Source organism: Amycolatopsis sp. NPDC051061 (assembly GCF_040682935.1).
In the GTDB taxonomy this organism is placed as follows: Bacteria; Actinomycetota; Actinomycetes; order Mycobacteriales; family Pseudonocardiaceae; genus Amycolatopsis.
Genome location: NZ_JBFBBZ010000002.1, coordinates 345738 through 399699 on the forward strand (window position 1 = coordinate 345738; position 53962 = coordinate 399699).

The following is a 53962-nucleotide window of genomic DNA, read 5'->3' on the forward strand; positions in this document are numbered from 1 at the left end:
TGCCGGTGCCGGTCACCTCGTACACCTGTGGCCCGGCCGGCTGGGCGACGGCCTGGCCGCCGGTGGTGAGCATCAGAAGGACGGCCGCGGCCGCCGCCATGCACGTTCGTGGGCGCATCACGTCTCCTGCTCTCGGGGGTGCTTCGAGATTGGCCGGAGCCGGACGTAAGGCGCAATCCGTACGTCTACGGATCTAAAGGGCGTTGCTAGCCGTAGTTGGCGAAGCAGAGGGCCTCGATGTCGGCACGCAGGGTGGCGAACGGCCGCGGGCGCACCCGCTGCTGGACGACCGTGCCCAGCAGGTACGACAGCAGCGCGCGGGCCCGCGCGCGCGGGTCGTCGACGTCGAGCGGGGCGAGCAGCTCGGCCAGCAGCTCCGTGAGCGACGTGAGCATGGCGTCGATGGCCTGCGGGTGCTGCGCGCGCCCGGCCGCGATCCAGTACTCGAACCAGAGGAACGCCGCGTTCGGGTTGGCGGCGAAGACGCTCAAGTACTCCTCGAGGACAGCGAAGAGGCGCTTGCGGGGCTCGTCGTGCTTCGCGGCGACTTCGCGCAGCCCCGCGGCGAAGGTGGTGATGTGCGCGGCCATGGCGCGGTCGATGAGGACGTCGATGTCGGCGAAGTAGTAGTGGATGGCGCTCTTGGTGAGCGGTCCGGCGTCGGCGATGGCCCGCACGGTGCACCCCGCGAGGCCGTCGCGCGCGAGGACGACCCGCGCGGCTTCGACGATCTGTTCCTGCTTGGCCAGCTGGTTGGGAGAGAGCCGCTCGCTGCGACCGGGGACTGCGCTCACGGTGATTCTCGTTACCTTCTTCCTGGACAGCAGCCCCGAATTCTAGGGCAGACGTCCCGCGGGTGGCCCCGGGGTGAAAAACCGGATTGGCCACCCCGGTCCGCGCAGCGGACAATGCGCGCATGGTGATCTCAGGGGACAAGGGGCTCAGCCCGGCTGCGCGCAGCCAGCTGGAGAAGGAAATTGCGAACTTGCGCGCACAGCGGGAAGCCCTCGCGCCGCAACCCGGCGAGCAGGAGCGCACAGGGGACGCGGCGGACCAGGCAGACGTGATCGACCGCGCGGAGGCCGCAGCGCGGCTGGACCGCCAGATCGCCGACCTGGCCGCGAAGATGGAGCACGGCGGCTACGGCAACGCGCAGCTCCCCGACGGCACGACGGTGGCCCTCCGCTTCTCGGACGGCGACGAAGAGACGTTCCAGGTGGTGACGGTCCCGGGCGAAGACGCGGACGCGATCACCTCCGACAGCCCCCTCGGTCTGGCCCTGGTCGGCCGCAAGGCGGGCGACGAGATCACCTACCGAACGCCCCGAGGCGACGCGAAGGCCACCGTGCTCAAGGTGACGCCCCCGAAGTAGGCCCGACGCGGGTGGGGCGGCGCGGCCGCCCCACCCGCGTCCGGTTCAATACCAGCCGGTGCAGGCGTAAACGGTCTGCGTCGAGTCGTTCTCGGCGCACGCGGACATGGTGTGGCCGTCGTCGTCGAACCAGGGGGTGAAGACGTCGCTGCCAGAAGTGATGGTGGCCTTCCCGAGGTCGTACTCGACATCCGAGGGGTTGCCGTTCCACCGTCGGCTGACGACCACGCTGTCCCCGATCCGCCCTCCCCGGATCCGGCCCCACGCACACGCGTGAGCGGGGCTGTAGCGCAGTTCGATGATGATCGAGCCGTAGGTGGTGCTCTTGGCGGTGATGGTGTCGGTCGCGACCGGCTGCCCGCCATCACAGCTAAGCGGAACGACAGCCTGAGCGACCGGCGCGCTCAGCATCGCCCCGGCCACGGCCAACCCGGCAACAACCCCGGAAGCACGCAGAACTTTCACTGATCTCCCCCTTCAGAAGACGGCCCGAGCGGACCGCAGATCGAGTGAAGCAGCAGCGGCCCAAGATCCGCTTCCGCCGAAGGGGTCTGGACCTATGCCCCAGAGGGGTGATCTTGGGGAACTTTTTCCGCGCACCGACAGGCGTCTTTGTCACTCACTTAGCCACTCACCAGACGAGTCAGGCCCCATCCGAAGACTCTCGGATGGGGCCTGACCTGCTGAGCCGCCTAGGGGAATCGAACCCCTGACCTATTCATTACGAGTGAATCGCTCTGGCCGACTGAGCTAAGGCGGCATGTCTCCGGCTCGCGCTGGCGACGGGCACAAGTGTAGCGGAAGCTGTCACCGTCACTTTCCGGGGGGACTGTCGTTAGGGCCCTATGACGTCGGTCTCACCCCCCGGTCGACCTATCTGGAGGCTCTGGCACATGCGGCGAAGACTGCCCCGTTCGGTGGCCCTGCCGGCGGCCGCGGCGTTGCTCCTGCTCGGCGCGGCGCCGGCGAACGCCGATCCGGCTTATCCGACGACTCCGATCCCGCAGCCGGCGAACCCGGGGCAGGCGCCCATTTCGGCGCCGATCGGGCCGCAGCCGCTGGGGCAGGCCGTCGGGGACGCGGGGACCGCGCTCGGCATCATCCGGTTGCTGCCGAACTCCGTGCCGACGAAGACGATCCTGCCCGGGTTCGGCGACACCTTGCCGAAGCAGTCGGCGCTCGAGGCCGGGATGGGCCTGTCGAGCGCGTCGGCGAACTCCGACGCCTACCTGAGCTACGAGAAGGCGGTCGCGCAGGCCTCGCCGTTCGGGCTGTCGGTGGGTGGGAACGCGCCGCAGACGCCGGGCAGCGTCGTGCAGACGGCGTTGCCGGACAACCCGCAGCCGATCAGCGGCGGGCTGAACGCGCCGCCGAACCCGCTGCTCAACGTGGGTCTGCTCAACGGGAGCGCGCACGCGCGGTGGAGCCCGACGCTCGGCCCGTGCGTCGACACGATCGCCGACGCGAGCACGTCGGTGGCGAGCCTGTCGCTGCTGAACGTCATCCCGTCGATGCCGAACCTCGGGCTGGACGCGCTGAAGCCGAAGCTCGACCCGAGCACCCTGGCGAGCGGGTTCGACCTGACCAAGGGCCTGCAGAGCCTCGGTGGGCTGTTGCAAGGCGGCGGCCAGACCGCGGCGAACGGCAACGGCTCGCTGCTGAGCCTGCCGAACACGCTGTCGTCGCGGTCGCAGGTGAAGCTCGTCGACGTGCCCGGCTCGAAGAACAAGGCCGTGCAGTCGACGTCGACGCTGCAGGCCGCGGACATCGAGATCCTCAAGGGCACGCCGCTGGCGCTGAGCATCAAGGTGGCCAGCCAGCCGACGCTGAAGGTGACCTCCACCGGCGACGCGAAGACGTCCAAAGTGGACTACACCGCGCCGGTGCTGACCATCGAGGCGGCCGGCAAGACGCTGTACACGCTGGACGCGGCGCACCCGACCAAGGACATCCCGATCGGACTGCCGCTGGCCGGGCTGAGCCAGCAGTTCGGGCAGCTCAACGACATCCCGGTGGTCGGTGGGCTGGTTTCGACGCTCACCAAGGGCGTCCAGCAGGTCGGCGACACCGCGGGCACCGTGCTGGACCTCGGCGTCCTGCGGCTGAGCATCGCCGGGCTGGACCAGAAGTCGGCGGAGATGTCCACGCCGTTCAAGGGCTTCCAGCTGGGCGCGTCGGCGCGGCTGTTCGACCTGCAGTTGCTGCCGACGACGAAGCTCAAGAGCCTGCTGCCGGACGACCAGGCGAAGAACCTGCCGTCGTCGCTGGCCCAGCTGTCGCTCGGCGAGCAGGTCGCGCGGGCCTACGCGCCGACCGGCGGCGTCGTCTGCGGGACCACGTCGACGCCGCCCGCGGGCGGTCAGGCACCGAAGGGGCCGGTGAAGAACCTCGCCTACACCGGAGGCGCGTACGACACGGTGCCGCTGTTCTGGACGGGCACCGCGATGCTGCTGCTCGGCGTGGTCATGGTGGCCGCGATGCCGGGCGGGCGACGTCGTCCGCTGGCGGTCACCGTCGAGGAGAAGCCGTTCAAGCCGTCGCCGCGTCCGCGCGAGTGACCCGGACACCGCCCCGGGGGCGATGAAGAAACCCGCCGAGAGCTCCGGCTCTCGGCGGGTTTCTTTGTGTTCAGCCCTGGCGAAGCGTCGTGACCATCGCCTCGACGGCGATGCGCGGCTTCACGTTCAGGTCGATCGCCTCGCGGCATTCCAGCACCGCTTCGAGGCGGCGAAGCGTCGATTCCGGTGTCCACGCCGAAGCCGCCTCGGCGATCTGGTCGGCGTGGTCGGGGTGGTTGAGCGTCGCGCCGGAGCGGGTCGTCGTCACCAGGACGTCGCGGTAGAAGCCGGCCAGGTCGATCAAGGCCAGGTCGAGCGTGTCGCGCTGGGTGCGCGTCGCGCGGGACTTCTGCTTCTTCTCCAGCTGCTTGACCGCCGCTTCGGCGGCCCGCTTGGCCCCGGCGACGCCCTTGCCGATGCCGTCGCCGCCCATCGCCGTGCGCAGTTCGTTGCGCTCGTCCTCGTCGCGGCCCTTGCTCGCCTCGCCCGCGTCGGCCTCCGCCGCGCTGATCAGCTGATCGGCGCAGGTGAAGACGTCGCCGGGCCGGCGCAGGCCCAGTGGGATGCGCAGCACGGTGGCTCGCCGCTGCCGCGCGGCTTCGTCGGTGGCCAGCCGGCGCGCGCGGCCGACGTGGCCACCGCAGACGGCGGCGGCCCACCGCGCGCGCTCCGGATCGACGTGATCGCGGCGGGCCAGGACGTCCGCGATCGCCTCGGGCGGCGGCGTTCGCAGCGTCACCAGGCGGCAGCGCGAACGGATCGTCACCGAGACGTCGTCGGGGTGGTCCGACGGCGCGCAGAGCAGGAACACCGTGCGTTCCGGCGGTTCTTCGACGGCCTTCAGCAGCGCGTTCGACGCGCCTTCGGTGAGCCTGTCGGCGTCTTCGATGATCACGACCTGCCACTTGCCGGTGGTCGGGCGACGCGCGGCCGCCTGCACCAGGGCGCGCATCTCGGCGACCGAGATGGACAGGCCTTCCGGCACCACGAGCCGGACGTCGGCGTGGGTGCCCGCCATCGTCGTGTGGCAGCCCGGGCAGGCGTCGCAGCCGGTGCCGGTGCTGCACTGCAGGGCGGCGGCGAACGTCCGCGCGGCCACCGACCGGCCGGACCCGGGCGGGCCGGTGAGCAGCCACGCGTGCGTCATCGCGCCGGGCGGCGCGGGCTCGCCGGCGACGATCTTCGCGGCGGCCGACGCGGCCGAGGACAGCGTTTCGACCGCGGGCTCCTGGCCGACCAGCTGGTTCCAGACGCCGATGCGTTCGGTCGTCGTCACTTCGCCTCCACGCGAGGCTCTTCCGGGGTCTCCGCGGGCAGGGGGTCGTCGATGTCCAGCGGAAGGATCGACGGCCGGTCCGTCGCCGGCCCGTCGATGGTCGCCGGGGATCCGTTGGCCGGCGCGTCGGCCGCCGGAGCCAGCGCGGACAGGCGGCCGATGAACACGGCCCGCAGCGCGGTGCGGATGCGCTCGGTGACCTCGGTGTCGGTGCCGTCGGCGTCGATCACGACGTACCGTTCCGGGTCGGCCGCGGCCATCTCGGTGAGCAGGTGCTGGACGCGCCACTGGTCGTTCATCGTGGTCGCCCGGTCGCGCGGCGCGCCGGGCGGGGCGGAGTCCAGCAGGACGGTCAGGTCCGGCCGCAACCGCCCGGTCGCCCAGTCGGCGAGGCCTTCGAGCTCGTCGCTGTCCAGCCCGGCGACGGCCGACAGGTGCGCCAGCGGGGAGTCGACGAACCGCTCCATCACGACGACCGAGCCGGCGTCGAGCGCCGGCTGCACGTGCCGCTCGACGATGTCGGCCCGCACCGCGGCGGCGGCCAGCGCCTGGGCCCGCGCCCCGGTCAGTGAAGCGCCGGAGACGAGCGCGGTGAGCCGCTTGTCGTCGAGGGCCGGATCGGCCGCGACCACCACGGGCCGGGTGCCGCCGCGCATCCAGTCGGCGAGGTTGACGGCCTGGATCGCGGTGTTGATCGCGGTGGTGCCCTCGACGGCGATGAGGAAGCCGTTGACGCGCCTCGGCGTGCGGCGCAGCGCGTTGCGCAGGTCCGACAGGATCGGCTCGGTGCGCTTGTCGTCCATCTGCCGGTAGGCGAAGAGGCCGGCGACCAGCGCGATCGCGGCGCCGGCGAGCATCACCGGACGGGTGCCGTCGATGGTGAGCGGGCTGCCCCAGACGGTGATCGTGTGCCGCTGCACCGCGCCGACGATCAACGGCACGGTGACGGTGGTGCCGAACAGCACCAGCTTCATCATCAGCTGGTAGATCGCGTTGATCCGGCCGCGGATGGCGTCTTCGACGCGCGAGCCGATGATCGTCACGCCGGTGAGGAACGCGGTGCCGGCGCAGACGCCGACCAGCACCACGGCGACCAGCGAGATGGTCAGGTGCGGCGACAGCGCCACCAGCAGCAGCGAGATCGCGGCCGCGATGATCGAGAGGCCGAACAGCCGGTCGTGCGGGAGCCGGCGGGCCAGCTTGGGCGCGAAGACCATGCCGGTGGCGAGGCCGAGGAAGACGGCCAGGACGAGCAGGCTGAACGCCGAGTCGCCGGCCAGCAGGCTCGAGGAGTACGGCTTGGCCGAGCCGATCACGGCACCGCCGGCGGCGAACGCGCCGAACGCGCCGACCAGCAGGCCGCGCACGAGCGGCGTGCTGCGGATGAACCGGAAGCCGTCGGCGATCATCGTGCCGATGCCGAGCTTCTCCTCGTCGGCGGCCTTGACCTTCTGGTCCGGCAGCTCGTGGACGTTGCGCAGCGAAAGCTCGGGGATCCGGGTGGCGATGATGATCGCGCTGGCCAGGTAGAGCAGACCGGTGATGATGACGACCAGCTTCGCGATGCTGAGGCTCGCGTTGTCGCCGGGGAAGAGGTGGAAGGTCGTGTTGACGCCGGTGATGATCGCGTTCGCGCCGGCCGCGGTGATGACGGCGAGGCCGTAGGTCATCACCATGCCGAGCTGGTTGGCCGTCTCGACCTGGTCCGGCCGGCGGAGCAGGTTCGGGACCGCGGCCTCTTTCGAGGGGATCCACGCGCTCGCCGCGCTGCCGACCAGGAAGTTGCCGACCAGCAGCCACCAGGGCGCGCTGACGATCGCGACGGACAGCAGGAAGCCGCACCGCAGCAGGTCCGCCACGATCATGACCTTGCGGCGGTCGAACCGGTCCGCGAGCAGCCCGCCGACGGGGGCGAACAGCAGCCCCGGCGCCAGGCCGGTGAGCACCACGCCGACGAACGCGAAGTTCTGGGCGAAGTAGTTGTCGGTCAGCTTCGTGGCCAGGCCGGTCAGGGCGAGGATGTTCAGCCAGTCGGCCACGCTGCACAGGTACGTGACGCCCCAGAGGCGCCGGAAAGGTTTGATCGCCAGTACCCGCCGGACCCGGTTGATCGTGGACGCCTCGGCGCCCGACGACCTACCCGGGCCGGCCCCGGGTACCGATCGCAAGCCCTCGCTGATACGCCCACCCCACTAGTCACCGCGGCGCCGGACGCCCTCATGAGGTCGCCCGACCGTGAAGTCAGGGTAGCCCGATCGGCCCTTGCCTCGCGGACGACCCCGAGGTGCCGGTGGGGCGGGGAACAGCGAGCGAACGCTAGTCGAACAGTCCGGTCACGCTGCTGACCAGGCTGGACACCAGCTCGATGGCGACGAAACCGAACACGATCAGCAACGTCACGGCGAGCATGACCCCCGCCGCACTCGACGACGGCCGGTTGAACGCCGGCATCGACACCGACGGCAGGCGCCGCCGCTTGACGGGCACCACCTCGAGGTCTTCGTCGAAATCGTCCTCGGGGGGTGCCTTCTGCCGCACGGGCCGCTGCAGCAACGGCGGCCGCGTCGGCCACGTGCGCCGCCGGGTCCGCTGGCGCGGCAGAAGCCCCATCGGGGGCGACACCTCTTCGCCGACGCTGCTCGTGGTGCCGGCCGGCGGGATCGCCCTCGGAGTTCCGCCGTTCTCTTCCCGGAGGGTTTCCTCGACCATCCGCCGCACGGCTTCCTCGTCGGGCGGCACGGGCCCGGCTACCGGGAAGGCAGCGGGCTCGTGGCCATCGGCGACCGCGGTGCGTGGCTCGGGGGCCGCCGTGACCAGTCCTGAGACGGGGTCGGCGAACATTTCGCCGGGGGCTTCGGACAACGTGCCGTCGCGCTGAGTGAGCTCGGGGGCATTGAAGAAGGGAGCCTCACCGTTCGCGCTCATGGTGACCACCTCACTACTGAATGTCCTCGCCTTTCCAGGGTAGCGACGATGGCGGATAACGCATCCGCCCAATGGCTCTGTCTGTAATGGAGGGTCGGTTACGCAGCGCAAGCCCGTGCCCGAACCCCCTGCAGTGTCCAGTCCACCGGTGGCCCGGTCGACCCCCAATGGTGACGGATTGTAGTGAGTCGGGTCACAGGGGCCATTGGGCCGGGCCGGCCGGCGGCTGACCCATGGTGACCAGTTTGCCGGGTTCGGCTCGGAGCGGGCATGGGTTCTCCTGGAGCCGGCCGGGAGGCGGGGTGCTCCGGTCGGCCGGTCGCTTGGGGCCGGTTGGAGCACAGGCCCGGCGATGGCGGTAACTCGCTGCACAGGGCGCTTCGGCGGTCCTGGCCAACCGGCGGGACACGCCCGCCGCCGTGCACCGATCGCCGCTTGCTCGGCCGCGTGGGCCTGACGCAGCGCACCGTCCGCCGCCTGCTCGGCCGCGTGGGCCTGACGCAGCCGGGAGCACCGTCCGCCGCCTGCCGGGCCGCGCGGTCCTGCCGCCGCCGGCGTGCACCGACCGCCGCCTGCCCGGCCGCGTGGACCCGACGCCGCCGGGAGCACCGTCCGCCCGGCCGCGCTTCTCACGCCGCCAGGAACGCCGCCAGGCCGGCCCGCCGCGCCGCTCTCTCAGGGCACCTCCTCCTGTCCCAGGTCGATCATCTTCCGGCACCAGTCGCGGAGCATGCCGCGGCTGAAGGGGCTCATGACCAGCTGGCGGTAGCCGTCGCCGCGGTCGAGGGCCGCCAGCGCGAAGCGGCCCAGGTCCGTGTCCACCAGGACGAACCCGTGGTCCGGGAACTCCGCGCACAGGCCGCCGAACGCCAGCATGTCCAGCACCGCCGTGCCGGAGCGCGGGCGGCCCAGCAGCTCGCGCATCGCGCCCACGTCGTCGTCCTGGCCGTCGTGGACCAGGCCGTCGTCGTCGACCGCCAGCCAGATCGCACGGGGTGAAGCGCCGAACGGCGCCTCCGGCAGTTCCGCCACCAGCATCTCCGGCAGCTCCTCGAAGTCGGCGAGGTGGATCGCCGTGCGGCCGGGCAGCGAGCCCATCATGAACGCCCGTTCGCCGTCCGCGTAGCAGCGGATGTCGGCCGTCTCCGGACCCTCGTCGAACACGCCGCACAGCGCCGCCCGGACCGAGCCGCGCAGCATCAGCGACACCACCTCGAAGCCGACCTCGTTGAGCTCGCCGTCCACGCCGAACGGCGTGCCGTCGATCCAGGCGGCCCACGCCGTGTGCCGCTCGACCTCCTCGACCAGGTCGGCCGGGTCGTCGGAGACCGGTCCGTGCACCAGGATGTCGTGGTCGCTGACTTCCGGGTTGTAGAGCCGGTCGACCGGCTCGCGATCCGGCATCGCGGCCAGCACCGGACCGGCGGCCAGCTCGAGCAACTCCCGGGCCTCCGTGCGTTCAACCATGCCGCCGCCTCTCGCCCGTCTCGTCCGCTTCCGCCCGCTGCTCCGGTACGCCGCTGTTCAGCTCGGCCGCCGCGAGGATGGCCTCGCGGACCGTCAGGTCCCGTGGGGCCGCCGCGACCACCCGGTCTACTCCCTCCCCGGCCGTCGACCGCACCGCCGCGTGCTCACGCATGGCTCTGCACCGCCTCGACGATCCACTGCTCGGCCGTGCTCCGCGACGCCGGACCCCACGTGACCGTCCAGCGCCCGGTCCGGCCGACCGCGGCACTGAACTGGTACCGGCCCAGGTCGTTGTCCACCAGCCCGAACGCGCCGTGCGGGTACTCGGCCAGGATCGCGTCGCGCACCGCGAGGTCGACCAGCACCGTGCCCAGCCGCGGCCGGGCCGCGCACTCGCGGATCAGCTCGACCGCCCGCTCGCACCGGCGCGGGATCAGCCCGCCCGCGTCGGTCTCGATGCGCAGGTGCTGCCCCGGTCCGGGCGGCCGTTCGGGCAGGCCGTCGAACACCCAGCCCGGCAGCTCGCTCAGGAAGCCGGACCGCAGCCGCGCGCGGTTGCCCAGCTTGTGCAGCACCGTGGTGTAGTCCTCGTCGCCGAAGAACCGCACCTCCCACGGCTCCCGCCGGGCCGGGAAGACGCCGGTGACCACGCCACGGATGAAGCCGCCTCGCAGCGCCCGGTACAGCCCGACGGCTTCGGCGGTGACCTCGCCACCCGGGGCGAGGCCGATCGCGGCCATCCCGGCGACGAACCGGGTGTACTGCTCCACCTCGTCGGCGAGGCTCCGTGCGGGCGAGGAGCGACGGCCCGGCAGCGGTTCGGTGTCCGCCAGCACCGGCGGGATCTCGAACTCGGGGTCGTAGAACTCCATCACCGAGGGCCGCTCCGGCACCTCGGCCGACAGCGGGGCGATGACCTCGTCGATGACGTCGAAGACGGCGACTGAAGTGTTCACCCCTAGATTGAACACCCTGGCACCGACAATTTCTCGCACATGTGTTCGACTGGGTGACATCGTTCGGTGAGCGGTCGGCGAGCGGCTCAGGCATGCTCCGGCACCCGCCCTTCGACGAACTCCGCGAGCTTCTCCACGCTGCCGGGCAGCCACCAGAACCGGCGGTGACCGCCCCGGCGTCTGCCCAGCGCCGCCAGGTGCCGGCCGCGGTCGTCGTCGACGAACGCCAGCATCTCCCACGGCCACCGCGCGCCGTCGCGGGTGATGTCGAGCTGGACGGTACCGAGCCGCTTCCGGCGCAGGTCGTCCATCAGGTCGAAGAGCAGGCAATCCTGCTCGGGTTCGAGCACTCCGCGCTCGTCAGCGTCGAGGTACATCCCCTCACCTGGCGCCGGCGGATGGGGCGGCAGGCGCGTCAACGCCAAAGCCAGGAACTCCGCGACCGAATCCGGCGAAGGCCCGGACAAGCTCAAGCCGTCGCCGGCAACGCCGAACCGCTTCCGGTCGTCGAAGAACGCCGACGTCCACGGCTCGTCGTACACCGCGACGGCCACGCCGCAGACGCCGCCGCTGCCCGCGAAGCCGGGTAGCGATTCGATCAGGTCCATGGCGGTGGAACTGCCGGCGGCCGCCGCCCGGACCGGCTTGAGGATCTTGGTGGTCACCGTGTGCACGGTGCGTGGTGTTGTGGTCACGCGTTCATGAAACCCGGGACCACCGACAATTTCCCGAACATCCGTTCGAGGTGTCACCCGAAAGTGTGGTCGGACGCCACGAAGGCCCCCGGCGCACCAGGGGCCTTCATGAACGGTCTTACTTGGCCTTCGTCGCGGTCGAGCTGCGCTTCGTCGTGGTGGACTTCGCGGTCGCGGCCTTGGCGGTCTTGCTCGTGCCCGCCTTGACCGTCTTCGCCGTCGTCGAAGCCGGCTTCCGCGCCGGCGCCTTCTTCTTCGGCGCCGGACCCTTCGCCCGCTTCTCGGCCAGGAGCTCGGACGCCCGTTCGGCGGTCAGCGACTCGATTTCGTCGCCCTTCCGCAGCGTCGCGTTGTACTCGCCGTCGGTCACGTACGGGCCGAACCGGCCTTCCTTGACGACCATCGGCTTCTTCGACACCGGGTCCTCGCCGAGCTCCTTGAGCGGCGGCTTCGCCGTGGCGGACCGCCCACGCTGCTTCGGCTCGGCGTAGATCTTCAACGCCTCTTCGACCGTGATCGAGAACAGCTGGTCCTCGGTCGAGAGCGAACGCGAGTCCGTGCCCTTCTTCAGGTACGGCCCGTAGCGCCCGTTCTGCGCCGTGATCTCCTCACCGGACTCCGGGTCCTTGCCGACCACGCGCGGCAGCGAAAGCAGCTTCAGCGCGTCGTCGAGCGTGATGGTCTCGATGTCCATCGACTTGAACAGCGATCCCGTACGCGGCTTCGGCGCCTTCGCCTTGGCGGCCTTCTTCTGCGCCGGCGTGGCGTCCTCGGGGATCTCGATCTCGGGCAGCACCTCGGTCACGTACGGCCCGAAGCGGCCCTCCTTTGCGACGATGTCGTGCCCGCTCACCGGGTCGGCGCCCAGCGTGCGGCCCTCCTGCGGGGTCGCGAACAGCTTCTCCGCGAGCTCCTGCGAGAGCTCGTCCGGCGGCAGGTCCTCGGGCAGGTTCGCGCGCTGCGAGTTCCCGTCGATCTCGCGCTCCAGGTACGGCCCGTAGCGGCCGACCCGGACCACGACGGTGTGCCCGTCGGCGTCGCTGAACAGCGGGATCGAGTTGATCTCCCGCGCGTCGATGTCCTCGACACTGCCTTCGACCAGTTTCTTCAGCCCGCCCAGGCGGCCGATCGAGCCGTCGACGCCCATGTCGCCGCCGAAGTAGAACTTCGACAGCCACTGCGCGCGCTGCTCGTTGCCGGAGGCGATGCGGTCGAGCTCGTCCTCCATGCCGGCGGTGAAGTCGTAGTCGACCAGCCGCTCGAAGTGCCGCTCCAGCAGGCCGATGACGGCGAACGCGACCCACGACGGAACGAGCGCGGAGCCCTTCTTCCAGACGTAGCCGCGGTCCTGGATGGTCTTGATGATCGACGCGTACGTCGACGGGCGGCCGATGCCCAGCTCTTCCAGCTTGCTGACCAGGCTCGGCTCGGAGTACCGCGCCGGCGGCGACGTCGTGTGCCCGTCCGGGCTCAGCTCGGTCGCGGTGAGGGCCTGGTCCTTCTCCAGCACCGGCAGGCGGCTCTGCTTGTCGTCGGCTTCGCCACCGGTCTCGGTGTCGACGGCCTCGACGTACGCCTTGAGGAAGCCCGCGAAGGTGATCGTGCGGCCCGAAGCCGCGAAGGTGCACTCCTCGCCCGAAGTCGCGTTGCCGACGATGCGCACGGACATCGTGGTGCCCTTGGCGTCCGCCATCTGCGACGCGATCGTGCGCTGCCAGATCATCTCGTAGAGGCGGTACTCGTCGGTGTCCAGCTCGCTCGCGACCTGGCCCGGCGTGCGGAAGACCTCACCCGACGGCCGGATCGCCTCGTGCGCCTCCTGCGCGTTCTTGACCTTGCGCGTGTACTGCCGCGGCGACGGCGAGACGTACTCCTTGCCGTACAGCTGCGTGGCCTGGCTGCGCGCGGCCGAGATCGCCGACTCCGACAGCGTCGTGGAGTCGGTACGCATATAGGTGATGTAGCCGTTTTCGTAGAGCTTCTGCGCGATCCGCATCGTGCGCTCCGAGGTGAACCGCATCTTGCGGCCCGCCTCCTGCTGCAGCGTCGACGTCATGAACGGCGCGTACGGCTTCCGCGTGTACGGCTTCTCTTCGACGCTCGAGACCTTGAAGTCCCGCTGCTTCAGCGCGTCGGCCAGGCGCCGCGCGTCGGCCTCGGCCAGCACGCGGATCTCGTTGTTGGAGGACTTGAGCTGCCCGTCCGAGCCGAAGTCGCGGCCGGTGGCCAGGCGCGCGCCGTCGACGGCGATGAGCCGCGCCGGGAAGTTTCGCGGCGAAGCCTCTTCGCCGGCGTCCATGGTCGCCGAGATGTCCCAATACGATGCCGACGTGAAGCGCATCCGCTCGCGCTCCCGCTCGACGACGATCCGGGTCGCCACCGACTGCACGCGGCCCGCCGAAAGCTTCGGCATGACCTTCTTCCACAGCACCGGCGAGACCTCGTAGCCGTAGAGGCGGTCGAGGATGCGGCGGGTCTCCTGCGCGTCGACGAGGTCGGAGTCCAGCTCTCGGGTCGAGTCGGCGGCCGCGAGGATGGCCTGCTCGGTGACCTCGTGGAAGACCATCCGGCGGACCGGGACCTTCGGCTTGAGCGTCTCGAGCAGGTGCCACGCGATGGCTTCGCCCTCGCGGTCGGGGTCCGTGGCGAGGTAGAGCTCGTCGACGTCCTTGAGCAGCCCCTTGAGCTCGCTGACCTTGGACTTCTTGTCCGGGGTGACCACGTAGAGGGCCTTGAAGCCGTTGTCGACGTCGACGCCGAGGCGCGCCCAGGCCTCGCCCTTGTACTGGGCGGGCACGTCGGCGGCACCACGCGGCAGGTCGCGGATGTGCCCGACGGAGGACTCGACGACGTAACCGCCGCCCAGGTAGGGGGCGATCTTGCGGGCCTTCGTCGGGGACTCGACGATCACCAGCCGCCGGTGCCCGGCGCCGTTGTCCGCCGATGCCCCGGTCTTGTTGGTCCGTGCTCCTGCCACGCTGTCCTGCTCTCCGCTCATCTCGTCCCGCCGCCGCGGAACTGCACCACGTCCGGCCCCGTGAGGGTCCGAGCCCGTGTCTCGACCTGTCAGTGTGCACGCTGTCGCGGCCCGGACGGCGCGGAGGTGGCCCAACACGCCGCCGGTCCTGTGCCCAGCGCATCGCCGCTGACCTCGACGATGTTTCCCCAACGTACCTGCCACGTGATTTCGGCCACGTCCCGCGCAGCCTAGCGCGTGACCGTCCGGATACCCTCCGTTCGACGGTGGTGGGCGCGGGGACGTCACCGCTTCACTGGATCCCCCGCCCAGCCGAAAGGATCCGCCATGACCCGACGCCTCCTCGGCGCCCTGCTCACCGCCGCGACCGCCACAGTATTACTGGGGACCACTCCGGCGAGCGCGGCCGCGGCGAACTTCGCCGGCACGGTAGCCCTGTCCAACTGCTCGGGTTCGGTGGTCAAGCCCGCCGCGACACCCGACTCCGCACCCGCGCTCGTCCTGTCCAACGGGCACTGCCTCGAGACCGGCTTCCCCGGGCCCGGTCAGGTCATCACGAACCGGACGTCCAGCCGGACGTTCACGCTGCTCAACGCCGGCGGCGGCAACGCGGGCACGCTGCGGGCCAAGAAGATCGTCTACGGGACGATGACCGACACCGACGTGTCGCTCTACCAGCTCACCACCACCTACGCGCAGATCAAGTCGAGCTACGGGATTTCGCCGCTGGAGCTGTCGAGCGCCCACCCCTCCGCCGGTGCCGCGATCGACGTCGTCTCGGGCTACTGGAAGCGGATCTACTCCTGCAGCGTCGACGGCTTCGTCTACCGGCTGAAGGAGGGCAGCTGGACCTGGAAGGACTCGATCCGCTACACGTCCGCCTGCCAGACCATCGGCGGCACGTCGGGCTCGCCGATCGTGTCCGGCGGCAAGGTCGTCGGCGTGAACAACACCGGCAACGAGGACGGCCAGCGGTGCACGGAGAACAACCCGTGCGAGGTCGACCAGGCCGGGAACGTCACCGTCCACTACAAGACGAACTACGGCCAGGAGACCTACGGCATTCCCGCGTGCCTCACCGCGGCCAACGAAATCGCCCTCACGCAGGCCGGCTGCACGCTGCCCCGGCCCTGACGCGCCGCCCGCGCCCGGTCAGGCCGTGCTCGTCACGGCCTCCGGGTGCGGGACCGGCAACGGCTCCGCGCCGGGCCACGCCGCTTCGGCGCCCGGTGGCGGTTCCCCGATGAGCTCCAGCAGCGCCTCCAACCGGCGTTTCCCGGTGACCTTGACGGCCGGGACCTCGACCTTCGGGCCGGTCAGCTTCGCCGCGACGCCCAGCGGCGTGAGCGCTTCGACCAGCCGCTCGTGCATGCCGGGCGCGAGCGGGTCGACGCCCAGCAGGTAGCCCTGCGTGCCGGGACGGCCGCCCGCCAGCGCCCACATCCGCAGCATCGCCCCGCTCAGCCGGAAGCCGTCCGGCACCGCCTTGCCGGAGTCGTCCTCGACCGGGCCCGCACAGCCCGCACGCAGCCATCTCAGCGCCAGCGGGAGCAGGTCGACCCGGAACGACGTCCGCACCTGCGGATGGCCGCAGTCGGCCTTCGAGACCTGGGCGTCCGCGCCGCGACAGCGGAACTCGCGCGCCAGGATGTGTGCCCGCCACGGTTCCTCGACGACCACCGACAGCCGGGCGGCCGTGCGCCCGAAACCGGTGATCTGGCCGTGGCAGCACAACAGCCCGGCCAGGTCACCCAGACCCGGTCCGCTGGCCTCGGCGGAGAACAGGGAGATCGTCCGATCCACCGCGCCATACTAGAACACAAGTTCGATTCGTGGCAGTGGTCACGCCGATCTTCACCGAGGCGGTTGATCCAGCCGGCGGCAGGCGGGGGCGCGTTGCTCCGCCGCCCGCAGGGCCGGGACGTCGTCGAGGCCCTTGAGGTAGTCGAGTGCGTCGATGCGGTCGAGCGTGGCCCTGGCCTCGCCGAGGGCCTCCTTGGTCGCCGCCGCGTCGCCGCGGACGGCGTCGATGCGCTGACGCGCGTTCTCGGCCTTCTCGCGGATGTCGGCGAACTGCCCGATGACGTCCTCGCGGCCGCCGTCCGCCGACGGCACCGGAGGCGCGCCGAGCGCGTTCAGCCCGGCGAGGCTCTGGTCGAGCCCGCCGACGACCGAGGAGAGCAGGTCGCTGGAGGTCCGGGACGCCTGCTGCGGCGTGCTCGGATCGACGGTGGGCAGCGCCGCCAGGGTGCGGACCAGGTGCGTCACCGCGTCGCAGTAGGCATCCGCCCATCTCGCCGCGGGATCGGTCTGCGGCACCACGGTCGTCACCGACAGACCTTGATCCCGCGCCGGCGTCTGCGGGGCTTGTTGCCCGCAGCCGGCGAGGCCGATGGTGATCGTGATCGTCGTGGTTAGGGCGGCGAAGACGGTTGACCGCGGCCGCACAAGACCTCCTGCTCGACGACGTCCCGGAACGCCCGACGGTACCGATTCGGTACTGCTTCGCAAGTCGCCGAGCCTGGGTGGGATGACCCGGCACGCCCCGGGCCCGGCACGCGACGCTGCGTGCCGGGCCCGGGAACGGCTGTGCGTCAGGCCTTGATCTCCGTCGGGGAGTCGGTCAGGACCGTCCCCCGGCGCTTCGAGACCACGATCGCCGCCACGATGATGGCGACCGCGACCAGCGAGATGATGATGCGGACCGCGGCGTTCTCGTCGGGACCGATCGAGAACTGGACGACGGCGGGCGCGATCAGGACCGAGACCAGGTTCATGACCTTGATCAGCGGGTTGATCGCCGGGCCGGCGGTGTCCTTGAACGGGTCACCCACGGTGTCACCGATGATGGTGGCCTCGTGCGCGGACGAGCCCTTGCCGCCGTGGTTGCCGTCCTCGACCAGCTTCTTCGCGTTGTCCCACGCGCCACCGGAGTTGGCGAGGAAGATCGCCATCAGGGTGCCGCAGGCGATCGCGCCGGCCAGGTAACCGGCGAGCGCGCCGGTGCCCAGGCCGAAGCCGACCGCGATGGGGGCGAAGACCGCCAGCAGACCCGGCGTCGTCAGCTCACGCAGCGAGTCGCGCGTGACGATGTCGACGACCTTGCCGTACTCGGGGCGGGTGGTGCCCTCCATGATGCCCGGGATGTCGCGGAACTGGCGACGGACTTCGTACACGACCGCGCCGGCCGCGCGGGAGACCGCGTTGACGGCGAGACCCGAGAACATGAACACCACGGCCGCACCGATGATCACGCCGACCAGCGTGTTCGGGCTGACGATCGTGTTGGTGAAGGACTTGGCCGCGTCGAGGCCGGTGACCACGCCGTTGCCCATGCCGGCCAGCGTCTTCGAGATCGCGTCCGAGTACGACCCGAACAGCGCCGTCGCCGCGAGCACCGCCGTGGCGATCGCGATGCCCTTGGTGATGGCCTTGGTGGTGTTGCCCACCGCGTCCAGCTCCGTGAGGATCTGCGCGGCCTTCTCGTCGACGTCGCCCGACATCTCGGCGATGCCCTGCGCGTTGTCCGAAACCGGGCCGAAGGTGTCCATCGCGACGATGACGCCGACGGTGGTCAGCAGACCGGTGCCGGCCAGCGCCACGGCGAACAGCGCGACGCCGCCGCCGAGCAGGTACGCGCCGAACACGGCCGCGCCGATCACCAGAGCGGTGTAGACGGCCGACTCGAAACCGACCGAGATGCCGGAGAGGATGACGGTCGCGCCACCGGTCTCCGACGTCTGCGCGACGTCCTTGACCGGCTTGTACTCGGTGCCGGTGTAGTAGCCGGTCAGCTTCAGGATGACCGCGGCGAGCACGATGCCGATGATCACCGCGATGGTCGCGATGACCGCCGGGTTGCCCGAGTTCTCGAAGCCCGCGCCGAAGTCGGAGAAGCTGCTCGGCAGGTACACGAACGCCGCGATCGCCGACAGGACGGCGGAAATGACCGCGGAGATGTAGAAGGAGCGGTTGATCGTGACGAGGCCACCCTCGCCCGCACGCGCCTTCGTGATGTAGACACCGATGACCGCGGTGATGACACCGATGGCCGGCACGATCAGCGGGAAGATCAGGCCGTGCACGCCGAAGGCGGTGCTGCCCAGGATCAGCGCGGCGACCAGCATGACGGCGTAGGACTCGAAGAGGTCCGCCGCCATACCGGCGCAGTCGCCGACGTTGTCACCCACATTGTCCGCGATGGTCGCGGCGTTGCGCGGGTCGTCCTCCGGGATGCCCTGCTCGACCTTGCCGACCAGGTCGGCGCCGACGTCGGCGGCCTTGGTGAAGATACCGCCGCCGACACGCATGAACATCGCGATCAGGGCAGCGCCGAAGCCGAAGCCCTCGAGCACCTTGGGCGCCTGGCCGGTGTAGACCAGCACGACGACCGCGGCACCGAACAGGCCGAGGCCGACGGTGATCATGCCGACGACGCCGCCGGTGCGGAACGCCACGCGCATGGCGATCTCGCGGCCGCCTTCCTCACGCGACGCGGCGGCCACGCGCAGGTTCGCCTGCGTCGCCAGCCACATGCCGAGGTAACCGATCGCGAACGAGAACACCGCGCCGACCAGGAAGAAGATCGAACGACCGATCTTCTCGTTCCAGTCGTCGGCGGGAAGTGCGAAGAGCAGGAGGAACACGATCACGCCGAAAATGGCGAGGGTGTTCCGCTGCCGCTTGAGGTAAGCGGCCGCGCCTTCCTGCACCGCCTTGGCGATGTCCTGCATCTTGGCGGTGCCCTGGCCCGCGGCCAGCACCTCCTTGAGCAAGACGTAGCCGATGACGAGTGCGGCAAGCGCGACCACGGCGACTACACCGACAATCGTGTAGCCACCTCCGGAGAGCGCAATACTGCCCGCGCCCTCCGCGAGGAACTGCCGTGACATTCGTCCTCCAGGAGACGTCGCCGATCGCCAGCGTCGACGGCAAGCCGAGGGTTCGACACGGCCGGCGCTGGCATGGACCCTGTACCGAGCGACACGCTAGCCGTGCGGCGATGCACATCTCGCATGACGCTCACCACAGAGGGTGTGGATTGCGGGAGTGTATTGGTATCGCAACCAGCGCCTTCAAGCCGTCCCGGGGACAGTACATTCCGTTACCTTGTGAGCCTCCTCACTTGATCGATCCCTTCGCCCGGATTTCGTTGGGGTCGCGGGGATCTCCGGAACTGTCGTACCCCTGTGCCAAGCTCGGCTGGTGGACGACTCACGTGGGCGGCGGCTGCTGGGGCGGGTGACCGCCGGCATCCCGTCGCGCGAGAACCCGGTCACGCACGTCGCGGACCTGCCGGGCCGCTCGGCGCGGTCCGTGCCGTGGCCTTCGTGGACCGATCCGGCGGTGGTGAACGCGCTGCGTGACTGCGGGGTGTCGCTGCCGTGGGCGCACCAGGCGGAGGCGGCTTCGCACGCGTACGAAGGTCGTCACGTCGTGATTTCGACCGGCACGGCGTCGGGCAAGTCGCTGGCCTACCAGCTGCCGGTGCTGTCGCGGCTGGCCGCGGGCGAGAAGGCGAACGCGCTGTACCTGTCGCCGACCAAGGCGCTGGGGGCGGACCAGCTGCGGTCCGTGTCCTCTTTGGACGTCCCGGGCGTCCGGGCGGCGTCGTTCGACGGGGACACGCCGATGGTGGAGCGCGACTGGGTGCGCGCGCACGCCAACTGGGTGTTCACCAACCCGGACATGCTGCACCGCGGGATCCTTTCGCAGCACGGGCGGTGGGCGCAGTTCTTCCGGCGGCTCAGCTGCGTGGTGGTCGACGAGTGCCACAGCTACCGCGGCGTCTTCGGCTCGCACGTCGCGTTGCTGCTTCGCCGGCTTCGGCGCGTCGCCGAGCATTACGGCGCTTCGCCGGTGTTCGTGCTCGCATCGGCGACAACGGCTTCGCCTGCTTCGTTCGCTTCGCGGCTTACCGGGGTTTCGTGTGAGGCGGTGACGGAGGACGCGTCACCGCGCGGCGCTCGGACGGTCGTGTTGTGGGAGCCGCCGCTGCTGGAGGAGCTGACCGGGGAGAACGGCGCGCCGGTCCGGCGGTCGGCGGGCGCGGAGACGTCGCGGATCCTGGCGGACCTGGTCGTCGAAGGCGCGCGGTCACTGGCGTTCATCCGGTCGCGACGGGGTGCGGAGCTGGCCGCGCTGGGTGCGCGTCGCATATTGTCCGAAGTGGACCCCGCGTTGACGGAAACCGTTGCGGCGTACAGGTCCGGCTATCTCCCGGAGGAGCGGCGAGCGCTTGAAGCGGCGTTGCTGTCGGGGCGCCTGCTGGGTGTCGCGACGACGAACGCGCTCGAGCTCGGCGTCGACATCGCGGGGCTGGACGCGGTGGTGCTGGCCGGCTACCCGGGCACGCTCGCGTCGTTCTGGCAGCAGGCCGGGCGGGCGGGCCGCTCCGGCGACTCGGCGCTGGTGGTGTTCGTGGCGCGCGACGATCCGCTCGACACGTACCTGGTGCACCACCCGGCGGCGCTGCTCGACCGTCCGGTCGAGACGGCGGTGCTCGACCCGGCGAACCCGTACGTGCTGGCGCCGCAGCTCGCGTGCGCGGTGGCCGAGCTGCCGCTGACGCTCGCCGAGCTGGAGGTGTTCGGCGGCGCGGCGGCCCAGGACGTGCTGGCCGAGCTGGCGGAGCAGAAATTGCTGCGGCGCCGGTCGAGCGGCTGGTACTGGACGTCCCGGGACCGGCCGCACGCCGAGGTCGGGATCCGCGGGACGGGCGGCGAGCAGATCGCGGTGGTCGAGTCGGACTCCGGGCGGATGCTGGGCACGGTCGACCCGGGGTCGGCGTGCTTCGCGGTCCACCCCGGCGCGGTCTACCTGCACCAGGGGTCGTCGTACGTGGTCGACGAGCTGGACCTGGAGCAAGGCTTGGCGATGGTCCACGCGGAGAACCCGGACTGGACGACGACCCCGCGCGAGATCGTGGACATCGCGGTGCTGAGCACGCAGGAGAAACAGGACTTCGGCGGGGTGAGTGTGTGCCTGGGCGAGGTGGCGGTGACGTCGCAGGTGATCGGCTACCTGCGGCGACGTCCGTCGGGCGAGGTGCTGGACCACACGCCGCTCGATCTGCCGGAGCAGAGCCTGCGCACCCGGGCGGTCTGGTACACGATCTCGTCGGAGCTGCTCGGGACCGATGGTCCGCGGGCTTCGGACGCTTCGCCGGTTTCGGCGGGCGCGGCGCCTTCGAGTGGCCCGGACGCTTCGGCTGGCTCCGCGACTGAGGGTGGCGCGGGCGGCTCGGGCATTTCGGCTGATGGCGAGGTGGGGACCGGGGGCCATCGGGTGGGGACCGAATCTGCGGGGCCGGTGGGGACCGGGGAGGAAACCCCGGCAAACGGTCGGGGGCCCGTTCACGAGGGTGGCAGGGCACCGGGGAGTGCCGGATTGATTCCGGCACGAGTCCCCGGTGCCCTGCATGCCGCCGAGCACGCGGCGATCGGCCTGCTACCGCTGTTCGCTACGTGCGACCGATGGGACATCGGCGGGGTGAGTACCGCGTGGCACGAAGACACCGGGGAGGCGACGGTGTTCGTGCATGACGGCCATCCCGGGGGTGCGGGATTTGCCGAACGCGGTTATGCCGCGATTGTCCCGTGGCTGGTCGCTACGCGGGAGGCGATCGTCTCCTGCGAGTGCCCGACGGGATGCCCGTCCTGCGTCCAGTCGCCGAAGTGCGGGAACGGCAACGATCCGCTGGACAAGGCGGGAGCAGTGGCTGTCCTGGGCACCGTGCTCGGGGCGTTGCGTCAACACGGCGCTTGAGACGGCCACTTTGTGGTTCATGGAGTTGTGTCCTGCTCCGCCTCGGCCGGGTTGGGACCGGCCGGCGGCGGTGGTTCGGGTGGTTCAGGCCGCGGTGGTGTGGACCAGCTGCGCGGCGTCGGCGCCGGCCAGGGCGCGGACGAGGACGTCGTGCACCTCGGCGGCGTCCGGCAGCTGCCAGCCGCACACCTCGGGCTTGACGCGCCAGTGCACGACACCGTGCTGGAACGGCGACGGGGGCAGCGGGATGTAGCTGTCCTTGCCGTGCCACTGGATCGAGGCGCGGGTCGCCAGCTCGGCCGGGATGTGGTCGGCGACGGTGGTGAGGAAGAGCCAGCGGCCGTTCGGCATCGCGACGATGGGCGCGGGGTGGCCGAGCGCGCGGAGCAGGCGGCAGGCGCGCTTGCCGAGTTCGTCGTCGACCTCGAGGGCGTCGAGCACGGTGCCGGTGGCGACGAGCAGGCTGTGGGTGCGGTCGGAGAACCAGGTGGCGACCTCGTGGGCGTGGGTGCCGATCTGCTCACGCCAGTGGTCACTGGCCGGGACCGGGCGTCGCCAGGTGAGGTCGTCGCCGCCGGCGAGCGGAGCGGAGTCGACACCCGGGAGCACCGGCCAGCCGCGCCAGGCGAGACCGATCGCCTCCGCCCGCAGTTCGATGCGGAAGGCACCGCGCCAGCTGTCCGGCCAATTCGCGTCCAACATTGTCTTTCCTGCCTTAGGTTCCGGTTCTCCGCGACCCGCTAAACCTTGCCGTGGTGTCGCACATCTCACTTAACGGCAAGTTGCACATTGCCCGGAACCCCCACGCGACAACCGGTGGTTACGCGGCGATGAACGCCCGGTAGTCCCTACCGCCCGACCGAACCCGGCGGCGCGGATCGACGGTGAACGGCAGCCGCCCACGGACCGCTCGTCGCGCGAAGCCCCAGGATCGACAGCCCTCTGACGGGATGCGCGGTCGCCGAGACGCCGCCTATCGGCGCAGGTAGGCCGTGGTTTCGACCGCTCACCGTGCACCACCGACCGCTGCGCGTGACCATCAGCCGCTTATCGTCCGGTCGGACGGATCAGCCGGTCACCGTGGCATACCGACCGGTCGGCGTCCGCCGAGCGGCGGTGTCGACGGGTGTCCCGGTGAGCGGGTCGCGGGGGGTCGGTGCCGGTTCCTCGGAGCGCGACGACGGGCATGCACCCGCGCCCGGCGCAGCGAAGGCCGCTCACGGGGGTTGGCCGGTGGGTCCGGCGCGGGCCCTCGCCGATGGGCCTGGCAGTCCGCCGAAACCCAGGCTCGGCGCCTGGACCTCGACGAAAGCGTCCAGCCGCTGCCATCTGCAGGTCAGGAGGCTGACCGCCATCCGGTCCGTGATCCACCTCGCGCGCTCGCAGGCTTGGGCCGGGCCTTCTGCCGCGTGCGAGGCCGCTGCCAGCGCGCCCAGGTCCGCGGCGCTCTCCGCTCGGTGGCGGGCCAGGACCGCCGCGCCGAGCCAGCAGCCCAGCACCGCCACTCCCGTCAGTGCGGCCACCGCCATCGCCGTCCAGATCGTCGCCACGCCGCTGTCCGGACCGGCGCCGTGGCGCGGATCAACCTGCCGCATCGGCGGCCTCCGTGCCCGGCTCGGCCACCGCGTACGCCGTCGCGTTCAGGTCGATCGCCGGGAGCAGGCCGCCGGCCGGGTGGGCGCTCACCTTGACCGTTATCGCGTCGCCCGCCTGGTGGATGTCGAGGTTTGCCCCGGCTGGGGCTATCTGGTGGACGGCGGCCGCGGCCTCGTGGGGTTGGCCCCTGGCCAGGAGCCGGGCGGCCTCGCGGGCCGCGTCGGTGCAGCGCAGCTGGCTCGTCAGCAGCGTGAGGCCCGCGACCAGCAGGACCGTCACCACCGTCAAGCCAGCCAGGCCGAGCGCCGCTTCGACCGTCACCGCGCCTTCGTCTTCGCGGCTCACGACGGCACCGTCAGGGCTTTCATCACCAGGCTCGTCAGCCACGAAACCACCGAGTCGCCGGTGAGGAGGGTGTAGAGGACGGCCGCGAAGGCGGCGACCGCCACCGTGACGATCGCGTACTCGACCGTTGTGGAGCCGTCGTCGGAGGTGGGCCGTCGGTTGGGCGCGCGCATGGGTTTCCCTTCAGTACTTGTCGGTGGTGGGTCAGAAGAGCGGGCCGAGGCGTCCGGCCAGGCCGAGGACGACCGGCAGCACGCCCAGGCAGAAGAAGGCCGGCAGGAAACACAGGCCGACCGGCAGCGCCAGCGCCACCCCGGCTCGTTCCGCGCGTTCCTCGGCCTCGGTGGCCAGCTCCTCTCGGAACCGTCCGGCGAGGTCGGCGGCCGCCGCGGCGAACGCCGCGCCCGAGCGGGACGTCCGGATCGCCGCGGCCGCCAGCTCGCCGAGGCCCGGGAAGGTCTGCACCGGTGCCCACGCCTCGTCCGCGCCGGAGCCGAGGGCGAGGAGGCCGGCGGTGGAGCGCAGTGCCGTGCCTGCCTCGGCCGGCGCGGTGCCGGCCACCCCATCGAGGGCCGTGGGGACCGGCAGTCCGGCTCGGAGGCACGCCGCCAGGAGATCGAGCGTTCCGGCGAGCCGGAGCTTGGCCGCCAGGTCGACGGTGGGTGCGCGCGGCCGCCGGGTGCGGCGGATCGCCCACCATCCGGCGGCGGTCGCCAATGCGCCCACGACCACGCCGGGGAGCCCGCCGACGAGCACCGCCGTCGATACGCCGCCCAGGGTGGCTGCGATGGGCGGGACGGCCCGGGGCCATTTGTGCGGCTCGGGGCTTCGGCTACCGGCCAGCCAGGTGAAGCGCCGTGCCGCCGCGGAGTCGCTCGGCCAGATGAAGAGAGCCGCGGAGAGGAGAAGGAGCGAGGTCGCGTTCATCGGATTCGCTCCCGCCGGCCGGGCACGCGGCTGAAGAGCTGAAGCGTGGTTGCGTTCATCGGCCGCTCCCGCCGGATGGGCGCGCGACAAAGAGCCGGCGTGCGGTCGCGTTCATCGGATTCGCACCCGGCCCGTCAAGGCGCGGCACCAGGCCGTTCCGGCCCAGAGCAGGATGCTGCCCACTACCAGCAACAACTGACCTGGCCCGCTCTCCGCCAGCACCGACATCGGAGACGCGCCCATCGCCTGGCCGAGCAGTACGCACAAGGCCGGCAAGCCGGTGAGCACCGCCGCGCTTGCTCGGGGCCCTGCCAGCTTCGCGCGGGTTCGGCGGGCGAAGGTCAGGCTCGCTTCGGCGTCGCGGCGGGCTGCGTTCAGGACGTCGGCCATCGGGAGGCCGTAGCGCTTGCCCAATGTCCAGGCCGCGGCCAATCCCGGGAGAGCCGATGCCCGCAGCTCGCCGTCGAGGCGGGCCGATGCTGCCAGGGCGCGGAGGTCGCCCGATACCGCGGGTACGACCTCTGCCGCTGCTTCCGCCGCCGTTACCGGGTGCGCGCCGGAACGGAGTTCGGACACCATTGTGCGCAATGCCGTTGCCGTGTGGGCTGCCATTTCCAGTTCCGCCGTCGTCCGGCGGTGGGCTCGGCGCTCTTGGTGCCACGCCACCGTCAGCACGCCGGCGGCGATCGCGCCTCCGGGGCCTGCGAGCAAGCCGGCCAGGGCGGCCGGGAGCAGCCATCGGAGTGCGGCCCACATGTCGGGCAGGCGGACCGGCGTCGGCTGCTCGACCGCGGCCTGGAGCCTGGTCGGTGCCGCGGGCCAGCACGCCAGGGCCGCGCCGACGCAGAGCGGGAACCACGCCGTGATCATCGTGGTCTCCTTCTTCTACGCGGGAAGATGTTCACCAGCAGGGAGATGCGCACCAGCAGGAGAGTCAGCACGCGATCGCCCCCGTCGTGACGAACAGGTGGCGGTCGACCGTCCAACGGCCCGCGCGCCACACCGGCACGACTCGCGCCCGGCCGTGTTCCGCGCGGAGTACGCCGACCTCCGCGAGGCGGCGACGGCCGCCGGGCTCGCGTCGCATGTGGAGGACCACGCGGATCGCCGCGACGAGCTGGCTGTGCACCGCTTCGCGGCCGAGGCCGCCGAGTGCCGCCAGGGCCTCGATGCGGGCCGGCACCTCGGCCGGTGAGTTCGCGTGGACCGTGCACGCGCCGCCGTCGTGGCCGGTGTTCAGGGCCGTGAGCAGGGCGCCGACCTCGGCGCCGCGGACCTCGCCGACCACCAGGCGGTCGGGACGCATGCGCAGCGCCTGGCGCACGAGCTCCGGCAGGCCCACCGCACCCGCACCCTCCACATTGGCCGGGCGGGCGACCAGGCTGACGAACTGCGGGTGCGCGGGCTGCAGCTCGCCGGCGTCCTCGACGCAGACGATCCGCTCGGCCGGGTCGACCGCACCGAGCAGGGCGGCGAGCAGCGTCGTCTTGCCCGCGCCGGTGCCGCCGGTGACGAGGAACGCCATCCGCCGCGAGACCACCGTCTTCAGCAGCTTCGCGCCGTTCGCGTCGAACGCGCCAAGCTCCTGCAGGGTCGTGAGGTCGTGCGTCGCCGGGCGCAGGACGCGGAGGGACAGGCACGTGCCGACGGCCGCGACCGGCGGAAGGACGGCGTGCACCCGGATGCGGCCGTGCGGGCCGGCGCCGGGCAGCCAGCCGTCCACATAGGGCTGTGCGTCGTCGAGCCGGCGCCCGGCCGCGAGCGCGAGACGCTGGGCCAGGCGGCGGACGGCTTCTTCGTCGGTGAACCGGATGCCGGTGCGGGTGAGGCCGTCCGGACCGTCCGTCCAGACCTCCCCCGGGCCGGTCACCAGCACATCGGTCGTCGCCGGGTTCTCGAGGAGCGGGGCCAGCGGGCCGGCGCCGACGAACTCGTCGCGGGCCTGGCGAACCGCGTCGAGCACCGCGTCGTGGCCGAGGGCGCCGCCGGCTTCGGCGCGGACCGCCGTCGCGACGGCGACCGGGTCGGCTTGGCGGCGCTCGCCCGCGAGGCGGTTGCGGACGCGGTCGACGAAGTCGGTGGTCACGGGTTCGCCGCCTCGGTCCGGGTGCGGTTGGCTGTCACGCGGGTGCCGGCCAGCACGGTCAGGAAGTTCTTCGCGCTCACCGGTCCGCGGCCGGCGAGGGTCAGGACGGTGGGCAGCAGGAGCTCGGCCACCCTGATCGGAGGTCCGGGCGGGCGGAGCCGGGCGGTCATCGGGCCGCCGCCCGGGCCTCGCGGCGCGCCACCGCCAAGACGTCCGCTGCCGCCGTCGCCAAGGGACCTGACGGCTTGGCGGGAAACTCGCCGCGTTCGATCGCCACCGGCAAGCCCCGCTCCGGGGCCATCGACGCCAGCAAGGGCGGGCCGAGGAGGCCGGCCGTCCGGAGGGGCGAGACGCCGGCCCGGGACCGTCCACACGCGACCACCCCCAGCCGGGCCGTCAGTTCCGAGAGCGGCCGCAGCACCTGCTTCGCCGCCATGCAGGCGCGGAACTCCACCGGCACCACCAGCACCACCAGGTCGGCCACGGCGACCGCTTCCGCCGCCGCGTCGCCCAGCGTGCGCGGGAGGTCGCAGACCACCGTGCGACCCGAGCGGCGGCCGGCCGCGAGGACCGCCGACAGGGACTCGACCGCCGGGCCCTCGCCCTCCCGGCCGCACGCCAGCACCGGCAGGCTGCCGCCGCGGTGCCTTCGTTGCGGGAGCGCCGCCGCCAGCGCCGGTACCGAGACCCGGCCGCTCAGCCGCACCTCCGACCAGCGCGGCCCGGGCGTCTTTTCCAGGCCCAGCAACAGGTCCAGACCGCCGCCGAGGGGGTCGCAGTCCACCAGCAGGGCGCCGCCCGGATCCCGGTCGGCCGCCAGTGCCAGCGTCGCGGCGAAGACGGACGCGCCCGCGCCGCCCCGGCCACCGACCACGGCGAGCACCAGGCCGGCTTCCTCCGCCGGGGTCTCGACGACGTCGGCGAACGCGCCCGCGAGCTCGGTCTCCTCGTCGGGCAACGAGATCACGCGCTCGACGCCGACGTGGAACGCGAGCTCCCACGTCCGCGGCCCCGGGCTGCCCTTGCAGACCAGGAGGATCCCGCGCCGCCGGGGCAGGACGGGCGGGAGCCGCGCGGCTTCTTCGTCGAGGATCACCAGTGGCGCCCGGGCCCAGTGCCCGCGGGCCGCCGTCAGGTCCGGTGCCCGGTCGAGCTCGCAGCCCGCGACCGCGGCCACGCGCAGGATCTCGTCGAGCACGGTTTCGTCCGTGGCGACCACGATCGGTCGTTCCCCCGTCATGTGTTCCTCCCCCGTCGTCGGTGCGGGCCGTGGGTGGCCCGGGTTCCACCGTCGCGGTGGGCGGCTCGGGAGCGCAATGGGGCGGACGCGCGGCTGTGGACAACCGGGGGGTTGTGGACAACTTCCGTCCGCGGGACGGCTCGCGGGCCGGTTCTGTCGGTGGGCTGTGCCAGGATCGCGCCCGCCCGCGACGCACGTGCGGCGGGAACCCGCGTGAATACCCGCGTTCAAAGAATCAAAAGTATTGAAGAAAGCACAATCCGACCCGCGAAAACGGAATCGAGAAAGGTTAGCGGAAGGCAAGACAGCGCACGCCGAGAGTGCGAACCGAAAGGCAAGAGGAAGGTTAAGAGGGCGGCCCCCGCCAGGGGGGAGGGACGGGGGCCGCCGTGGGTTCAGCCCCGGGGGGTCGGACTGAACCGGCCCGGTTGGACACCGGGCTCCCTCACTGTAACTCCGCCGGTGGCCGGTTCGCGCGCCGGGCGAGGCACACAGTTCGGTAACGGCACAGCGCGCCGGAAGTGCCTTCCTGTCATGGATTTTCCGCCGCCGCGCCACGCGCGTGGTGGACCAACGGGACGCGCCGCGATCAAGCTCTTATCCTGGGGAGGTGGCCGAACCGAGCAGCGCGCCGTCGCGCATCCGGAACCCGGGCCCGGAGTACGCGGTGGCCGCGTTCTTCGACCTGGACAAGACGATCATCGCCTCCTCGAGCGCGCTGGCGTTCAGCAAACCATTGCTCAAAGAAGGATTGATCAACCGTCGCGCCGCGTTGCGCAGTGCCTACGCGCAGCTGGTGTTCTCACTCGCGGGCGCCGACGAGAACAAGACCGAGCGGCTGCGGGCCGAGGTTTCCGCGCTGTGCGCCGGCTGGGACGTCGCGCAGGTTTCGGCGGTCGTCCGCGAAACCCTGCACGACGTCGTCGACCCGCTCGTGTACGTGGAGGCGGCGGAACTGATCGCGCGCCACCGCGAGGACGGGCACGACGTCATCGTGCTGTCGGCGACCGGCGAGGAGGTCGTCGCGCCGGTCGCGGAAATGCTCGGCGCGACCCGGAGCGTCGCCACGCGGATGCAGATAGTCGACGGCCGCTACTCCGGCGAAGTGGACTTCTACTGCTACGGCGCCAACAAAGCCGTCGCTGCGAAGCAGCTCGCCGCGACTCACGGCTACGACCTCGCCGAGTGCTTCGCCTACACCGATTCGAGCACCGACATCCCGCTGCTCGAGGCCGTCGGGCACCCGCACGCGGTCAACCCGGACAAGCTCCTGCGGCGCGAGGCCCTCGACCGCGGCTGGCCGATCCTGGCCTTCGACCGGCCCATGTCGCTGCGCAGCCGGCTCCCGGCACGATCGGCGGGAATGGTCGCTCTCGGCGTCGGCGCGGTGGCCGCCGGAGCGACCTGGTACAGCCTCAATCGTCGCCGTCGGTCCCGTTAGCCGCCCGGCCGCCACCCACACGGCCGTACGGCCTCCGCTTTGCTTGGCCCAGCCCCGAATTGTCCGTCGCGCAGGGTGCCGGTGTCACCCGATCCAGCCTCTGTACCGGTGCACCCGTCCGCGCACTTGAAGTGACCGGGCTCACGGCGTAGAAAGTAGGTGCGGACGTTCGGTCGGCCAGGGAACAGGTAGAAGAGAAGCCTGTTCCACCCCGGCAAACCTCCGTGCGCGGACTCCGGGTACCCACGCGCAGCGCGCCGCGGGAGGCTCGTCGTCTAGGGACTGCGTAGTGGGACGCCACACGCCGAGTCCATGTAGGTACGACCAGAGTTGCACGCTTGGTCGCCCGAGATGTACGCGCTTGCAGGCGGCGCCCGTTGGCCCTCGGCCACGGGCGCCGCCTCGTTACGTCCAGGGTTGTTGCGGAGCAGCACCCGCGTCACCACCCGTTCGGACCCCTCGCACCTGCGAACGGCGACTTTCTTACCGATCCGGGTACGAACTCCTCCGTTGGTGCCGTCGGTCGATGGACATCGACCGATTCGGTGAGTAGCTTCCCGATACTGGGGCTTCCGAGTGGACTTCTGACGTCCGCCGAGCTCCCGCAACTTTCTGGGAGGCTGGTCGTGACGACCCGAAATCGGAGGTTCCATGCGCTCGCCCTGCCCGTCGCGGGGGTGCTCGCCCTCACCGGTGTGGGTGTCGCGACCGCGGCGAGTGCACCGCGGGTGAGCGCGGGCGCGCAGGCGGAGGCCGCGGCGACGCAGGCCCTGCGGGGGCTGACGCTCGAACAAAAAGTCGGGCAGCTGTTCGTCACCTGGGTGAACGGCAAGACGGCCGACGAAGTGAACCCGAAGAACCAGACGGACTTCGGGGTCGACACCCCGGCTCAGGTGATCCAGAAGTACCACCTGGGCGGCGTCATCTACTTCAACAACGACTCGCGCGACAACTTCGACGACCCCGTGCAGGTCGCGAAGCTGTCCAACGGCCTCCAGAAGGCCGCCATCGGCAGCGGGGCGCACATCCCGTTGCAGATCGGCGCCGACCAGGAGGGCGGCACCGTGACCCGGATGGGCGCGCCCGCCACCGAGTTCCCCAATTCGATGGCCATCTCCGCCGGGCGGGACACCGCGCGGGCGACCAAGGCCGCGACGATCCTCGGCCACGAGCTGCGCGCCGTCGGCATCAACCAGGACTTCGCGCCCGATTCGGACGTCAACTCCAACCCCGTGAACCCGGTCATCGGCGTCCGGTCCTTCGCCGGGCAGCCCGGCCTGGCCAGCGACTTCGTCACCGCCGAAATCAAGGGGTACCAGGACTCCGACTTCCCGACGAAGACCGTCGCCGCCACCGCGAAGCACTTCCCCGGCCACGGCGCCGCCCCGACCGACAGCCACACCGGCCTGCCGCGGATCGATAGCACCGAGGCCCAGTGGCGGGCCACCGACGTGCCGCCGTTCAAGGCGGCCATCAAGGCCGGCATCGACTCGATCATGACCGCGCACATCCAGTTCCCCAGCCTCGACCCGTCGCTGGAGCCGGCCACGCTGTCGAAGCCGATCGTCACCGGCAAGCTGCGCAACGAGCTGGGCTACAACGGCGTCGTCATCACCGACTCCCTCGAAATGCAGGGCGTGCGCGAGATGCACAGCGACGCCGAGATCCCGGTCCTCGCGCTCAAGGCCGGCGTCGACCAGCTGCTTATGCCGGTGCACCTCGACGTCGCCATCAACGCCGTGCTCGCCGCCGTGAAGTCCGGCGAGATCCCGATGCAGCGGATCGACCAGAGCGTGCTGCGCGTCCTGAAGCTGAAGTTCGAGCGCGGCATCCTCTTCTCGCCGTTCAACGACCCGAACCGGGTGATGAAGACCGTCGGCACGCCGGCGAGCCTCAAGACGGCGCAGGACATCGCCGACCGCGGCATCACGGCCGTCGCGAACGACGCCGGCCTCCTGCCGCTGAAGCAGAAGCCCGCCACGGCGCTCGTGACCGGCTGGGGCGTCTCCACGACGACGACGCTCGCGCAGAAGCTGACCGCCCACGGCACGGCCTCGACGGCGTACCAGACCGGTCAGGCCCCGACGGACGCCCAGATCGCGCAAGCCGTCGCGAACGCCAAGAACGTCGACCTCGTCGTCGTGCTGACCAACAACATCGGCGGTTTCCCGCTGCAGACCAAGCTCCTCGACGCCCTTCAGGCCACCGGCAAGCCGGTCGTCGCGGTCGCCGCGCAGATCCCGTACGACGCCGGTTACGCGTCCACGGTGAAGACCTGGCTCGCGACCTACGGCTACATCGGGCCGACGCTGGAAGCACTGGCCAAGGTGATCCTCGGCGAGACGAAGCCGGTCGGGAAGCTGCCGGTCGACATCCCGGCGGGTTCCGACGTGCACACCGTGAAGTACCCCTTCGGCCACGGGCTGACCTGGTGAACCTGAACCGGCGCCACTTCCTCGGAGCGGGCGCGCTCGCCGTCCCGGCCCTGGCGGGCGGCTCGGCCGTCGCCGGGGCCCAGCCCGAAGCCCAGGAACCGGCTCAGGCGCACCCGGGCCGTCTCCTCACCGGTGCCGAGCAGCTGGCCCAGCAGGGCTGGCGGTCCTTCAAAGGCCGCAAGCTCGGCGTCCTGTCGAACCCGACCGGGGTCCTGCTGAACGGCGACCACATCGTCGACTCGATGGTCGCGGCCGGCGTGCGGCCGGTCGCGGCCTTCGGCCCCGAACACGGCTTCCGCGGCAGCGCGCAGGCCGGCGGTTCCGAAGGCGACTACACGGACCCGCGCACCGGCGTACCGGTGTACGACGCGTACGGCGTCGACGCGACGAAGCTCGCTTCGCTGTTCACCAAGGCGGGCGTCGACACCGTCGTCTTCGACATCGCCGACGTCGGCGCGCGCTTCTACACCTACATCTGGTCGCTCTACACGGCGATGGTGGCCGCGGCGCAGGTCAAAGCCGCCTTCGTCGTGCTCGACCGGCCGAACCCCATCGGCGGCCGGTCGGCCGGCCCGCTGCTCGACCCGAAGTTCTCCTCGGGCATCGGGAAGAAGCCGATCGTCCAGCAGCACGGCATGACCGTCGGCGAGCTCGCGCGCTTCTTCGCCGAAGAGTTCCTCCCCGGCGAAGGCGTCCGGCTCGAGAAACTCGACGCCGTCCAGGTACGCGGCTGGCAGCGCGACACGCTCTTCGCGCAGACCGGGCTGAACTGGGTGCTGCCGAGCCCGAACATGCCGACGCCGGACACGGCGCTCGTCTACCCGGGCACCGGCATGTTCGAGGGCACGGTGTTCTCCGAGGGCCGCGGCACGACCAGGCCGTTCGAGATCATCGGCGCGCCCGGCCTCGACTGGCGCTGGCGCGAAAAGCTCGAAGACCTGCGGCTGCCCGGGGCGAAGTTCCGCGAGACCTACTTCGTGCCGACGTTCGGCAAGTTCGTCAACCAGACCTGCGCGGGTGTGCAGGTCAGCGTCGACGACCCGCGGGCCTTCGACGCGATCCGGACCGCGGTCGCGATGCTCGTGACGGCGAAGGCGCTGCACCCGGACGTCTTCGCCTGGCGCCCCGACAACTACATCGACAAGCTCTCCGGGTCCGACCGGCTCCGGACCATGGTCGACGCCGGCGCGGGCGTCGACGAGGTCACCGGGGCCTGGCGGGCCGAGCTGGCCGAGTTCGACCGGAAACGTCGTCGCTACCTGCTCTACCGCTGAGGGGGAACTCGTGCGTGCTAGGAAGGTCATCGCCGCGGCCACCGGAGTGCTGGTCGCGCTGACCACGTTGACCTCAGGAGCCAGCGCCATCACCGGACGCCACGACGACGCGGGCCGCTTCGACCGGCCGCAGCAGGGCTTCGCCCCGGCGTGGACGACCCTGCGCACCGCGAGCCCCCGGGAGGTGAACCTCGACCCGGCGCCGATCAAGGCCGCCGAGGACTTCCTCGCGAGCTGGACGAAGCCGGACGCCACCGGGCACCCGCACTTCGCCGGCGCGGTCGGCCTGCTGGCCCACGACGGCGTGGTCGTCGACCGGTACGCCGTCGGCGGCGCGTTGCGGTACGCCGACGCCGCGGGCACCGAGCTCCCGGCGGACCAGCAGGTCCCGATGCGCAACGACACCATCTTCGACATGGCCTCGATCTCGAAGCTGTTCACCTCGATCGCCGTGCTCCAGCTGGTCGAACGCGGACAGCTCACCATCGACACGCCGGTGAGCCGCTTCTTCCCGGAGTTCGCCACCGGCGACAAGGCCGCCATCACGATCAAGATGCTGCTCACGCACGTCTCCGGGTTCGACGCCGACCCGATCCCCTCGCTGTGGGCCGGCTACCCGGACATCCCGTCGCGCCGGCAGGCGGTGCTCGACAGCCCGCTGAAGAACAAGCCGGGCACGACCTACCTCTACTCCGACATCAACCTGCTCACCCTCGGCTTCATCGTCGAAAAGCTGACCGGGCAATCGCTGGACAAGGTCGTCCACGACCGGATCACCGGGCCCCTGGGCATGGCCGACACCGGGTACAACCCGCCCGCGTCGAAGCTGAACCGGATCGCCGCGACGGAGTACGAGGCCAACCCGCCGCGCGGCATGGTGCGCGGCAGCGTGCACGACGAGAACGCGTGGTCGCTCGGCGGCGTCGCCGGGCACGCCGGGGTGTTCAGCACCGCGAACGACATGGCCACCCTCGCCCAGACGATGCTCAACGGCGGCAGCTACCGCGGGCACCGGATCCTGGGCGAGGAGACCGTGCGGCAGATGATGCTGACGAACTACAACCAGCAGTTCCCGGACGACGCGCACGGCCTCGGCTTCGAGCTCGACCAGCCCTGGTACATGGGCGCGCTGGCCTCCCCGGTCACCGCCGGGCACACCGGCTTCACCGGGACGACGCTGGTCATCGACCCCGAGTCGCGCTCCTTCGCCATCCTGCTGACCAACCGCGTGCACCCGACCCGGAACTGGGGCTCGATCAACACCGCGCGGCAGGTGTGGGCGACGTCGCTGGCGAGGGCCATGGCGGTGAAGCCCGAGGTCGGAAAGGACGCCTGGACGAGCACGCTGGGTAACGCAAGCACGGCCACGCTGAGTACCCGTCCCTTTACTACGCAAAGTGATCAAGCACGGGTGTCCTTCCACGCCTTCGTGGACACCGAGGGCACCACTGATCCATTACAGCTGCAGGCCTCCACCGACGGGGTGAACTGGCAACCGATCGCGCTGTCGGTTTCCGGCCCGGGAGCACCCTCCGGAGATGTGACGTCGCTCTCCGGACACGGACACCGTGCCTGGTGGAAGGCGAGCGGCGCGCTGCCCCAGGGCGCGTCAGTCAGCCTCCGCTGGCGTTACAGCACCGACCCGAACTACACGGGCCGCGGAGTTTCGGTCGACGGTGTGAAAGTCACCGAGAGCGGCCGAGCACTCCTCGACGGTGAACGGAATCCCGCCGCTTTCGTCGCAGAGGGTTGGCAGTTGAGCTCTAGGTGACCGAATTTTCGCTCAGCGTCGAACTTCCGACCCAGTTAACCGTCCCCTTGCCGTTTGCACTGCGACACTAAGTTGCCAAGTCGTTAGCTTGGCCTCGTTAACAAGAGCGACCTGGTTGGCGACTTTCTGGACAGTGATTAATCGCAAATCCAGATCCGCAGACACGGACGGGTTGCGATCATACGGAAGGGTGTGAGTAGCCTTGTCGCAAATGCCAACGGTTAGTAACTTTCCGACGATGATTGATACCGAATCCGTAGTCGGCACGGCACCGTCCGAGCCCGTATCGGTCCAGACGCCCGTGCGGGACGCCGACGCCAGCCCGCTGGTGCGGATCCGGTCCCTGCTCCCCGGCCTGGCCCGCGCCGAGCAGCGCGTGGCCAAGGTGGTCCTGGAGGACCCGGGGCACGTCGCGAGACGCAGCATCACCGAGGTGGCCCTGGCCGCCAACACGAGCGAGACCACCGTGACGCGGTTCTGCAAGGCCGTCGGCGTCGGTGGGTACCCGCAGCTGCGCATCGCGCTGGCCGCGGACACCGCGCGTACCGAGGCGCGCACCACGCGCAACCTCGGCGGCGAGATCGGCCCGGACGACGATCTGGCCGCCGTGATCGGCAAGGTCAGTTTCGCCGACGCGCGTGCGGTCGAAGAGACGGCCGAGCAGCTCGACGTCGCCACGCTCCAGCGCGTGATCGAGGTCGTCGCGAGCGCCGGCCGCGCGGACGTCTACGGCGTCGGCGCCAGCGCGTTCGTCGCCGCGGACCTGCAGCAGAAGCTGCACCGCATCGGCCGCGTGTGCTTCGCGTGGTCGGACACGCACATCATGCTGACCTCGGCCGCGGTGCTGAGCCCGGGAGACGTCGCGATCGGCGTCTCGCACACCGGCGCGACCACCGACACCGTCGAGGCGCTGCGGGTGGCCCGGGAGCACGGCGCGATCACCATCGCCGTGACGAACTTCCCGCGGTCCCCGATCACCGAGGTCGCCGACTACGTTTTGACCACGGCAGCGCGGGAAACCACCTTCCGTTCGGGAGCGACGGCCAGCCGCATCGCCCAGCTCACCGTGATCGACTGCCTGTTCATCGGCGTCGCGCAGCGGCACATGGACGCGTCGGTCAACGCCTTGGACGCCACCAGGGACGCCGTCGGCTCGCACCGCATGGGGGTCAGGCCGGACGGTCGTCGCCGTCCGCGGGAAACCGGCAAGTAATGACCGGAGAAAATGTGAGGCGCATGATGACCGTCCCCGTGCAGGCGGTGCACGTCGATTCGCCGACCGAAACCCGCAATCCCCGCACCACGGACATCGACCTGATGTCGACCGCGGGGATCCTGGGCGCGATCAACGCCGAGGACCGCACAGTCCCCGGCGCGGTCGCCGCGGTGCTGCCCCAGGTGGCACGCGCGGTGGACTACGCGGTGGACGCCCTGCGGGCCGGTGGACGCGTGCACTACGTCGGCGCGGGGACCTCCGGGCGGCTGGCCACGCTGGACGCGGCCGAGCTCGTGCCGACGTTCAACGTGCCGTCGGACTGGTTCATCGCGCACCACGCCGGCGGCGAGCGCGCACTGCGCCAAGCCGTCGAAAACGCGGAGGACGACGACGGGGCCGGTGCGGCCGAGATGGCCGCCATGGTCCAGCCGGGCGACTTCGTGCTGGGGCTGACGGCGTCGGGCCGGACGCCGTACGTCTTGGGCGCGCTGCTGGCCGCGTCGCGCCAGGGCGCCCGCACCGGCCTGGTGTCGGGCAACGCGAAGGCCGCCAAGCCGGCGGGCGTCGACGTGCTCATCGCCGTCGACACGGGCCCGGAGGCGATCGCCGGGTCGACCCGGATGAAGGCGGGCACGGCGCAGAAGATGATCCTCACGTCGTTCTCGACGGCGACGATGATCAAGCTGGGCCGGACCTACTCGAACCTGATGGTCAGCATGCGGGCCACCAACGCGAAACTGCGCGGCCGGACCATCCGGATCCTGCAGGAAGCCACCGGCATGACGATGGCGGACTGCTCGGACGCGCTCACCGAGGCCGGGGGCGACCTCAAGGTGGCGCTGGTGCACTTGCTCTCCGGAGAGGACGTAACGAGCGCGGCGAAGGCGCTGCACGCTTCCGGCGGGCACGTTCGCAAGGCGCTGGACCTGGTGCGGGTGCGCGCCAGCTAGCACCCGGCTTTCGGGGGTTCCGGGTGGCGGAGCCCCCGGCCCGGGGCGGAGTCCCGGTTGTCATTGCCGTTCATCTGTTCACCTGTCTAACCTCTCAGATGAGAGGAAGGCCGGTGGGCGATGGCGGGCACGGGCACGATCGAGGACTCGCGGCGCGGGCTTTCGCGCCGCGAGTGGGTGTCGATCGGCGGGATGGCGGGGTTCATCCTGCTCCTCAACGTCGTGGGCTGGGTGGTGCTGGCGGCCTTCGTCGCCCCCCACCACTACGCGCTGGGCACGACGGGCGTGTTCGGGATCGGGCTGGGCGTCACGGCGTTCACGCTCGGCATGCGGCACGCGTTCGACGCCGACCACATCGCCGCGATCGACAACACCACCCGCAAGCTGATGGCCGACGGCCAGCGGCCGCTGTCGGTCGGCTTCTGGTTCTCGCTCGGGCACTCGACGATCGTCTTCGCGCTGTGCCTGCTGCTCTCCCTGGGCGTCCGAGCGCTGGCCGGGCAGGTCGAGGACGACTCCTCGGCGTTGCACGACGCGACCGGCCTCATCGGGACGTCGGTGTCCGGCGCGTTCCTGTACGTGATCGCGATCCTCAACCTCGTCGTGCTGGTCGGCATCCTGCGGGTGTTCAAGCGGATGCGCCACGGCGAGTTCGACGAGGCCGCCCTGGAACACCAGCTGAACAATCGCGGCGTCATGAATCGGCTGCTGCGCGGCGCGACGAAGTCCGTGCGGAAGCCGTGGCACATCTACCCCGTCGGCGTGCTGTTCGGCCTGGGCTTCGACACCGCGACCGAGATCGGGCTGCTGGTGCTCGCCGCCGGCGCCGCGACATTCGCCCTGCCCTGGTACGCGATCCTCGTGCTGCCGATCCTCTTCGCCGCCGGGATGAGCCTGTTCGACACCGTGGACGGCTGCTTCATGAACTTCGCCTACGGCTGGGCGTTCGCGAAGCCGGTGCGCAAGATCTTCTACAACATCGCGGTGACGTCGTTGTCGGTCGCGGTCGCCTTCGTCATCGGCACGATCGAGCTGGTGTCGATCCTCGCCGAGAAGCTGGCCATCACCTCGGGCCCGCTGGCCGCGATCGCGGCGGTGAACCTGGACTACGTCGGTTTCGGGATCGTCGGGCTGTTCGTGCTGACGTGGGTCGTCGCGCTCGCGGTGTGGCGATTCGGGCGCATCGAAGAGAAGTGGTCGGCGAAACTGTCGGGTTAAGACGCCGCGTCGGAGATGCTCTTCGCTTCGCGCGCCCCCGCTTCGAACGCTTCGCAGCAGAAGAGCAGCCACGCGCGTACGCCTTCGGGCTCCCCGCTCGCGAATCCTTCGGCGGCTTCGAGATAACGCGGCACCCGGCGGAAGAACGCGACTTCGGGCACGCTCAGGGCCTTCGGGTCCAGGCCCGTCGCGATCATCGTCAGGCGGGCCGCGGCCCGGGCCACGACGCCGTCCGCGCTGCCGAACGGCTTGAGCGCCAGCAGTTCCCCGTGCACGACGGCCGTCAGGACGGGCCCCGGCACCGACGACGCGCCCGTCACGAGCTGGGCGAGCAGCTCGAGGCGACCGCCGCCGGAATGCGGGCGCCCCAACGCATCCAGGTCGTCGACGAGGTCCGCCGCGGCCAGGACGTGCAGCCGGGCCAGCGCCTGCATCGGTGCCCGGCGCCACGTCGGGAGCAGCGTTTCCAGCGTCTCCGCGACGCGCAGCGAGCCGGCGAGGATCGGGTCGTCGACCGCGCCGTCGGCGGGCAGTTCGGGGTTCGCGCCCTCGATGCCGGCGGACGCGCGCGCCGCGCGCACCGAAGCTTCCGCCGCCGTCGCCGCGCCGCCGCGGAGGTTCGCGGGCAGGCGGTGCACCGCGAACACGGCGTCCTGCGCGGACTTCGCCGCCGCCGCGACGCCTTCGAGGTCGAGGAGGGGCTTCAGCGGATCAGGCATCGAGGACCTGGCCTTCGCGGGAGACCACGGGCGGCAGCACCGACCACGGGAAGTTGATCCAGCGGTCGGTGTGCCGCCAGACGTACTCGCACTTGACCGTCGAGCGCGGCTTCTCGTAGACGACGGCCGAACGCACCTCGGCGACGTGCTCGACGCAGAAGTCGCGGACCAGCTTGAGCGTGGCGCCGGTGTCGGCGACGTCGTCGGCGATCAGCACCTTCTTGCTCGTCAGGTCGACGACGTTGGGCACCGGCGGCAGCATCACCGGCAGGTCGAGGCGCTGGTCGACGCCGGTGTAGAACTCGACGTTCATCACGTGGAGGTTCTTGACGTCGAGCGCGTAGCCGAGCGCGCCGGCGACGAACAACCCGCCGCGCGCGATGGACAGGATGAGGTCCGGCGCGAAGCCGTCGTCGGCGATGGTGTGAGCCAGTTCATGGCTCGCGGTGCCGAACAGCTCCCAGCTCAGCTCTTCCCGCTCTTCGGCCATCGATCTCGCCCTTCGTCGTGGTCAGCCGAGCATAGGCAACGCCGAAGTGGCCTTCAGAAATGCTCAGAAATTGGCTACCAGAGGAAGCCATTGGCGCGGTTACGGTGATCACGTGAGCGACTGGAGCACCCGACCGACCCTGTCCGGTGAGCACGTCCGCCTGGAGCCGCTGACGCGCGAGCACGCCAAGGGCCTGTTCGAAGCCGGCGCCGACCCGGGCATCTGGGCGTGGCTGAGCATCCGTCAGCCGGGGGATGTTCCCGCGGCGGAACGCATGGTCGAGCAGGCGCTCGCCGACCCCGCACGGCAGCCCTTCGCGCAGATCGACGTCACGTCCGGCCGCGTCGCCGGGACGACGTCGTACTACCAGGTCGTCGAGGCGCACCGGATCCTTTCGATCGGGCACACCTGGATCGGCGCGGACTGGCAGCGCACCGGGCTGAACACCGAGTCGAAGCTGCTGCTGCTCACGCACGCGTTCGAAACCCTTGGCGCGCAACGGGTCGCGTGGGAGACCGACATCCGCAACCTGCGCTCGCAACGCGCCATCGAACGGCTTGGCGCGCTTCGCGAAGGCGTGCTGCGGGCGCACCGGATCCGGCCGGACGGGTCGTCGCGCGACACCGTCCTCTACTCGATGCTCCAGCCCGAGTGGCCGGCGGCGAAGGCGCGGCTGAACGAACGCTCAGTCACCGGGGCTCGCCTGCCTCGGTGAAACCACAGGGCAACGTGGGTGCAACCTTTTACAAGGCGGACTAACGTCGCTAGCGTGCCGCTAGCCGTCGTTTCGGCGCACTACAGGAGGCCTTGCAACCATGACCGAGCAGTCCCCAGCCCTGGACAACCTGCTCACCGAGAGCCGCACCTTCCCGCCCAGCGACGAATTCGCTGGCCAGGCCAACGCGAAGGCCGACCTCTACACCGAGGCGGACGCCGATCGCGAAGCGTTCTGGGCGAAGCAGGCGGAGCGGCTGACGTGGGACACGAAGTGGACCACGGTACTGGACTGGACCAATGCGCCGTTCGCGAAGTGGTTCGTCGGCGGCAAGCTGAACGTCGCGTACAACTGCGTCGACCGGCACGTCGAGTCCGGGCACGGCGAGCAGGTCGCGATCCACTGGGTCGGCGAGCCGGGTGACACGCGGGACATCACCTACGCCGAGCTGAAGACCGAGGTTTCCAGGGCCGCCAACGCACTCGCGTCGCTGGGCGTCACCGCCGGCGACGTCGTCGCGATCCAGCTGCAGATGGTCCCCGAGGCCATCTTCGCGATGCTCGCGTGCGCGCGGATCGGGGCGCTGCACAACGTCGTCTTCGGCGGGTTCTCCCCGACGGCGCTGCGGGCCCGCGTCGACGACGCCGCCGCGAAGGTCGTGATCACCTCCGACGGGCAGTTCCGCCGCGGCAAGGCCGCGCCGATGAAGGCCAATGTCGACGAAGCGCTCGAAGGCGCCGAAACCGTCGAGAAGGTCATCGTCGTGAAGCGCACGGGCGACCAGCTCGAGGGCGACGTGCCGTGGACCGACTCGCGCGACCTCTGGTGGCACGAGCTCGTCGACGGACAGTCCGAAGAGCACACTCCTGAGGCGTTCGACAGCGAGCACCCGCTCTTCATCCTCTACACGTCCGGGACGACCGGGAAGCCGAAGGGCATCCTGCACACCTCCGGCGGCTACCTGACGCAGACGGCGTACACGCACCACAACGTCTTCGACCACAAGCCCGGCGAAGACGTCTACTGGTGCACCGCCGACATCGGCTGGATCACCGGCCACAGCTACATCGTCTACGGCCCGCTCGCGAACCGCGTCACGCAGGTCGTCTACGAAGGCACGCCGAACACCCCGCACGAGGGCCGGCACTGGGAAATCATCCAGAAGCACAAGGTCTCCCTCTACTACACCGCCCCGACGCTGATCCGCACGTTCATGAAGTGGGGCGCGGAAATCCCGGAGAAGTACGACCTGTCGTCGCTGCGGGTGCTGGGCTCGGTCGGCGAGCCGATCAACCCCGAAGCGTGGATCTGGTACCGCGAGAACATCGGCGCGGGCCGGACCCCGATCGTCGACACGTGGTGGCAGACCGAAACCGGCGCGATCATGATCTCGCCGCTGCCGGGCGTCACCTCGACCAAGCCGGGCTCGGCGCAGAAGGCACTGCCCGGCATCTCCGCGAAGGTCGTCGACGACCAGGGCACCGAGGTCGGCCCGGGCGGCGGCGGGTACCTGGTGCTCGACCAGCCGTGGCCGTCGATGCTGCGGGGCGTCTGGGGCGACGAGGAGCGCTTCCGCGACACGTACTGGTCGCGCTTCAAGGACCAGGGCTTCTACTTCGCCGGCGACGGCGCGAAGTACGACAGCGACGGCGACGTCTGGCTGCTGGGCCGCGTCGACGACGTGATGAACGTGTCCGGCCACCGCATCTCGACGACCGAGGTCGAGTCGGCGCTGGTTTCGCACCCGACGGTGGCCGAGGCCGCGGTCGTCGGCGCGACCGACCCGACGACCGGGCAGGGCATCGTCGCGTTCGTCATCCTGCGCGGCAACGCCGTGGACGGTGGTGACGAGGCCATCCAGGCGCTGCGCAACCACGTCGCGAAGGAGATCGGGCCGATCGCGAAGCCGCGTCAGATCATGGTCGTGCCGGAGCTGCCGAAGACCCGCTCGGGCAAGATCATGCGCCGCCTGCTGCGCGACGTCGCGGAGAACCGCCAGGTCGGCGACGTCACCACGCTGGCCGACTCGTCGGTGATGGACCTGATCTCGTCGGGCCTGAAGTCGGGCAAGTCCGAGGAGTGAGCTAGCGTTCCTCTTGTCAGAGCCCTTCCGGCTTCGCGCCGGGAGGGTTCTTTCATGAACCCCCCGAGCGGCGCTTGTCGAACGCATGTTCTACAATGTGCCGCGAACCACACCCCCTTCCCGGGCAAGGAGACGACACGACGATGACCGTGGATGTCCTGACGCACGACGAGGAAACGGCCGAGGCCCCGGCTTCGGCTCCGGCTTCGACTCCGGAGGTTTCCACCGACGAGGCGACCGTCACCGAGTCCGCGTCCCCGGCCTCTTCGGAAAGCCCGGCTGAGCCGGTCGCCGAAGAGGCCCCCAAGCCGAAGCGCGGCCGCCCGAAGGGTGCGGCGGCCTCGACGGCGAAGAAGACCCGCACGGTCGAGCTGATCCTCACGGTCACCGGCACCGCCGATGGCGAGTGGCAGGCCGAGCTGAAGAACGGTTCGAAGTGGGTCGCGAAGGGCCTCGAGATCCCGGCGGCGGCGGTGTCGCGCGCGGCGAAGGAGCTGCACGCGGACCTCTCCGGCCCGATCGACGAGGTGATCAACCAGGCCCGCGAGGCGCAGGCGGCGAAGGTCGCGGCGCTGGAGGCCGAGCTCGAGAAGGCCAAGCAGGCCCTCGCCGAGCTGGACGCCTGAGGCTTCACTCCGGGAAACGCCCGGTTCCGCTTCGAGCGGGGCCGGGCGTTTCCGCTTACCCAGAGTTCCCAAGCGCCCCAATGTGGCCTTCGGTGCGTCAGACGCAACCAAGGCGGCCTTCGGTGCGTCAGACGCAACCAAGGCCACATTGGGGCGTTCAGGCGAGGGGTGAGCGGGCCGGCCGGGGTGACTTGAACTCCACCCACATCGAGTCCGTCAACGCCTCGACGTGGTGGGTCACCCCGCGCGGGTGCAGCGCCGAATCCCCCGGCTCCAGCTCCGCCTCGACCCCGTCGACCGTGCCGCGCAGCCGGCCCGACAGGACGTAGACGATCGAGTCGTGGTCGTGCGCGTGCGGGGGCGATGCCACCCCCGCCGGGTAGTGGATCAGGTACGCCACGCCGCTCTCCGCCGTCTCCAGCAGCCGGAACCGGCCCTCGCCACCCTGGAGCGACAGGCCCTCCACCGTCTTCAGCGGCTGCCACACTTGCTCGTCCATGCCGTCCATCATGACCCAGAACGGCTGAGAGTCCACACAGGACCACTTAGGTAAGGCAGTCATCAATTAGGCGAACCTGACCCGGAATCCTTGTCTCGCCACGATTCTCCATTCGTGTTTCACTGGTTCCGTGACCGAAATCGCCGTGGAACACGCCCACGAACCGCACCAGGGCCTGGGCGGGAAGCTCAACTGGCTGCGGGCCGGGGTTCTCGGGGCGAACGACGGGATCGTGTCGGTCGCCGGCATCGTCGTCGGGGTCGCCGGCGCCACCACCGAAAGCACCACGATCCTCACCGCCGGAATCGCCGGGCTCGTCGCCGGCGCCTTTTCCATGGCCGGCGGGGAATACGTCTCCGTGAGCACCCAGCGCGACACCGAACAGGCCTTGCTCCGGCTGGAAAAGCAGGAGCTCACCACGATGCCGGAGGCCGAGGAGCGCGAGCTCGCCGGCATCTACGAGGCCAAAGGGCTTTCGCCGGACCTGGCGAGCCGGGTCGCCCGCGAACTGACCGAAAAGGACGCTCTGCAGGCGCACGCGGAGGCCGAGCTCGGCATCGACCCGGACAACCTCACGAGCCCGTGGCAGGCGGCCTGGGCGTCGCTGCTCGCGTTCTCCGTCGGCGCGCTGCTGCCGATCCTGTCCATCGCCTGGGCCGGCGTCTCCCTGCGGGTGTGGGCGTGCGCCGCCGCGGTCGTCGTCGGCCTCACGCTGACCGGGTGGGTCAGCGCGAGGTTCGGCGACGCGAACGTGGGGCGCGCGATCCTCCGCAACGTCGGCGTCGGCGCCCTCACCATGGTGGTGACCTACTTCGTCGGGGTGATCTTCGGAGTCACCGTCGGCTAATGAACGCCCTTCATCAGCTTGCGGATGAAGGGCGTCGCCGCCAAGAGCAGCAGCCCGATGACGATCGCGACGCCGCCGACCGTGCCGAAGTACGGCGCCTCGTCGTCCACCGAGTAGTACTCGGCGAGCTTGCCCGACATCGCCGTGCCGAACGAGATCGACAGGAAGTTCAGCGCGACCATCTGCGTCCGGAACGCCGCCGGCGCGAGCTTCGTCGACAGCGACAGCCCGACCGGCGAGAGGCACAGCTCGGCGATCGTGAAGACGAACAGGATGCCCACCATCGCGAGCAGCGGGCTGGCGTTCTGGCCGCTGCCCACCATCGGCAGGAACAGCAGGAACGCGACGCCCATGAGCACCGTGCCGAGCACGAACTTGATCGGCGTCGACGGCTGGCGCTCGCCGAGCTTCGTCCACAGCGCCGCGAGGATCGGGGCGAACACGATGATGAACACCGGGTTGATCGAGTTGACCCAGGACACCGGCATCTGCCAGCCGAACAGGTCCCGGTTCAGCCGCTGGTCGGTGTAGGCCGCGACGACGGTGAACTGCTGCTGGTACAGCGAGAAGAACGCCGCGCTGGCGATGAACATCGGGATGAAGGAGAACACCCGGCTGCGCTCGTCGCCGGTGATCTTGCGGCTGGTCAGGATGACCAGGAAGTAGATCACCGAGATCACGCCGACCACCCAGACGACGACGTCGGCGAGGTTTCCCGGGTTGACGACGCCGGTCAGCACCAGCACCACGACGGCGGCGGCCAGCAGCACCGCGGCCCCGACGGCCGGCAGGCGCTGTGACGACGGCAGCCGGTTCGGCACCTCCTTGGCCTTCTCGCCGAGGTTCTTGCGGCCGAGCGTGTACTGGATCAGGCCGAGCGCCATGCCGATCGCGGCCAGCCCGAAGCCGAGGTGGAAGCCGACCTCCGTCTGCGCCAGCCCGGTCAGCAGCGGCCCGACGAAGGCGCCCAGGTTGACGCCCATGTAGAAGATCGTGAAGCCGGCGTCGCGCCGCGCGTCACCTTCGGCATAGAGCGTGCCGACGATCGCCGTCGCGTTCGACTTCAGCCCGCCGCTGCCGAGCGCGACGCACACGAGGCCGACGCCGATGCCGGCCATGCCTGGCAGGAGCGCCAGGCTGAGGTGGCCGATCATGATCAGCACGGCGCTGTAGAACAGCGTCCGTTCGGAACCGAGCAGCCGGTCCGCGACCCAGGCGCCGATGACGGCGGAGAGGTACACCAGCCCGCCGTACGCGCCGACGATGCCGAGCGCGGACTCCTGCGCCAGCCCCAAGCCGCCCTGTTCGACCTTGTAGTAGAGGTAGATCGGCAGGATGCCGAGCATCCCGTAGAAGGAGAAGCGTTCCCACATCTCCACGCCGAAGAGGTTCGCCAGCCCTCGTGGGTGCCCGAAGAACCTCGTGTCCTGCTGGACCTCGGTTGAGGTGCTCACAACTCTGTCTTCCTTTGTCTCGGACTTCGTTGTCGATTGGCATGCTAAGAGCACACCGTGTGACCCACCACCGCCACCCCGTGTGGCGGTGGTCATGACGATCCGTGACAAAGAGACGGTAAACTGAGGGCGAGGTGCGCCGGGAAGCCTGGTCGGCAACAGTGATCAGCGACCCCAGGAGCCGCCCGTGTCCCGCCCGTTGAGCGAATTCGCGCGCTACCTGCGCACCGAAACCACCGGCGGGCTCATCTTGCTCGGCGCGGCCGCCGTCGCCCTGCTCTGGGCCAATTCCCCGCTGCGCGACAGCTATCACGCGCTGCGCGACTTCCGGCTCGGCCCGGAGTTCCTGCACCTGAACCTGACCATCGGCGACTGGGCGAAGGACGGCCTGCTCGCTCTCTTCTTCTTCGTCGCCGGGCTGGAACTCAAGCGTGAGCTCGTCATCGGCGAGTTGTCGCGGTTCAAGCAGGCGATCCTGCCGGTGGTGGCCGCGATCGGCGGCATGGTCGTGCCCGCGCTCGTCGCGCTGGGCGTCGGCTGGGGAACGCCGGGGATCGAGCGGGCGTGGGCGATCCCGGTGGCCACGGACATCGCCTTCGCGCTCGGTGTGCTGGCGCTGACCGCGTCGAACCTGCCCTCGAGCGCCCGGGTGTTCCTGCTGTCGCTGGCCGTCGTGGACGACCTCGGCGCGATCGTCGTCATCGCCGTGCTGTTCACGACCGGCTTCGACCTGATCGCGGTGGGCGTCGCCGTGGTGGCGCTCGCGCTCTACGCCTTCCTGCAGCACCGCCGCGTCCGGACGCCGTGGCTGTACGTGCCGCTCGCGCTGGTCACCTGGGTCGCGGTGCACTCGGCGGGCATCCACGCGACGATCGCCGGCGTCGCGCTGGGCCTGCTCACCCGCGTCCGCGCCGACGAAGGCGAGTCCGAAGCACCCGCGCTGCGGCTCGAGCACCGGCTCCAGCCGTGGTCGGCCGCCGTCGCCGTGCCGGTGTTCGCCTTGTTCGCGGCCGGGATCTCGGTCAGCGGCGACTCGCTCGGCGCGGTGTTCACGACGGCGTTGCCGCTCGCGGTCCTCGCCGGGCTGCTCGGCGGCAAGGTCGCCGGGATCTTCGGCGCGAGCTGGCTGGCCGTGAAGCTCAAGGCCGCCGAAAAGCCACGGGGCGTGGGCTGGCGGGACATCGGCGCGTTGTCGGTGCTCGGCGGCGTCGGGTTCACGGTCAGCCTGCTGATCGCGGAGCTGGCGTTGCCCGGCGACGCGAGCGAGCTGGCAAAGGCGGCGGTGCTGATCGCCTCGGCGATCGCGTCCCTGCTGGGCGCGGTGATGCTCATGAGGCGGAGCCGCGTGCACGCCGAAGCGGAGTGATCTCGCGACACTCGGCTACGCCGCCGCGCCTTGATTCCGGACACATGGCACGATGACCCGGTGAGCAGCCCCAAACACGAACGCACCGGCCCCGACGGCGTGGGGGCCGTGCCTTACCTCCCGCTGTCCTCCGACTCCGACATCCCCGGCGACCAGTCCCTCGGCCGTCTGGTCGGCGACGCGACCCAGCACATCTCCACCTTGGTCAGGGCCGAGATGGAGCTGGCGAAGTCCGAGCTGGTCGGCGAGGTGAAGAAGGGCCTCAAGGGGGCCGTCTACTTCCTGATCGCGCTGACGGTCTTCCTGTACAGCACGTTCTTCCTGTTCTTCTTCGCCGCCGAAGGCCTGGCCGAGTGGGTGCGCTACCGCTGGATCGCGTTCGGCATCGTGTTCTTCGTGATGCTGCTGGTCGCGGGGGTGGCCGGGTTCCTCGGCTACCGCAAGGTGAAGAAGTTCAAGGCACCCGAGCGGACCATCGCCAGCGTCAAGGAGACCGCCGCCGCGCTCAAGCCGCAGAAGGCGCCGGACGCCGACCTGACGACCACGCGCGACTGAGTTCGTTGCCCGCGTCCCCCGACCCGTCGAGCGTCCGGCTCGACGGCCCGTGGGTCCACCGCGACGTGTCCGCGAACGGCATCCGGCTGCACGTCGCCGAGCTCGGCGAGGGGCCCGTCGTCGTGTTGCTGCACGGGTTCGCCGAGTTCTGGTGGACCTGGCACCACCAGCTGCGGGCCCTCGCCGACGCCGGGTTCCGCGCGGTCGCCGTCGACCTGCGCGGCTACGGCGACTCGGACAAGCCGCCGCGCGGCTACGACGCGTGGACGCTCGCCGGGGACGTCGGCGGCCTGGTCAAGTCGCTCGGCGCGCGCCGAGCGCACCTCGTCGGGCACGCGTGGGGCGGCATGCTCGCCTGGACGGTCGCGGCCCTGCACCCCCGGCTCGTGTCGTCGGTGACGGCGATCGGTGCCGCCCACCCGCTGGCCCTGCGGTCGTCGGCGGCCCGTCCGTGGCGAGGCCAGGGGCGGGCCACCGGGCACCTCTTCCGCTTCCAGGTGCCGATGGCGCCGGAGAAGTGGCTCGTGAAGAACGACGCCCAGGCCGTCGAAGACCTCTTCGGCGGCTGGTCCGGAAGCCGCTGGCAGTCCACTTCGGACTTCGCCGGCAGCGTCGCGGCCTTCCGGCGGGCGATGCTCGTCCCCGGCGTCGCGCACAGCGCGCTCGAGTACTACCGCTGGGCATTCCGTGCGCAGTTCCGCGGCGAAGGCCGCCGGTTCACCGACGCCGTCGGCGCCCGGATCACGGCGCCGACGTTGCAGCTGCACGGCGCCGACGACACCTGCATCCTGCCCGAGACGGCGACGTCGTCGGTGCGCTGGGCGGGCCCGCACGCCGAGCCGGAGCTCTGGCCGGGCGTCGGGCACTTCCCCCACCTCGAGGCGCCGGAACGCACCTCGGCGGCCCTCGTCGACTTCCTCAAGTGAGGTCGATGGCGTTCTTCGCCCGCTCGATCGACTCCTCCGCCGGGCCGCCCGTCGGGTTCTCCGTGGCCAGCGCCTGGTTGAGCGCGGCGAACTGCCGCATCCGGCGCTCGTAAGCCGCGAAGGCCGCTTCGTGCTCCGCGCGGCCCAGCTCCTCAGCGAGGACGTACGCGCCGACCAGCGCGAGGCTCGTCCCCTGACCCGACAGCGCCGAAGCGCAGTAGGCCGCGTCGCCGAGCAGCACGACCCGGCCCGCCGACCAGCGGTCCAGGTGGATCTGCGCCATCGCGTCGAAGTAGAAGACGTCCGCGGCGGCCATCGCCTCCAGGAGCTTCGGCACCTCCCAGCCGACTCCCCCCAGCCGCTCGGCGATGAGCCGCTTCTGGTCCTCGACGTCCATCCGGGGCAGCGGGTCCGAGCCGAAGCCGAGGGTGACGCGCAGCTCGGTGTTGTCCCGGACCGGGTAGATCGCCCCGCCGGTCTCCTCGTGCCGGAACCAGACCTGCCAGTCCTCGAGGCCCAGGAAGTTCGGTGCCGGGAAGATCGCCAGGTACTGGCCGAGGTGGCGGACGAACCGCTCTTCCGGCCCGAAGGCCAGCCGCCGCACCGCCGAGTGCAGGCCGTCCGCGCCGACGACCAGGTCGAACGTCCGGAAGCCGCCGCGCTCGAACTCGACGCGCACGCCGTGCGCCTCCTCCGTCAACGCCGTGATCGAGTCGCCGAAGACGTACTCGACGTCGGACGCCTCGAGCAGGATCTCCACGACGTCGTCGCGCAGGATCTCGAAGTCGTCGCTGTCGAGCCGCCCGCTGCTGTAGGTGAACTCCTCGGACCGGAACAGCTCCTGCCCGTCGCCGTCCACCATGGACATCCCGCGCATGCGGGTGCGCACCGCGCGCATCCGCTCGCCGAGACCCATCCGGTCGACGACGTCGAGTGCGGCGCCCCGCACGTCGATCGCCTGGCCGCCGGTGCGCGGGGCCGACGCGCGCTCCACGACGGTCACCGCCCAGCCCGCGCGGGACAGGAACCAGGCCAGGGTGCCGCCGGCGACACCGGCACCGGAGATCAGGACGTTTCGCAAGGGATCCTCCAGAGTTGTACGCTTGTCCGCACCACAGTGTGGTTTCCGCAGGTGAACAGCCAAATCTGTACTAGTACAGGTGCCGTGCTGTCCTAGCTCAGGGAGAGCCGTGAAGTACGTGGTCATCGCCGACGAACTGCGGGGCCGGATCGCCCGCGGCGAGCTTCCGCCGGGTGCGCGGGTGCCCTCGACCCGGCGGCTCGCGACCGACCACGGCGTGGCGATGGCGACCGCCGCCAAGGCACTGGCCCTGCTGGGCCAGGAAGGGCTGGTGCGCGCCGAGCCGCGCTCGGGCACGGTCGTCGCGAGCCGGGAGCGACGCGGTAGCCAGCGGGGCCTGACCCGCGACCGGATCGTGCGCGCGGCGATCGAGATCGCCGACGCGGAAGGCCTGGCCGCGTTGTCCATGCGCGGCGTCGCGGCTCGCCTGGGTGCCGCGACCATGGCGCCGTACAAGTACGTGACCGGCAAGGACGAGCTCGTGCTGTTGATGGCCGACGCGGCGTACGGCGAGCGCGGCTACCCGGAGAACCCGCCGCCGGGCTGGCGGGAACGGCTGACGCTCGGCGGCCGGACGCTCTGGTCGCTCTACCGCCGGCACCCGTGGCTGGCCCAGCTCGCGCCGATCACCCGCCCGCTGCCGCTGCGCAACCTCGGCCTGCACGCCGAGTGGGCCCTGGCCGCGCTGGCCGAGCTCGGCGTCGACGCGGCGACGCTGTGCGATCTCCACGTGCTGTTCTTCAGCTACGTCCAGGGCATCGCGATCCACCTCGAACGCGAGCAGCACGCCCTTGCCGCGTCCGGGCTGTCCGAGGAGCAGTGGATGGACAAGCAGGCCCCGGCGATGGCGCCGATGACCCTCGGCAGGCCGGTGTTCGCCAAGATGCTCCGGGAGCTGGGCGAGACCGGCTACGACCTGGTGCTCGAAGACATCTTCGAGTCGGGCATGCGGGCGCTGCTGGACGGCCTCGCGCTGCGGTTCGGGCGCTAGGCGGCGCAGGAGCCGGTGGACACGTTCGCCGACTGCGACGGCGCCGCGTCGACCTCGGCCCGCACCTGCTCGGCCGTGAGCGTGAAGCCCGTCTCCGGATCCTCGACCGCCGCGCCGAACACGACGCCGATGACCTGGCCGTCCGGGGTCACCATCGGGCCGCCCGAGTTGCCGCTGCGGATCTCCGCGCGGACGGTGAAGACGTCCCGCTGCACGGTGTTGGCGTCGTAGATGTCCGGGCCGCGCAGGTTGATCCGGCCGCGCACGCGGGCCGGCGTCGCCCGGTACGGGCCGTCGAGCGGGTAGCCGAGCACGATCGCGCTGTCGCCCGCCCGCGCCGTCTCCGACGCGAACTGCAGGGCCGGGGCGCGCAGCCGCGGCACGGCGAGCACCGCGATGTCGACCTCCGGGTCGAAGTACACGACGCGCGCCGGGTAGTCGCCCTGCGTCGTCTCGATGCCGACGGTGTCGGTGCCCGCCACGACGTGCGCGTTCGTCATCACCCGCTGCGGCGCGATCACGAACCCGCTGCCTTCCAGGGATCGCGAGCACGAGCTGGCGCTGCCGCGGATCTTGACGACGCTGCCGTGCAGCTGCTGGACCGTGCCGCTGCTCTGCAGCGCCGGGTCCGGCGGCGAGGTGTCCGCCGTCGGGGCCTTCTGGAACGGGTCCATGACCGACGGGAAGCCGGAGGCGTCGAGCAGCTTGCGCAGCTGGCTGGGGAAGCCCTGCGCGGCCTCCGGCATGGCGTCGTTGACCTTGCCGAGCACCACCGAGCCGTTGATCGCCTTGGCGAGCCCCGGCAGGCCGGACACGGTCGTCAGCGGCGTCGCGATCAGCCACGCCACGATGAAGACGACGAGGGCCTGCACGACCGCGCCGAGCGTCTTGTCGACACCGGACAGCTTGTCCGGGTTGATCTTCTGACGCAGCCGTCGCCCGACGTAGACACCGAGGGCCTCGCCGAACGCGACCAGGAACACCACGGTCGCGACCGCGAACGCGACCTTCCACACGGGATCGTCGAAGAACGAGACGACGACCGGCGCGAGCTTGATCCCGGCGAGCGCGCCGAGCACGACCCCGACCAGCGACGGCAGCGCGACGATCACGCCCTGGTATGCGCCGGACACCGCCGCCAGCACGGCCAGCAGCAGGACCAGCACATCGACCCAGTTCACGCGTTACCCCTTGCCGTCCAGTCGCGCCTGGTACGCCGCCAGCGCTTCGTCGAGGTCCCGGACTTCGTCCGAGTCCCATTCGCGTTCCCAGCCTCCCAGGCCGAGCAGGACGGAGAGCAACCCGGCGGTGAACCCCCACACGAACAGGCCCGAAACCTCGAAGGCCGGCCCCTTCCACGGCGCGCCGGCCTTCTTGACCATGAACCGGTTGGCCGGGTCGACCAGGTCGGCGAGGGGGACGCGGGCGACGGACGCCGTCTCGGCCAGGTCGACCGCGTGCACCGGAGACGGCTCGGCCCAGTGCGCCAGCACCGGCGTCACCGCGAACTTCGACACCGGGACGAACAGCTCCGGCAGCACCGCGACCGGCCGGACGCCGGACGGGACGACCCCGGTCTCCTCTTCGGCCTCGCGCAGCGCGGTGCCGACCGGGCCGCCGTCGCCGTCCTCGGCGCCGCCGCCGGGGAACGCGACCTGCCCGGCGTGCGAGCCCAGCGTGTCGGCGCGGCGCTGCAGCAGGACGTCGGGCTCGCCGTCGGCTTCGCGCTCGCCGAAGAGGATGAGCACGGCCGCGGCGCGCGTGTAGGTGTCCTCGGGCGGGCTGAACCTGGTGAACGTCTTCGAATCGACCTCGGCGCTGACCTTGACCAGCGGCCGGAGCCACTCGGGCACCGACTCCGGCTCGACCAGTGGTCCGATCACGATGCCCCCTCGACTGCCGCGCGCACCTGGTCAGTGTTCCCGAACGTGCGTGGATTCGCGATGAACCGCACCTCGCCCGCGGCGGTGACCAGGTAGGACGCCGGGAGCGACGACGGCACCTTCAACGCCGTCCGGACGGGCCCGCCCGGCCCGTCGCCGTCGAACACCGACGGTAGGTGCACGCCCAGTTTCGCCAGCAGGTTCAAGCCGTCCTCCGCCGGGCTCTGGACCTGGACGCCGAGCACGCGCACGGCACCCGGCTGCCGGGCGTACTCCTGGAGCACGGGCAGCTCGGTCCGGCACGGCTCGCACCACGACGCCCACACGTTGACCAGCGCGGGAGCACCGGCGAGGGCCTTGCCGACGTCGACGCTCGCGCCGTCGCCGAGGCAGTCCGCCTCGACACCGTCGAACTGCTTCACCGGCTGCGCGGGACCGGCGGCGGGGCAGGGTTGGAGCGCCGCCGCAGACCGGGCCGGGGCCAGGGCGGCAGAGTCTTCAGACGGTCCCGCGGCGCTGTCGTCACCCCCGCGCGGCAGCAGCGCGACGATGAGCGCCACCGCCAGCACGGCGGCGGCCAGCGCCCATTTGGTGACGGTCGTCACCGGGGCGCCGCCAGCGCCAGGATGTGATCCTTTTCGACGCCTTTGACCAGTTTCGCGGCTTCTTCGAACCCGGTCGGGCCGGTGCCGTAGGACGGGCAGTCCCTGGCCAGCGGGCAGGCGCCGCAGGCCGGCTTCTTGGCGTGGCAGACGCGCCGGCCGTGGAAGATCACCCGGTGCGAGAGCATCGTCCACTCCTTGCGGGGGATCAGCTCGCCGACCGCGTGCTCGACCTTGACCGGGTCCTCTTCGGCCGTCCAGCCCCAGCGCCGGACCAGCCGGCCGAAGTGGGTGTCGACCGTGATGCCCGGCACGTCGAAGGCGTTCCCGAGCACGACGTTGGCGGTCTTGCGGCCGACGCCGGGCAGCGTGACGAGGTCGTCGAGCTTGCCGGGGACCTCGCCGTCGAAGCGCTCGACCAGCGCCGCGCCGAGGCCCATCACGGAGTTCGCCTTGGCCCGGTAGAAGCCGGTGCTCCGGAGGAACTCCTCCAGCTCGGTGCGGTCGGCGCCCGCGTAGTCGGCGGCGGTCCGGTAGCGCTTGAACAGCGCGGGCGTGACCAGGTTCACCCGGACGTCGGTGGTCTGCGCGGACAGCACGACCGCGACCAGCAGTTCCAGCGGAGTGGTGAAG

At 70.8% G+C, this 53962-nt stretch carries 51 protein-coding genes and 1 tRNA gene (1 of these 52 running past the window's edge); 19 read left to right on the forward strand and 33 right to left on the reverse strand.

Annotation, left to right across the window (positions count from 1 at the left end):
• Together AB0N03_RS04400 and AB0N03_RS04405 are read right to left on the reverse strand one after the other, a co-directional pair.
• On the reverse strand, nt 1–100 hold the start of the coding sequence (locus AB0N03_RS04400) for a M14 family metallopeptidase (RefSeq protein ID WP_364365377.1). Its footprint begins 1103 nt before the window's first position; the window shows 100 of its 1203 coding nt (coding positions 1–100); it begins with the start codon at nt 98–100; the stop codon falls past the left edge of the window.
• Nucleotides 101–206: 106 nt separating this feature from the next.
• Nucleotides 207–794: a TetR family transcriptional regulator gene (locus AB0N03_RS04405; RefSeq protein WP_364365187.1), complete on the reverse strand. Its 588-nt coding sequence runs from the start codon at nt 792–794 to the stop codon at nt 207–209.
• A gap of 122 nt (nt 795–916) precedes the next feature.
• Between AB0N03_RS04405 and AB0N03_RS04410 the strand changes: the two genes are divergently transcribed.
• Nucleotides 917–1372 carry a GreA/GreB family elongation factor gene (locus AB0N03_RS04410; protein ID WP_360666877.1) on the forward strand — a complete coding sequence of 152 codons (456 nt, stop codon included), beginning with the start codon at nt 917–919 and terminating at the stop codon, nt 1370–1372.
• Between the two features lie 45 nt (nt 1373–1417).
• Here the strand turns inward: AB0N03_RS04410 and AB0N03_RS04415 are convergent, their stop codons facing one another.
• Entirely contained in the window at nt 1418–1837 is a 420-nt protein-coding gene (locus AB0N03_RS04415) for a DUF2690 domain-containing protein (RefSeq protein ID WP_364365190.1), read from the reverse strand.
• A 221-nt stretch (nt 1838–2058) separates the two neighbouring features.
• Nucleotides 2059–2132, reverse strand: a tRNA-Thr gene (locus tag AB0N03_RS04420).
• A 133-nt stretch (nt 2133–2265) separates the two neighbouring features.
• Here AB0N03_RS04420 and AB0N03_RS04425 point away from each other — a divergent pair.
• On the forward strand, nt 2266–3930 hold the full coding sequence (locus AB0N03_RS04425; protein ID WP_364365193.1) for a hypothetical protein: 1665 nt from the start codon (nt 2266–2268) through the stop codon (nt 3928–3930).
• A 70-nt stretch (nt 3931–4000) separates the two neighbouring features.
• On the opposite strand, the gene AB0N03_RS04430 is transcribed toward AB0N03_RS04425, so the two are convergent.
• The 8 genes from AB0N03_RS04430 to topA all read right to left on the reverse strand — a co-directional run bounded on the left by AB0N03_RS04430 (nt 4001) and on the right by topA (nt 14247).
• The gene (locus AB0N03_RS04430) at nt 4001–5206 is read right to left on the reverse strand and encodes a DNA polymerase III subunit delta' (protein WP_364365196.1); all 1206 of its coding nucleotides are present in this window, start codon (nt 5204–5206) and stop codon (nt 4001–4003) included.
• Nucleotides 5203–7374: a dTMP kinase gene (locus AB0N03_RS04435; protein WP_364365199.1), complete on the reverse strand. Its 2172-nt coding sequence runs from the start codon at nt 7372–7374 to the stop codon at nt 5203–5205. The genes AB0N03_RS04430 and AB0N03_RS04435 overlap by 4 nt, the downstream gene beginning before the upstream one ends.
• A gap of 148 nt (nt 7375–7522) precedes the next feature.
• The gene (locus AB0N03_RS04440) at nt 7523–8131 is read right to left on the reverse strand and encodes a hypothetical protein (RefSeq protein ID WP_364365202.1); all 609 of its coding nucleotides are present in this window, start codon (nt 8129–8131) and stop codon (nt 7523–7525) included.
• Between the two features lie 675 nt (nt 8132–8806).
• Nucleotides 8807–9598: a hypothetical protein gene (locus AB0N03_RS04445; RefSeq protein WP_364365205.1), complete on the reverse strand. Its 792-nt coding sequence runs from the start codon at nt 9596–9598 to the stop codon at nt 8807–8809.
• Nucleotides 9591–9770, reverse strand: a complete 180-nt coding sequence (locus AB0N03_RS04450; protein WP_364365208.1) for a hypothetical protein — start codon at nt 9768–9770, stop codon at nt 9591–9593. The genes AB0N03_RS04445 and AB0N03_RS04450 overlap by 8 nt, the downstream gene beginning before the upstream one ends.
• Nucleotides 9763–10554, reverse strand: coding sequence for an ESX secretion-associated protein EspG (locus AB0N03_RS04455; RefSeq protein WP_364365211.1), 792 nt, complete (start codon nt 10552–10554; stop codon nt 9763–9765). The genes AB0N03_RS04450 and AB0N03_RS04455 overlap by 8 nt, the downstream gene beginning before the upstream one ends.
• Nucleotides 10555–10640: 86 nt before the next feature.
• Nucleotides 10641–11249: a hypothetical protein gene (locus AB0N03_RS04460; protein WP_364365214.1), complete on the reverse strand. Its 609-nt coding sequence runs from the start codon at nt 11247–11249 to the stop codon at nt 10641–10643.
• Between the two features lie 118 nt (nt 11250–11367).
• The gene (topA, locus tag AB0N03_RS04465; protein ID WP_364365217.1) at nt 11368–14247 is read right to left on the reverse strand and encodes a type I DNA topoisomerase; all 2880 of its coding nucleotides are present in this window, start codon (nt 14245–14247) and stop codon (nt 11368–11370) included.
• A gap of 306 nt (nt 14248–14553) precedes the next feature.
• Here topA and AB0N03_RS04470 point away from each other — a divergent pair, with 306 nt between their 5' ends.
• Nucleotides 14554–15360, forward strand: a complete 807-nt coding sequence (locus AB0N03_RS04470) for a serine protease (protein WP_364365220.1) — start codon at nt 14554–14556, stop codon at nt 15358–15360.
• Nucleotides 15361–15378: 18 nt separating this feature from the next.
• Here the strand turns inward: AB0N03_RS04470 and AB0N03_RS04475 are convergent, their stop codons facing one another.
• The 3 genes from AB0N03_RS04475 to AB0N03_RS04485 all read right to left on the reverse strand — a co-directional run bounded on the left by AB0N03_RS04475 (nt 15379) and on the right by AB0N03_RS04485 (nt 19118).
• Nucleotides 15379–16029, reverse strand: a complete 651-nt coding sequence (locus AB0N03_RS04475; RefSeq protein ID WP_364365223.1) for a hypothetical protein — start codon at nt 16027–16029, stop codon at nt 15379–15381.
• 51 nt (nt 16030–16080) lie between these two features.
• Nucleotides 16081–16674 carry a hypothetical protein gene (locus tag AB0N03_RS04480; protein ID WP_364365226.1) on the reverse strand — a complete coding sequence of 198 codons (594 nt, stop codon included), beginning with the start codon at nt 16672–16674 and terminating at the stop codon, nt 16081–16083.
• Between the two features lie 146 nt (nt 16675–16820).
• A complete protein-coding gene (locus AB0N03_RS04485; RefSeq protein ID WP_364365229.1) occupies nt 16821–19118 on the reverse strand; it encodes a sodium-translocating pyrophosphatase in 2298 nt (765 codons plus the stop codon).
• A 349-nt stretch (nt 19119–19467) separates the two neighbouring features.
• Between AB0N03_RS04485 and AB0N03_RS04490 the strand changes: the two genes are divergently transcribed.
• Nucleotides 19468–21993 (forward strand): DEAD/DEAH box helicase, encoded by a 2526-nt coding sequence (locus tag AB0N03_RS04490; protein WP_364365379.1) that lies wholly within the window; start codon nt 19468–19470, stop codon nt 21991–21993.
• A gap of 84 nt (nt 21994–22077) precedes the next feature.
• On the opposite strand, the gene AB0N03_RS04495 is transcribed toward AB0N03_RS04490, so the two are convergent.
• From AB0N03_RS04495 to ssd, 9 genes are all read right to left on the reverse strand, one after another.
• A complete protein-coding gene (locus AB0N03_RS04495) occupies nt 22078–22695 on the reverse strand; it encodes a bifunctional DNA primase/polymerase (RefSeq protein ID WP_364365232.1) in 618 nt (205 codons plus the stop codon).
• 515 nt (nt 22696–23210) lie between these two features.
• Nucleotides 23211–23588: an Rv3654c family TadE-like protein gene (locus tag AB0N03_RS04500; RefSeq protein WP_364365234.1), complete on the reverse strand. Its 378-nt coding sequence runs from the start codon at nt 23586–23588 to the stop codon at nt 23211–23213.
• A complete protein-coding gene (locus AB0N03_RS04505; RefSeq protein WP_364365382.1) occupies nt 23575–23910 on the reverse strand; it encodes a TadE family type IV pilus minor pilin in 336 nt (111 codons plus the stop codon). Before AB0N03_RS04505 ends, AB0N03_RS04500 begins: the two co-directional genes overlap by 14 nt.
• A 20-nt stretch (nt 23911–23930) precedes the next feature.
• A complete protein-coding gene (locus AB0N03_RS04510; RefSeq protein ID WP_364365237.1) occupies nt 23931–24107 on the reverse strand; it encodes a DUF4244 domain-containing protein in 177 nt (58 codons plus the stop codon).
• Between the two features lie 31 nt (nt 24108–24138).
• Nucleotides 24139–24861 carry a type II secretion system F family protein gene (locus AB0N03_RS04515; protein WP_364365240.1) on the reverse strand — a complete coding sequence of 241 codons (723 nt, stop codon included), beginning with the start codon at nt 24859–24861 and terminating at the stop codon, nt 24139–24141.
• Between the two features lie 111 nt (nt 24862–24972).
• The gene (locus AB0N03_RS04520; protein WP_364365243.1) at nt 24973–25731 is read right to left on the reverse strand and encodes a type II secretion system protein; all 759 of its coding nucleotides are present in this window, start codon (nt 25729–25731) and stop codon (nt 24973–24975) included.
• Between the two features lie 64 nt (nt 25732–25795).
• The gene (locus AB0N03_RS04525; protein WP_364365246.1) at nt 25796–26947 is read right to left on the reverse strand and encodes a TadA family conjugal transfer-associated ATPase; all 1152 of its coding nucleotides are present in this window, start codon (nt 26945–26947) and stop codon (nt 25796–25798) included.
• On the reverse strand, nt 26944–27078 hold the full coding sequence (locus AB0N03_RS04530; RefSeq protein ID WP_364365249.1) for a hypothetical protein: 135 nt from the start codon (nt 27076–27078) through the stop codon (nt 26944–26946). Before AB0N03_RS04530 ends, AB0N03_RS04525 begins: the two co-directional genes overlap by 4 nt.
• 35 nt (nt 27079–27113) lie before the next feature.
• Nucleotides 27114–28187 (reverse strand): septum site-determining protein Ssd, encoded by a 1074-nt coding sequence (gene ssd, locus AB0N03_RS04535; protein WP_364365252.1) that lies wholly within the window; start codon nt 28185–28187, stop codon nt 27114–27116.
• A gap of 610 nt (nt 28188–28797) precedes the next feature.
• On the opposite strand from ssd, the gene AB0N03_RS04540 reads away from it, so the two are divergent.
• The 7 genes from AB0N03_RS04540 to AB0N03_RS04570 all read left to right on the forward strand — a co-directional run bounded on the left by AB0N03_RS04540 (nt 28798) and on the right by AB0N03_RS04570 (nt 38492).
• Entirely contained in the window at nt 28798–29628 is an 831-nt protein-coding gene (locus AB0N03_RS04540) for an HAD family hydrolase (protein WP_364365255.1), read from the forward strand.
• 677 nt (nt 29629–30305) lie between these two features.
• Nucleotides 30306–32063 (forward strand): glycoside hydrolase family 3 protein, encoded by a 1758-nt coding sequence (locus AB0N03_RS04545; RefSeq protein WP_364365385.1) that lies wholly within the window; start codon nt 30306–30308, stop codon nt 32061–32063.
• Nucleotides 32060–33337, forward strand: a complete 1278-nt coding sequence (locus AB0N03_RS04550) for a DUF1343 domain-containing protein (protein WP_364365258.1) — start codon at nt 32060–32062, stop codon at nt 33335–33337. Before AB0N03_RS04545 ends, AB0N03_RS04550 begins: the two co-directional genes overlap by 4 nt.
• Before the next feature lie 46 nt (nt 33338–33383).
• Nucleotides 33384–35108: a serine hydrolase gene (locus tag AB0N03_RS04555; RefSeq protein ID WP_364365388.1), complete on the forward strand. Its 1725-nt coding sequence runs from the start codon at nt 33384–33386 to the stop codon at nt 35106–35108.
• 238 nt (nt 35109–35346) lie between these two features.
• Entirely contained in the window at nt 35347–36321 is a 975-nt protein-coding gene (locus AB0N03_RS04560) for a MurR/RpiR family transcriptional regulator (RefSeq protein WP_364365261.1), read from the forward strand.
• 23 nt (nt 36322–36344) lie between these two features.
• Nucleotides 36345–37274, forward strand: a complete 930-nt coding sequence (locus AB0N03_RS04565; protein WP_364365264.1) for an N-acetylmuramic acid 6-phosphate etherase — start codon at nt 36345–36347, stop codon at nt 37272–37274.
• A 120-nt stretch (nt 37275–37394) separates the two neighbouring features.
• The gene (locus tag AB0N03_RS04570; protein WP_364365267.1) at nt 37395–38492 is read left to right on the forward strand and encodes a HoxN/HupN/NixA family nickel/cobalt transporter; all 1098 of its coding nucleotides are present in this window, start codon (nt 37395–37397) and stop codon (nt 38490–38492) included.
• On the opposite strand, the gene AB0N03_RS04575 is transcribed toward AB0N03_RS04570, so the two are convergent.
• Nucleotides 38489–39211, reverse strand: a complete 723-nt coding sequence (locus AB0N03_RS04575; RefSeq protein WP_364365270.1) for an oxidoreductase — start codon at nt 39209–39211, stop codon at nt 38489–38491. The two genes, AB0N03_RS04570 and AB0N03_RS04575, sit on opposite strands and share 4 nt — an antisense overlap.
• Complete coding sequence (locus tag AB0N03_RS04580) at nt 39204–39701, reverse strand: phosphoribosyltransferase (RefSeq protein WP_364365273.1); 498 nt, start codon at nt 39699–39701, stop codon at nt 39204–39206. Before AB0N03_RS04580 ends, AB0N03_RS04575 begins: the two co-directional genes overlap by 8 nt.
• Nucleotides 39702–39813: 112 nt before the next feature.
• On the opposite strand from AB0N03_RS04580, the gene AB0N03_RS04585 reads away from it, so the two are divergent.
• The 3 genes from AB0N03_RS04585 (at nt 39814) to AB0N03_RS04595 (ending at nt 43125) form a co-directional block, all read left to right on the forward strand.
• Nucleotides 39814–40416 carry a GNAT family protein gene (locus AB0N03_RS04585; RefSeq protein WP_364365276.1) on the forward strand — a complete coding sequence of 201 codons (603 nt, stop codon included), beginning with the start codon at nt 39814–39816 and terminating at the stop codon, nt 40414–40416.
• A 100-nt stretch (nt 40417–40516) separates the two neighbouring features.
• Complete coding sequence (acs, locus tag AB0N03_RS04590) at nt 40517–42499, forward strand: acetate--CoA ligase (RefSeq protein ID WP_364365279.1); 1983 nt, start codon at nt 40517–40519, stop codon at nt 42497–42499.
• A 143-nt stretch (nt 42500–42642) separates the two neighbouring features.
• Entirely contained in the window at nt 42643–43125 is a 483-nt protein-coding gene (locus tag AB0N03_RS04595; RefSeq protein WP_364365282.1) for a DUF6319 family protein, read from the forward strand.
• Nucleotides 43126–43282: 157 nt separating this feature from the next.
• On the opposite strand, the gene AB0N03_RS04600 is transcribed toward AB0N03_RS04595, so the two are convergent.
• Complete coding sequence (locus AB0N03_RS04600) at nt 43283–43636, reverse strand: cupin domain-containing protein (RefSeq protein WP_364365390.1); 354 nt, start codon at nt 43634–43636, stop codon at nt 43283–43285.
• A gap of 118 nt (nt 43637–43754) precedes the next feature.
• On the opposite strand from AB0N03_RS04600, the gene AB0N03_RS04605 reads away from it, so the two are divergent.
• Nucleotides 43755–44471, forward strand: a complete 717-nt coding sequence (locus tag AB0N03_RS04605; RefSeq protein WP_364365285.1) for a VIT family protein — start codon at nt 43755–43757, stop codon at nt 44469–44471.
• On the opposite strand, the gene AB0N03_RS04610 is transcribed toward AB0N03_RS04605, so the two are convergent.
• Nucleotides 44468–45925 carry a peptide MFS transporter gene (locus AB0N03_RS04610; RefSeq protein WP_364365288.1) on the reverse strand — a complete coding sequence of 486 codons (1458 nt, stop codon included), beginning with the start codon at nt 45923–45925 and terminating at the stop codon, nt 44468–44470. The genes AB0N03_RS04605 and AB0N03_RS04610 overlap by 4 nt on opposite strands.
• Nucleotides 45926–46112: 187 nt before the next feature.
• Here AB0N03_RS04610 and nhaA point away from each other — a divergent pair, with 187 nt between their 5' ends.
• The 3 genes from nhaA to AB0N03_RS04625 are packed head-to-tail and all read left to right on the forward strand — an operon-like array spanning nt 46113 to nt 48772.
• A complete protein-coding gene (nhaA, locus tag AB0N03_RS04615; protein ID WP_364365291.1) occupies nt 46113–47291 on the forward strand; it encodes a Na+/H+ antiporter NhaA in 1179 nt (392 codons plus the stop codon).
• A gap of 60 nt (nt 47292–47351) precedes the next feature.
• A complete protein-coding gene (locus tag AB0N03_RS04620; protein ID WP_364365294.1) occupies nt 47352–47846 on the forward strand; it encodes a phage holin family protein in 495 nt (164 codons plus the stop codon).
• A gap of 5 nt (nt 47847–47851) precedes the next feature.
• Nucleotides 47852–48772 carry an alpha/beta hydrolase gene (locus tag AB0N03_RS04625; protein ID WP_364365297.1) on the forward strand — a complete coding sequence of 307 codons (921 nt, stop codon included), beginning with the start codon at nt 47852–47854 and terminating at the stop codon, nt 48770–48772.
• On the opposite strand, the gene AB0N03_RS04630 is transcribed toward AB0N03_RS04625, so the two are convergent.
• Nucleotides 48765–49853: an FAD-dependent monooxygenase gene (locus AB0N03_RS04630; RefSeq protein ID WP_364365300.1), complete on the reverse strand. Its 1089-nt coding sequence runs from the start codon at nt 49851–49853 to the stop codon at nt 48765–48767. The two genes, AB0N03_RS04625 and AB0N03_RS04630, sit on opposite strands and share 8 nt — an antisense overlap.
• A 109-nt stretch (nt 49854–49962) precedes the next feature.
• Between AB0N03_RS04630 and AB0N03_RS04635 the strand changes: the two genes are divergently transcribed.
• Entirely contained in the window at nt 49963–50844 is an 882-nt protein-coding gene (locus tag AB0N03_RS04635; protein ID WP_364365303.1) for a GntR family transcriptional regulator, read from the forward strand.
• Here AB0N03_RS04635 and AB0N03_RS04640 read toward each other — a convergent pair.
• From AB0N03_RS04640 to nth, 4 genes are all read right to left on the reverse strand, one after another.
• Nucleotides 50841–52025, reverse strand: coding sequence for a MarP family serine protease (locus tag AB0N03_RS04640; protein ID WP_364365306.1), 1185 nt, complete (start codon nt 52023–52025; stop codon nt 50841–50843). The two genes, AB0N03_RS04635 and AB0N03_RS04640, sit on opposite strands and share 4 nt — an antisense overlap.
• A gap of 3 nt (nt 52026–52028) precedes the next feature.
• The gene (locus tag AB0N03_RS04645; protein ID WP_364365309.1) at nt 52029–52727 is read right to left on the reverse strand and encodes a CoA pyrophosphatase; all 699 of its coding nucleotides are present in this window, start codon (nt 52725–52727) and stop codon (nt 52029–52031) included.
• Complete coding sequence (locus AB0N03_RS04650; RefSeq protein WP_364365312.1) at nt 52724–53332, reverse strand: TlpA disulfide reductase family protein; 609 nt, start codon at nt 53330–53332, stop codon at nt 52724–52726. The genes AB0N03_RS04645 and AB0N03_RS04650 overlap by 4 nt, the downstream gene beginning before the upstream one ends.
• On the reverse strand, nt 53329–53962 hold a 634-nt coding region (gene nth, locus AB0N03_RS04655; RefSeq protein WP_364365315.1), incomplete at its 5' end, for an endonuclease III. The genes AB0N03_RS04650 and nth, both read right to left, overlap by 4 nt.

What these genes read in the sequence shown, in the direction of transcription:
- AB0N03_RS04410 (WP_360666877.1), top strand. Translation starts at nt 917, where the DNA reads ATGGTGATCTCAGGGGACAAGGGGCTCAGCCCGGCTGCGCGCAGCCAG.
- AB0N03_RS04425 (WP_364365193.1), top strand. Translation starts at nt 2,266, where the DNA reads ATGCGGCGAAGACTGCCCCGTTCGGTGGCCCTGCCGGCGGCCGCGGCG.
- AB0N03_RS04440 (WP_364365202.1), bottom strand. Translation starts at nt 8,131, where the DNA reads ATGAGCGCGAACGGTGAGGCTCCCTTCTTCAATGCCCCCGAGCTCACT.
- AB0N03_RS04445 (WP_364365205.1), bottom strand. Translation starts at nt 9,598, where the DNA reads ATGGTTGAACGCACGGAGGCCCGGGAGTTGCTCGAGCTGGCCGCCGGT.
- AB0N03_RS04450 (WP_364365208.1), bottom strand. Translation starts at nt 9,770, where the DNA reads ATGCGTGAGCACGCGGCGGTGCGGTCGACGGCCGGGGAGGGAGTAGAC.
- topA (WP_364365217.1), bottom strand. Translation starts at nt 14,247, where the DNA reads ATGAGCGGAGAGCAGGACAGCGTGGCAGGAGCACGGACCAACAAGACC.
- AB0N03_RS04470 (WP_364365220.1), top strand. Translation starts at nt 14,554, where the DNA reads ATGACCCGACGCCTCCTCGGCGCCCTGCTCACCGCCGCGACCGCCACA.
- AB0N03_RS04485 (WP_364365229.1), bottom strand. Translation starts at nt 19,118, where the DNA reads ATGTCACGGCAGTTCCTCGCGGAGGGCGCGGGCAGTATTGCGCTCTCC.
- AB0N03_RS04495 (WP_364365232.1), bottom strand. Translation starts at nt 22,695, where the DNA reads ATGTTGGACGCGAATTGGCCGGACAGCTGGCGCGGTGCCTTCCGCATC.
- AB0N03_RS04500 (WP_364365234.1), bottom strand. Translation starts at nt 23,588, where the DNA reads ATGCGGCAGGTTGATCCGCGCCACGGCGCCGGTCCGGACAGCGGCGTG.
- AB0N03_RS04510 (WP_364365237.1), bottom strand. Translation starts at nt 24,107, where the DNA reads ATGCGCGCGCCCAACCGACGGCCCACCTCCGACGACGGCTCCACAACG.
- AB0N03_RS04515 (WP_364365240.1), bottom strand. Translation starts at nt 24,861, where the DNA reads ATGAACGCGACCTCGCTCCTTCTCCTCTCCGCGGCTCTCTTCATCTGG.
- AB0N03_RS04520 (WP_364365243.1), bottom strand. Translation starts at nt 25,731, where the DNA reads ATGATCACGGCGTGGTTCCCGCTCTGCGTCGGCGCGGCCCTGGCGTGC.
- ssd (WP_364365252.1), bottom strand. Translation starts at nt 28,187, where the DNA reads ATGACGGGGGAACGACCGATCGTGGTCGCCACGGACGAAACCGTGCTC.
- AB0N03_RS04560 (WP_364365261.1), top strand. Translation starts at nt 35,347, where the DNA reads ATGATTGATACCGAATCCGTAGTCGGCACGGCACCGTCCGAGCCCGTA.
- AB0N03_RS04565 (WP_364365264.1), top strand. Translation starts at nt 36,345, where the DNA reads ATGATGACCGTCCCCGTGCAGGCGGTGCACGTCGATTCGCCGACCGAA.
- AB0N03_RS04570 (WP_364365267.1), top strand. Translation starts at nt 37,395, where the DNA reads ATGGCGGGCACGGGCACGATCGAGGACTCGCGGCGCGGGCTTTCGCGC.
- AB0N03_RS04575 (WP_364365270.1), bottom strand. Translation starts at nt 39,211, where the DNA reads ATGCCTGATCCGCTGAAGCCCCTCCTCGACCTCGAAGGCGTCGCGGCG.
- AB0N03_RS04580 (WP_364365273.1), bottom strand. Translation starts at nt 39,701, where the DNA reads ATGGCCGAAGAGCGGGAAGAGCTGAGCTGGGAGCTGTTCGGCACCGCG.
- acs (WP_364365279.1), top strand. Translation starts at nt 40,517, where the DNA reads ATGACCGAGCAGTCCCCAGCCCTGGACAACCTGCTCACCGAGAGCCGC.
- AB0N03_RS04595 (WP_364365282.1), top strand. Translation starts at nt 42,643, where the DNA reads ATGACCGTGGATGTCCTGACGCACGACGAGGAAACGGCCGAGGCCCCG.
- AB0N03_RS04600 (WP_364365390.1), bottom strand. Translation starts at nt 43,636, where the DNA reads ATGATGGACGGCATGGACGAGCAAGTGTGGCAGCCGCTGAAGACGGTG.